At 58.6% G+C, this 56,347-nt stretch carries 55 protein-coding genes and 1 riboswitch (2 of these 56 running past the window's edge); of the genes, 29 read left to right on the forward strand and 26 right to left on the reverse strand.

The window, feature by feature from the left end; translation table 11 throughout:
• From wtpA to LARV_RS03545, 3 genes are all read left to right on the forward strand, one after another.
• Window positions 1-704: the 3' portion of a tungstate ABC transporter substrate-binding protein WtpA gene (gene wtpA / locus LARV_RS03535; protein WP_075072339.1), read on the forward strand. The gene continues 367 nt to the left of window position 1, outside the view; only the last 704 of its 1,071 coding nucleotides appear in the window; its start codon lies beyond the left edge, outside the window; its stop codon occupies window positions 702-704.
• Window positions 701-1,480: an ABC transporter permease gene (locus LARV_RS03540; RefSeq protein WP_075072340.1), complete on the forward strand. Its 780-nt coding sequence runs from the start codon at window positions 701-703 to the stop codon at window positions 1,478-1,480. The genes wtpA and LARV_RS03540 overlap by 4 nt, the downstream gene beginning before the upstream one ends.
• 87 nt (window positions 1,481-1,567) lie before the next feature.
• Window positions 1,568-2,317 (forward strand): hypothetical protein, encoded by a 750-nt coding sequence (locus tag LARV_RS03545; protein WP_075072341.1) that lies wholly within the window; start codon window positions 1,568-1,570, stop codon window positions 2,315-2,317.
• Here the strand turns inward: LARV_RS03545 and LARV_RS03550 are convergent.
• From LARV_RS03550 to LARV_RS03575, 6 genes are all read right to left on the reverse strand, one after another.
• The gene (locus LARV_RS03550; protein WP_075072342.1) at window positions 2,314-3,108 is read right to left on the reverse strand and encodes an SDR family NAD(P)-dependent oxidoreductase; all 795 of its coding nucleotides are present in this window, start codon (window positions 3,106-3,108) and stop codon (window positions 2,314-2,316) included. The two genes, LARV_RS03545 and LARV_RS03550, sit on opposite strands and share 4 nt — an antisense overlap.
• Before the next feature lie 3 nt (window positions 3,109-3,111).
• Window positions 3,112-4,116: an SDR family oxidoreductase gene (locus LARV_RS03555; RefSeq protein ID WP_075072343.1), complete on the reverse strand. Its 1,005-nt coding sequence runs from the start codon at window positions 4,114-4,116 to the stop codon at window positions 3,112-3,114.
• Window positions 4,113-4,709: a TetR/AcrR family transcriptional regulator gene (locus LARV_RS03560; protein ID WP_075072344.1), complete on the reverse strand. Its 597-nt coding sequence runs from the start codon at window positions 4,707-4,709 to the stop codon at window positions 4,113-4,115. Before LARV_RS03560 ends, LARV_RS03555 begins: the two co-directional genes overlap by 4 nt.
• Before the next feature lie 234 nt (window positions 4,710-4,943).
• The gene (locus LARV_RS03565; RefSeq protein WP_083522300.1) at window positions 4,944-5,393 is read right to left on the reverse strand and encodes a HEPN domain-containing protein; all 450 of its coding nucleotides are present in this window, start codon (window positions 5,391-5,393) and stop codon (window positions 4,944-4,946) included.
• Window positions 5,383-5,952, reverse strand: a complete 570-nt coding sequence (locus tag LARV_RS03570; RefSeq protein ID WP_075072345.1) for a nucleotidyltransferase domain-containing protein — start codon at window positions 5,950-5,952, stop codon at window positions 5,383-5,385. Before LARV_RS03570 ends, LARV_RS03565 begins: the two co-directional genes overlap by 11 nt.
• Window positions 5,953-6,081: 129 nt before the next feature.
• Window positions 6,082-7,299, reverse strand: a complete 1,218-nt coding sequence (locus LARV_RS03575) for a winged helix-turn-helix domain-containing protein (protein ID WP_075072346.1) — start codon at window positions 7,297-7,299, stop codon at window positions 6,082-6,084.
• Window positions 7,300-7,402: 103 nt separating this feature from the next.
• On the opposite strand from LARV_RS03575, the gene LARV_RS03580 reads away from it, so the two are divergent.
• Window positions 7,403-8,110: a DinB family protein gene (locus LARV_RS03580; protein ID WP_075072347.1), complete on the forward strand. Its 708-nt coding sequence runs from the start codon at window positions 7,403-7,405 to the stop codon at window positions 8,108-8,110.
• A 174-nt stretch (window positions 8,111-8,284) separates the two neighbouring features.
• Here the strand turns inward: LARV_RS03580 and LARV_RS03585 are convergent, their stop codons facing one another.
• The 3 genes from LARV_RS03585 to LARV_RS03595 form a co-directional block, all read right to left on the reverse strand.
• Window positions 8,285-9,043, reverse strand: coding sequence for an ABC transporter ATP-binding protein (locus tag LARV_RS03585; RefSeq protein ID WP_075072348.1), 759 nt, complete (start codon window positions 9,041-9,043; stop codon window positions 8,285-8,287).
• Complete coding sequence (locus LARV_RS03590) at window positions 9,043-10,029, reverse strand: ABC transporter substrate-binding protein (RefSeq protein ID WP_075072349.1); 987 nt, start codon at window positions 10,027-10,029, stop codon at window positions 9,043-9,045. The genes LARV_RS03585 and LARV_RS03590 overlap by 1 nt, the downstream gene beginning before the upstream one ends.
• A gap of 300 nt (window positions 10,030-10,329) precedes the next feature.
• Window positions 10,330-11,124 (reverse strand): ABC transporter permease, encoded by a 795-nt coding sequence (locus LARV_RS03595; RefSeq protein WP_075072350.1) that lies wholly within the window; start codon window positions 11,122-11,124, stop codon window positions 10,330-10,332.
• Between the two features lie 157 nt (window positions 11,125-11,281).
• Window positions 11,282-11,414: riboswitch (FMN riboswitch) on the reverse strand.
• Window positions 11,415-11,636: 222 nt separating this feature from the next.
• Here LARV_RS03595 and LARV_RS03600 point away from each other — a divergent pair.
• Window positions 11,637-12,059, forward strand: coding sequence for a hypothetical protein (locus LARV_RS03600; RefSeq protein WP_075072351.1), 423 nt, complete (start codon window positions 11,637-11,639; stop codon window positions 12,057-12,059).
• Between the two features lie 131 nt (window positions 12,060-12,190).
• Here LARV_RS03600 and LARV_RS03605 read toward each other — a convergent pair whose 3' ends face one another.
• From LARV_RS03605 to LARV_RS03630, 5 genes are all read right to left on the reverse strand, one after another.
• Complete coding sequence (locus tag LARV_RS03605) at window positions 12,191-13,939, reverse strand: helicase HerA domain-containing protein (RefSeq protein WP_075072352.1); 1,749 nt, start codon at window positions 13,937-13,939, stop codon at window positions 12,191-12,193.
• A gap of 316 nt (window positions 13,940-14,255) precedes the next feature.
• Window positions 14,256-14,690, reverse strand: a complete 435-nt coding sequence (locus LARV_RS03615; protein ID WP_075072354.1) for a four helix bundle protein — start codon at window positions 14,688-14,690, stop codon at window positions 14,256-14,258.
• 50 nt (window positions 14,691-14,740) lie between these two features.
• Window positions 14,741-15,343, reverse strand: a complete 603-nt coding sequence (locus tag LARV_RS03620; protein WP_075072355.1) for a hypothetical protein — start codon at window positions 15,341-15,343, stop codon at window positions 14,741-14,743.
• A complete protein-coding gene (locus LARV_RS03625) occupies window positions 15,336-16,523 on the reverse strand; it encodes a DNA double-strand break repair nuclease NurA (RefSeq protein ID WP_075072356.1) in 1,188 nt (395 codons plus the stop codon). Before LARV_RS03625 ends, LARV_RS03620 begins: the two co-directional genes overlap by 8 nt.
• A 282-nt stretch (window positions 16,524-16,805) precedes the next feature.
• Complete coding sequence (locus LARV_RS03630; protein ID WP_075072357.1) at window positions 16,806-17,168, reverse strand: HNH endonuclease; 363 nt, start codon at window positions 17,166-17,168, stop codon at window positions 16,806-16,808.
• 156 nt (window positions 17,169-17,324) lie between these two features.
• Here LARV_RS03630 and LARV_RS03635 point away from each other — a divergent pair, with 156 nt between their 5' ends.
• Window positions 17,325-17,876, forward strand: coding sequence for a GNAT family N-acetyltransferase (locus LARV_RS03635; RefSeq protein ID WP_075072358.1), 552 nt, complete (start codon window positions 17,325-17,327; stop codon window positions 17,874-17,876).
• A gap of 74 nt (window positions 17,877-17,950) precedes the next feature.
• Here the strand turns inward: LARV_RS03635 and LARV_RS03640 are convergent, their stop codons facing one another.
• Together LARV_RS03640 and LARV_RS03645 are read right to left on the reverse strand one after the other, a co-directional pair.
• The gene (locus LARV_RS03640) at window positions 17,951-19,744 is read right to left on the reverse strand and encodes an ATP-dependent helicase (protein ID WP_075072359.1); all 1,794 of its coding nucleotides are present in this window, start codon (window positions 19,742-19,744) and stop codon (window positions 17,951-17,953) included.
• Window positions 19,745-19,754: 10 nt separating this feature from the next.
• Window positions 19,755-21,770, reverse strand: coding sequence for an ATP-dependent nuclease (locus LARV_RS03645; protein ID WP_075072360.1), 2,016 nt, complete (start codon window positions 21,768-21,770; stop codon window positions 19,755-19,757).
• Window positions 21,771-22,274: 504 nt separating this feature from the next.
• Here LARV_RS03645 and LARV_RS03650 point away from each other — a divergent pair.
• Both LARV_RS03650 and LARV_RS03655 read left to right on the forward strand, forming a co-directional pair.
• Window positions 22,275-22,580: a hypothetical protein gene (locus tag LARV_RS03650; protein ID WP_075072361.1), complete on the forward strand. Its 306-nt coding sequence runs from the start codon at window positions 22,275-22,277 to the stop codon at window positions 22,578-22,580.
• Between the two features lie 183 nt (window positions 22,581-22,763).
• A complete protein-coding gene (locus tag LARV_RS03655) occupies window positions 22,764-22,979 on the forward strand; it encodes a hypothetical protein (protein ID WP_075072362.1) in 216 nt (71 codons plus the stop codon).
• Between the two features lie 103 nt (window positions 22,980-23,082).
• Here LARV_RS03655 and LARV_RS03660 read toward each other — a convergent pair whose 3' ends face one another.
• Complete coding sequence (locus LARV_RS03660) at window positions 23,083-23,916, reverse strand: SAM-dependent methyltransferase (protein WP_075072363.1); 834 nt, start codon at window positions 23,914-23,916, stop codon at window positions 23,083-23,085.
• A gap of 210 nt (window positions 23,917-24,126) precedes the next feature.
• On the opposite strand from LARV_RS03660, the gene LARV_RS20870 reads away from it, so the two are divergent.
• The 3 genes from LARV_RS20870 to LARV_RS20295 all read left to right on the forward strand — a co-directional run bounded on the left by LARV_RS20870 (window position 24,127) and on the right by LARV_RS20295 (window position 25,433).
• Window positions 24,127-24,540 (forward strand): response regulator transcription factor, encoded by a 414-nt coding sequence (locus tag LARV_RS20870; protein ID WP_075072364.1) that lies wholly within the window; start codon window positions 24,127-24,129, stop codon window positions 24,538-24,540.
• Window positions 24,541-24,748: 208 nt separating this feature from the next.
• On the forward strand, window positions 24,749-25,270 hold the full coding sequence (locus LARV_RS03670; protein ID WP_075072365.1) for a hypothetical protein: 522 nt from the start codon (window positions 24,749-24,751) through the stop codon (window positions 25,268-25,270).
• 1 nt (window position 25,271) lies between these two features.
• Window positions 25,272-25,433, forward strand: coding sequence for a hypothetical protein (locus LARV_RS20295; protein ID WP_172797773.1), 162 nt, complete (start codon window positions 25,272-25,274; stop codon window positions 25,431-25,433).
• Window positions 25,434-25,513: 80 nt separating this feature from the next.
• On the opposite strand, the gene LARV_RS03675 is transcribed toward LARV_RS20295, so the two are convergent.
• The 4 genes from LARV_RS03675 to LARV_RS03690 all read right to left on the reverse strand — a co-directional run bounded on the left by LARV_RS03675 (window position 25,514) and on the right by LARV_RS03690 (window position 30,021).
• Window positions 25,514-26,263, reverse strand: a complete 750-nt coding sequence (locus LARV_RS03675; RefSeq protein WP_075072366.1) for an MBL fold metallo-hydrolase — start codon at window positions 26,261-26,263, stop codon at window positions 25,514-25,516.
• On the reverse strand, window positions 26,264-27,121 hold the full coding sequence (locus LARV_RS03680; RefSeq protein ID WP_075072367.1) for an SAM-dependent methyltransferase: 858 nt from the start codon (window positions 27,119-27,121) through the stop codon (window positions 26,264-26,266).
• Between the two features lie 21 nt (window positions 27,122-27,142).
• A complete protein-coding gene (locus tag LARV_RS03685; RefSeq protein WP_075072368.1) occupies window positions 27,143-29,656 on the reverse strand; it encodes a cation-translocating P-type ATPase in 2,514 nt (837 codons plus the stop codon).
• Between the two features lie 65 nt (window positions 29,657-29,721).
• Entirely contained in the window at window positions 29,722-30,021 is a 300-nt protein-coding gene (locus LARV_RS03690; protein WP_152031682.1) for an ArsR/SmtB family transcription factor, read from the reverse strand.
• A gap of 309 nt (window positions 30,022-30,330) precedes the next feature.
• Here LARV_RS03690 and LARV_RS03695 point away from each other — a divergent pair, with 309 nt between their 5' ends.
• The 12 genes from LARV_RS03695 (at window position 30,331) to LARV_RS03750 (ending at window position 44,223) form a co-directional block, all read left to right on the forward strand.
• Window positions 30,331-31,275, forward strand: a complete 945-nt coding sequence (locus LARV_RS03695; RefSeq protein ID WP_075072369.1) for an ATP-binding cassette domain-containing protein — start codon at window positions 30,331-30,333, stop codon at window positions 31,273-31,275.
• A 9-nt stretch (window positions 31,276-31,284) separates the two neighbouring features.
• Window positions 31,285-32,541 carry an ABC transporter permease gene (locus LARV_RS03700; protein WP_075072370.1) on the forward strand — a complete coding sequence of 419 codons (1,257 nt, stop codon included), beginning with the start codon at window positions 31,285-31,287 and terminating at the stop codon, window positions 32,539-32,541.
• A 10-nt stretch (window positions 32,542-32,551) separates the two neighbouring features.
• Window positions 32,552-33,745 carry an ABC transporter permease gene (locus tag LARV_RS03705; RefSeq protein WP_075072371.1) on the forward strand — a complete coding sequence of 398 codons (1,194 nt, stop codon included), beginning with the start codon at window positions 32,552-32,554 and terminating at the stop codon, window positions 33,743-33,745.
• Between the two features lie 204 nt (window positions 33,746-33,949).
• Entirely contained in the window at window positions 33,950-34,516 is a 567-nt protein-coding gene (locus LARV_RS03710; protein ID WP_075072372.1) for a manganese efflux pump MntP, read from the forward strand.
• A 104-nt stretch (window positions 34,517-34,620) separates the two neighbouring features.
• On the forward strand, window positions 34,621-35,259 hold the full coding sequence (locus tag LARV_RS03715) for a sulfite oxidase-like oxidoreductase (RefSeq protein ID WP_075072373.1): 639 nt from the start codon (window positions 34,621-34,623) through the stop codon (window positions 35,257-35,259).
• Window positions 35,260-35,657: 398 nt separating this feature from the next.
• Window positions 35,658-37,331 carry an ABC transporter substrate-binding protein gene (locus LARV_RS03720; RefSeq protein ID WP_075072374.1) on the forward strand — a complete coding sequence of 558 codons (1,674 nt, stop codon included), beginning with the start codon at window positions 35,658-35,660 and terminating at the stop codon, window positions 37,329-37,331.
• A gap of 228 nt (window positions 37,332-37,559) precedes the next feature.
• Complete coding sequence (locus LARV_RS03725) at window positions 37,560-38,582, forward strand: ABC transporter permease (RefSeq protein ID WP_075072375.1); 1,023 nt, start codon at window positions 37,560-37,562, stop codon at window positions 38,580-38,582.
• 25 nt (window positions 38,583-38,607) lie between these two features.
• Window positions 38,608-39,858: an ABC transporter permease subunit gene (locus LARV_RS20540; protein ID WP_075072376.1), complete on the forward strand. Its 1,251-nt coding sequence runs from the start codon at window positions 38,608-38,610 to the stop codon at window positions 39,856-39,858.
• A gap of 3 nt (window positions 39,859-39,861) precedes the next feature.
• Window positions 39,862-40,875: an ABC transporter ATP-binding protein gene (locus LARV_RS03735; protein ID WP_075072377.1), complete on the forward strand. Its 1,014-nt coding sequence runs from the start codon at window positions 39,862-39,864 to the stop codon at window positions 40,873-40,875.
• 8 nt (window positions 40,876-40,883) lie between these two features.
• On the forward strand, window positions 40,884-41,891 hold the full coding sequence (locus LARV_RS03740) for an ABC transporter ATP-binding protein (protein ID WP_075075099.1): 1,008 nt from the start codon (window positions 40,884-40,886) through the stop codon (window positions 41,889-41,891).
• A gap of 379 nt (window positions 41,892-42,270) precedes the next feature.
• The gene (locus LARV_RS03745; protein ID WP_075072378.1) at window positions 42,271-43,413 is read left to right on the forward strand and encodes a hypothetical protein; all 1,143 of its coding nucleotides are present in this window, start codon (window positions 42,271-42,273) and stop codon (window positions 43,411-43,413) included.
• Between the two features lie 132 nt (window positions 43,414-43,545).
• Entirely contained in the window at window positions 43,546-44,223 is a 678-nt protein-coding gene (locus LARV_RS03750; RefSeq protein WP_075072379.1) for a hypothetical protein, read from the forward strand.
• A gap of 5 nt (window positions 44,224-44,228) precedes the next feature.
• On the opposite strand, the gene LARV_RS03755 is transcribed toward LARV_RS03750, so the two are convergent.
• A complete protein-coding gene (locus LARV_RS03755) occupies window positions 44,229-44,909 on the reverse strand; it encodes a hypothetical protein (protein ID WP_075072380.1) in 681 nt (226 codons plus the stop codon).
• Between the two features lie 139 nt (window positions 44,910-45,048).
• On the opposite strand from LARV_RS03755, the gene LARV_RS03760 reads away from it, so the two are divergent.
• From LARV_RS03760 to LARV_RS03770, 3 genes are all read left to right on the forward strand, one after another.
• Window positions 45,049-45,396, forward strand: a complete 348-nt coding sequence (locus LARV_RS03760) for a RidA family protein (protein ID WP_075072381.1) — start codon at window positions 45,049-45,051, stop codon at window positions 45,394-45,396.
• A gap of 305 nt (window positions 45,397-45,701) precedes the next feature.
• Complete coding sequence (locus LARV_RS03765; RefSeq protein WP_075072382.1) at window positions 45,702-47,714, forward strand: SPFH domain-containing protein; 2,013 nt, start codon at window positions 45,702-45,704, stop codon at window positions 47,712-47,714.
• A gap of 299 nt (window positions 47,715-48,013) precedes the next feature.
• Entirely contained in the window at window positions 48,014-48,937 is a 924-nt protein-coding gene (locus LARV_RS03770) for a DMT family transporter (protein WP_075072383.1), read from the forward strand.
• A gap of 122 nt (window positions 48,938-49,059) precedes the next feature.
• Here the strand turns inward: LARV_RS03770 and LARV_RS03775 are convergent, their stop codons facing one another.
• The 4 genes from LARV_RS03775 to LARV_RS03790 are packed head-to-tail and all read right to left on the reverse strand — an operon-like array spanning window position 49,060 to window position 50,922.
• On the reverse strand, window positions 49,060-49,593 hold the full coding sequence (locus LARV_RS03775; RefSeq protein ID WP_075072384.1) for a dihydrofolate reductase family protein: 534 nt from the start codon (window positions 49,591-49,593) through the stop codon (window positions 49,060-49,062).
• A gap of 1 nt (window position 49,594) precedes the next feature.
• Window positions 49,595-49,858: a DUF2277 domain-containing protein gene (locus LARV_RS03780; RefSeq protein WP_075072385.1), complete on the reverse strand. Its 264-nt coding sequence runs from the start codon at window positions 49,856-49,858 to the stop codon at window positions 49,595-49,597.
• A gap of 3 nt (window positions 49,859-49,861) precedes the next feature.
• A complete protein-coding gene (locus tag LARV_RS03785; RefSeq protein WP_075072386.1) occupies window positions 49,862-50,350 on the reverse strand; it encodes an SRPBCC family protein in 489 nt (162 codons plus the stop codon).
• 11 nt (window positions 50,351-50,361) lie between these two features.
• Complete coding sequence (locus LARV_RS03790) at window positions 50,362-50,922, reverse strand: dihydrofolate reductase family protein (RefSeq protein WP_075072387.1); 561 nt, start codon at window positions 50,920-50,922, stop codon at window positions 50,362-50,364.
• Window positions 50,923-51,480: 558 nt separating this feature from the next.
• On the opposite strand from LARV_RS03790, the gene LARV_RS03800 reads away from it, so the two are divergent.
• From LARV_RS03800 to LARV_RS03810, 3 genes are all read left to right on the forward strand, one after another.
• Window positions 51,481-52,788 carry an MFS transporter gene (locus LARV_RS03800; RefSeq protein ID WP_075072389.1) on the forward strand — a complete coding sequence of 436 codons (1,308 nt, stop codon included), beginning with the start codon at window positions 51,481-51,483 and terminating at the stop codon, window positions 52,786-52,788.
• Window positions 52,763-54,712, forward strand: a complete 1,950-nt coding sequence (locus tag LARV_RS03805) for a glycoside hydrolase family 127 protein (protein ID WP_075072390.1) — start codon at window positions 52,763-52,765, stop codon at window positions 54,710-54,712. Before LARV_RS03800 ends, LARV_RS03805 begins: the two co-directional genes overlap by 26 nt.
• 173 nt (window positions 54,713-54,885) lie before the next feature.
• Window positions 54,886-56,347 carry the 5' portion of a glycoside hydrolase family 2 protein gene (locus LARV_RS03810; RefSeq protein ID WP_201785870.1) on the forward strand. It continues 320 nt past the right edge of the window, so 1,462 of the gene's 1,782 nt are visible here — the first part of the coding sequence; its start codon is at window positions 54,886-54,888; its stop codon lies off the right edge, out of view.

Genomic DNA, 56,347 nt, shown 5'->3' on the forward strand with positions numbered 1-56,347 from the left:
CGAAGAACAGCCGTTACGCCGATGAAATCAACTCCGAAAACTGGATGAAGATCTTGCAGCGCAAGGATGTAAAGGTGGGCATCGCCGACCCGCGCTTCGACGCCGCCGGTTACCGCGCCTTGATGGTTTTCCAACTGGCCGGCAAATTGTACGACCAGCCGACGCTCTTCTTCGACATGTTCGACGGAGCCTTCAAGTACCCGGTTACGGTCGAAAACGGCGCGGACGGCGCCGTCGTCCACGTGCCGGAGCTGCTCGAATCGCAATCCGGCTCGCACATCCTCCTGCGCGGCGCCAGCATCCAGCTCATCGCCCTGCTCGAATCCGGCGATCTGGACTATGCCTTCGAATACGAAAGCGTCATCCGCCAGCATTGGTTGGGCCTGGTGGAACTGCCGGCAGAGCTCAACCTGGGCGACGCCGGGATGGAGCAATTCTACGAAGGCGTGACCGTCAACCTGGATTTCCAGCGTTTTGCCAGCGTGCAGCCGGTTTTCCGGGGCGAGCAAATCGGTTACGGCATCACCATTCCCTCCAACGCGCCGCACCCGCGTGAGGCCGAGCGTTTCGTGGAATTCGTGCTGGGTCCCGAGGGACAGAAAATCATGGCGGCTGATTACCAGCCCCTGCTCGATCCCCTCGTCGCCGACGGATACGAGAATCTGCCGGCGGCGCTTCAGGCCCTGACCCAACCCGCACCGTGAAGCGCAAGCCTGTTCCCACCGGTTTTATCACGGCCAGCGCGCTGCTGGCGCTGTTTGTCATTCTGCCGCTGCTGGCGACCCTGTTTTCCACCCGCCCGGGTGAACTGGGGCAGACGCTGACCGACCCGGAGGTATCCCGTTCGATCGGCCTGACTTTCGGCGCGGGCGGCATCGCCACAGGGCTGGGGCTGCTGGGCGGCGTGCCGCTGGCCTACCTGCTGGCGCGCTATCGATTTCACGGCAAGCGCGCCCTGCAGGCGCTGGTCGATCTGCCCATCGTCATTCCGCACACGGCGGCCGGCGTGGCGCTGCTGATGGTCTTCGGGCGGCAGGGACTGCTGGGCAGACCACTGGCGGAGCTGGGATTGTTCTTCACCGACAGCCTGGGGGGCATTGTGGTGGCGATGATGTTCGTCAGCCTGCCCTACCTGGTCAACGCCAGCCGGGACGCGATCGAACTGGTGGACGAGGAGATGGAGCGGGTCGCCCTGATCGACGGGGCTTCGGCCTGGCAGGCCTTCTGGCTGGTGACGCTGCCGCAGGCCTGGCGCGGCGTAGCCGGCGGCGCGTTGATGATGTGGGCGCGCGGCGTCAGCGAATTCGGCGCGGTGGTCATCCTGGCCTACCATCCCAAGATCGTGCCGGTGCTGGTTTACGAACGCTTCGAAGGGTTTGGCCTCAAGACCGCGCTGCCGGTGGCGGTGCTGCTCATTCTGGCGGCGGTGGTTATGTTTGGCCTGCTGCGCTGGCTGCTGACGCCCGAACGCGAAAAATAGCCCCGGTTCCCTATTTACGTTTGGGAATTATTTTGTAAAATAGAAGGATCATTCGGCCCTATCCATTTGACAATCGAGGAGCTTCCCGTGCTGCCTGTTTCACTGGTGGATTCAGCCTGCAACCTCATTGAAGCCGCGCGTCCCATGTTGGTGAACGCCATCCTCGCAGATTTGTACCAAAATTCCTTCTGGCAGAAGCGTTTCGATGATTATGGGCGTGATTATGCCCATCGCGTCACGCATTATCATCTGAATTATCTGGTCACGGCGATCAAGTCGCATGAACCCGTCATTTTCGCGGATTACTTTGCCTGGAACCGGCCAGCGTTGGTGGTTCAGGGCGCCTGCACGCATCACATGCACGAATTCATCGACAGCACGGCTCGCCCGGTGGCGCTGGTGCTGCGGGACGGCTTTCCGCTGGCCGAACCGTGCTTTGCCGCGGCGCATCGCGCCCTGGAGTACGAACAACCCGCCTGCCGGGCTCTGAGCGAACAGCGCGAGGCCATTCTCCGGGGCAGCCTGGCCCGCCTGGGGGCGCCGGAAAGCAAGCCTGCCTCCGATGAGCGCGATATGCGCTATCACCTGAGCTACCTGGAAGATGCGGCCGCCATGGGAAAGCCGGAATTATTCCGCCAGCACGTGGAATGGGAGCAGCGCGAATGCATGGAGAACGACTGCCCGCCGGCGGTGCTGGCCACAGCTTTGCGCGCGCTGAGAGATGAGCTGGAAGGGGCGCTACCGCTGGAATTTGCCGCCGTGTTCACCGCCCCGCTGCAAACAGCCCTGGATTATGTTTTCCCCCAGAACTCCGCGACCCATAACTCGAAATTCTAATCTCTCTTCAGCAACAGCGGCCCCAATTGGTCGATCAAACCGCCGAAGAGGGGTTCCACCCAGCGGCTCAGGAGCAGCCAGCCCGGCACGTAGATGCGCCGGCGGGGGCGCACCAGCAGCCGGACGATGGCCTCGGCCACCTGTTCGGGCGGCACGGCGAGCCGCTCGGCAGGCACCGGCCTGCCGTTGGGCTGCCCGGCTGCGCGCGGGTAGAACTCGCTGGACACCGGTCCGGGGCAGACCAACCCGGCATGCACCTGCGTGCCGCCCAATTCGCGGTGCAGGGCGGTGGTGAAGGCGTCCATGAAAGCTTTGGTGGCCGAATACAGCACGATGCCCTGTTCGGGCATCCCACCGGCCACAGAGGAGATATTGATGATATGACCGCTGCCGCGCTTTTTCATGGCTGGCAGAAAGGCGCGGATCAGTTCCGCCACGGCCATCAGGTTCACCTGCAGCATCTCACTCACCAGGGAAGGCGGCATCTCGACGAAATAGCCGTACCAGCCCAAACCGGCGTTGTTGACCAGGACGGTCGTTTCGGGCGCCAGGCTGGCAAGCGCATCACGTTCTGCGGGTTGAGTCAGGTCAGCGGTGATGACCTGCGCCTGCCCGCCATCGGCTTCGATCTGGGCCGCCAGGGCGTTCAGGCGATCGGTGCGCCGCGCCACCAGCGCCACGCGCATGCCCAGCCCGGCCAGCCGGCGGGCCGCCGCCGCGCCGATGCCGCTGGAGGCGCCCGTGATCAGCGCCAGTTGGCCGCGCAGCGCCGCAGGAAGCTGTCGGATCATTCTTCAATCCGCCTGGCTGGTTTTCTTCGCGAGCAGATATTGCTTCCACCAGGCAGCGGTATCGCGCAGGCTCAGTTCGATCTTGCGCGGGTGGTAACCCAGTTCGCGTTCGGCTTTGGCATGGCTGATGACCGAGTTGGACTGGACGGTATCGATCGAGTAAGGGGTAAAACGCGGTTTCTCGCGGCTCATGCGGTAATACAGCACCGCGAATCTGGCGAAAAAGCGCGCCCAGCGCAACGGAATGGTGAGCACCTTCACCGGCAGGTTGAGCGCTCCTTTGACCAGACACAGCATCTGAACCAGGTGGATCTGCTCGCCCGAAAGGATATAGACCTCACCGCGGCGGCCCTTTTCGGCGGCCAGCATTTCGCCCCGGGCCACATCGCGAACATCCACGAAATCATAACGCCCGTCGATCAGTATTGCCGGACTGGGTTGGAGCCAGGAGCGGATCAGGGCGCCCAATTCGGAAACCCGAAAGTCCTGGGGGCCGATCACTCCGGTCGGCGCCACCACGACGGCGTCCAGACCGTCGCGGGCCGCCTTCAACACCTCGAGCGAGGCTTCGGCCTTCGAGCAGTCGTACTGGCCGATGGCGTGCACCGGATCGAAGGGCAGCGTTTCATCCACCACCACGCCATGCGGCGTGCGCTGGAAGGCGTGGATGGAACTGGTGTAGACCAGGCGGCGCACACCCGCGGTGCGGGCCGCGGCCAGCACATTCTTCGTGCCTTCCACGTTGACGCGGCGCACCATTTCATCGCGCCCCGGTAAGATCGAGATGATGCCGGCCAGATGGTAAACCGTGTCCACGCCGGCAAAGGCCGGCGCCAGGCTGGCCGGATCGAGGACATTGCCCTCCACCCATTCCACCGGCACGCCGTCCAGAATCGAACGGTCCTCGCCCGGCAGCACCAGCGCGCGTACGGTCTGCCCGGCCGCGACCAGTTCATGAATCAACACGTTGCCAATATGGCCGGTTCCACCCGTTACCAGAATCGTCATTCGTTTCTCCTTTCCAAACCACTCAACAATAAACGCAGGGACTGCTCGGTGGTCTGGGGCCAATCGGCTCCCCGCGGATCGAGAGAGGCCTGCAACAGCAGCCCCACCGACAGCGCCAGCAGCATGCGCGCCGCCAGATTGGGATCGGTCACGCGCAGCGAGCCTTCATCGATGCCGGTTTGCACCAGCCCAGCGAAGACCTGCTGGTAGCGCTGGTAGGGGGCAATGGTGGCCTGCCAGACCAGCGGATCGCGGCTGGCCTGGGTCCAAAATTCGAGAAACATGGGCAGGTTGCCGCCGGCGTCGCCCGCGAACTTGCCGGCCATGCCGGCCATGCGCACCAGCCCATCGGCCATGTTTGGCGAGGTGAATAAAATCGACTGGATTTGCTCGTCCAGACCCTCCAACCAGTCATCCAGCAGCGCCAGAAACGTGGACTGCTTGGTGGGGAAGTGATGGTAGAAAGCGCCCTTGCTGACGCCGGCTTCGGCGCAAATTTCGGCCACACCTGTGGCGTCATAACCCTGTTTTGAAAATAATTTGCGCGCCGCTGCCAGAATGGCTGCCCGGGTAGCCTCACTGCGCTGCTGCATGCGGATCTCCTTGAGGTTCGGTTTGCAGGCCTTAACCTTTAGGCCTGTAAAATGCGTGATCTTCCGGAATTATCAGACCGACCGGTCGGTTTTATTAATGATACCTATCCCCATTCATCAGAGCAATAGGACTGAAGGTACATTGAGGTCACGATTTGGGGAGGGTGAAGCGCGAGGAGTGAAGCGTAAACATAAAAATGGTTCAATATCAAGCCAGGGTACTCGACGCGCTATTCACTCTACTTTCGGTAATCGATTCTGGCCGGTGATTTCACTTTCAATAATTTGAACCCATTTTTGGGCAAACTCCAGAATTTGTTTGGCTTCATTGGTTGAAACCAGCCCTGTGGTTTCGTAAATGACCCGGTTCCGCTTTCGACGCATTTGATCGAAAAGAGCAACTTCGTTGGTATAACGATTTCCAAAACTTTCGCGCACAAACTCGACCACCACAGCATGATTTTCGGCTCCACGCGGGCGGTATCCCTGATAAAACATCCAGGCCCGCCCGGATTGCAGAACGGCGTTATACGACATACTGTATGCCCATTCCGGATCTTCGGGCAAATTGCGAGTCGCGGCAGCTAGATCTCGTGCAGCCAGGTGTAATAACTGTTGAATCTCGGACGGTTGGGCGTGATAGGCCTTTATCTTTTTTTCTGCCAACAGGGATTCATAAGCCATTTTCCGCTCCGATCAACATGACCTTCGGGGATTGTGTAACATTGATCGCAAATGGATCCTGATCGCTGATCTTTTTCGACCATTCATTTGGTGTAAAAAGGGTGTAGTTGATTGACCGGTTCAGATCTTTTTCGAGCTGAGACACCGTTACGGAAAATACAGTCAAATCCAGCTCTCCGATGACCATCAGGTCGATATCCGAAAACGCATCGACTTCACCGGAGGCAAATGAGCCATATATGAAAGCAGCTTGAATATTGGGGAAATCCGACAGACTGGCGAGAATTTTTCCGCCAAAGCCTTCCGTTTTGAGCACCAGACCTTGCAGTTCAGGTACGATCGGGCAGCGTGGATCAGCTGAAAAAACCTTGGACTTGCCGAACTGTTCGCTTTGCAGGATGCCGATTTTTTCTAGATGGTTCAATTCTCTCCAAACGGCACTGTAACTTTCGCCAATTCGCAGTGAAAGCACGTGCGCATTCAAACGGTTCTCGGAGGACAAAAGGAGAATCGTCAGGAGTTTGGAACGGACGCGGGAAGAAAACAATCCTTCAAGCATAGGCTACCTGTTATCACTTTTTGTGATAATACTATCACAAAAAGTGATAATCGATTGAGAAAAACGGAAAAACGATTTTTGTCAGGCAAAAAGTGAGTCGTGAGACGTGAAGAGTGAACCGTTCACGCTTCACTCTTCACGCTTCACCCTCTTCTTCAGCACTTCGAGTGCCTCTTCCGGCTGGCTGCGCTGTACTTCCACCCGGGGCGTCTTATGCCAGGCGGCGCAGCGCAACAGCGCTCCGGCGACGTCATCGAGCAGTCCGTCGTCCACGGATACATCGGGCTCGAAGTACAGGCTGCGCACCTCAAAGCGGCCTTCCTGGCGGTAGGCCTTGGCGTCCAGGCGGCCCACCAGCGCGCCGCGGCGCAGGATGGGCAGGGAGAAGTAACCGTAACGCCGTTTGGGGGCCGGCGTATAGCATTCGATCATGTAATCGAAATCGAACAGCTCGCGCGCGCGGACGCGGTCCCACACCAGCGGGTCGAAGGGCGAGAGCAGGGTCGTGTAGGTCGGCTGGAGCGCGTCGTTGCGAGCCTGCTCCAGCAGGGCTGTGTTGACCGGATGCACGTAGGCCGGGCTTTCCCAACCCTCCACGGCGGTTTCGATCAGTTCGCCGCTGGCGGCCAGTTCGCGAAGCAGGGCGGACAGGCCGGTTTTCGGCAGGCGGTAGTAGTCCCACACCCAGTTGGGGCGCGCGAGGCCCAGTTTTTCGACGCTGCGCAGGACCAGTTCGCGGCGAACCTCATCCGCGGAAGGCGCATTGGCATCGTCCCAACCCGGCAGCACGCGTTCGCGCAGGTCGTACACGCGCTGGAATTTCTCGCGCCGCGCGATCATCAGCTCGCCGGTGGTGTGCAGCACCTCCAGGGCCACTTTTTCTTCCTTCCAGTTCCACCAGCCGCCGGAGGGTTTGTGATTTTCGAAGTCGGCCGAGCGCACCGCTCCTTCGGCGCGAATGCGCGCCAGGATGCCGTTCACCAGATCCGCGTGCTCCTCAATCCACTTCGGCGCGTCGTACCAGCCGCGCACGCCATTCAGCATGGTGCGCCGCTGCAGGGGATAATCCTCGATGGGCAGGAAGCAGGCCGCGTGCGCCCAGTATTCGAACAGGCGGCCTTCGGCCAACAGTTCGTCCAGCCAGTTGGGATCGTAATCGCCCAGGCGCGTGAAGAGTGTCAGGTAGGGGCTGCGCGCCACCACGTGGATGGTGTCGATTTGCAGCACACCCATGCGCCGAATGGCATCCAGCACGTCCGTTTTCGTGGCCGGGGCGGGCGGTGGGCTGAGCAATCCCTGGGCGGCCAGGGCCAGGTTGCGCGCGGCAGAGAGGGACAGGGTGAACATTAGACCTCGCGGAGTGCTAGAAATAAAGTTCTAGAGCTTGATTATACATGATTATTCCTATGGTATAGTATTTCTACAGATTTTTTCTACATGAGGTGTCAACATGCTCATCCGTGTGGGATTGGAAAATGGCGCCGACGGGCATTCGATCGCCTGGGCGCTGGATTTTCCGGGTTGTTACGCCGACGGCGCCGACGGCAGCGCGGCCCTGGTGGCCCTGCCGCGGGCGCTGGTGGCCTATGAGGCCTGGATCAAGGCCCACGCCAGCCCATCCTGGCTGCCTGACCTGAGCGAAATCGACGTGCGCCTGGTGGATACCTGGCAGTGTTACTTCGTCGATGACGATTTGAACGAATGCGCCGACGGTTATGAGGTCAACGCCTGGTTTCGGGATGACTGGCGTCCGCTGCGCGCGGAGGAAATCGAGCACGCGCTGCAAATGCTGCGCTGGAACCGCGCCGAACTCATGGCCGCCATCGAAGGGGCATCCCAGGCCGCCATGGAAGAAAAGCAGCCCGGTGAGCGCTGGGCGGTGCGCGGCGTACTCAACCACGTGGCCGGCGCCGAATGGTGGTATATGGACCGCCTGGACCTGGCCGGCCTGACCCGCGACCAGGTGCCCAAGGATCCCTTCGAACGCCTGCCGCTGGTGCGCAAGCAGTTGGAAGCCGTGCTGCCCGGCCTGGCTGGTATGGACCGCGTGGTCGGCAGGGAAGGCGAGTTCTGGTCGCCGCGCAAGATGCTGCGCCGAACGCTGCAGCACGAGCGCGATCATATTGGGCATATTCTGAAGTTGGTCAGGGAGAAGTAGATTTTTGATTCGGTATTCGTCAATTCGGTAGTCGTTGATTCGGTAGTCGTCGACCCGTGGGGTGAATAAGAAGTTTTCCAGCTCCTACCAAATTGCGATTTGACCAATCACGGATACCGAATACCCAATACCGAATACCCAATACCGAATACCGAACACCCAATACCCTTCTTCTCACTCGATCGCCCCGCGCAGCAATTTCTGCTGTTCGGCGAAGCGGGGCGTGTAGCGCATTTCGTCGCTGCGCGGGCGCGGCAGATCAACATTCAGGTCGAAGGCCACCCGGCCGGGGCGCGCGGTGAGCACCAGTACCCGGTCGGCCAGCAGCAGGGCTTCGCTGATCGAGTGCGTCACCATCAGCACGGTGGTGCGGTGTTTCTGCCACAGGTGCAGCAGTTCGCTGCCCATCTTCTCGCGCGTCAGGGCGTCCAGCGCGCCGAAGGGCTCGTCCAGCAGCAGCAATTCGGGATCCTCGATAAAGGCGCGCGCCAGGGCCACGCGCTGGGCCATGCCGCCGGAAAGTTCGCGCGGCCAGTTGTTTTCGAAACCCTGCAGGCCGATCAATTCCACCAGCTCGGCGGCGCGCGCATTGGCCGCCGCCGTTTCGACGCCGGCCAGCTCCAGCGGCAGGGTGATGTTTTGCAGCACCGTGCGCCAGGGCATTAAATTGGCCTGTTGGAACACCAGGCTGACGCGCGGCTGCCCGGCAAAATGCAGCTTGACCTCGCCGACGCTGGGCGCCTGCAGCCCGGCCAGCACGCGCAGCAGGGTCGTCTTACCGCTGCCGGAGGGTCCTAACACGCACAGGAATTCCTGTTTGTGCAGGTCGAAATTAATGCCCCGCAGCGCCTGCAGGCCGCCCCGGTCATCCTCGAAGGTGACCCCCAGGCTGCGCACCTGAACCACAGGCAATTCTGCAACCGGTTCGCTCATTACGGCTCCGGTACGAACTGATTGGTATAGGCCGCGCTGAGGTCCAGCGGCGATTTGAGCAGCCCCATCTCCAGCAGAATGGACTGCATGTTCTCCCAGGCCTGCGGGTCGGAGTAACCCGGGCGGTCGGTCTTCCATTCTTCGATCGAGGCCGCCAGCACCTGGCGCTGCACGTCCGGGTTGCCCTCGGCCAGGTTGTCGACGTACTTCTTGCTGATCTCGAAGGCTGCCCCCGGGTCGGCGATGCTGGCCTGGATGCCCTTCAGCATCGCCCGGACCATCTTCTGCACCAGCTCGGGGTTCTCCTTCAGCACTTTCTCGCTGGTGGCCAAGCCGTTGCCCACCAGCGACAGGTAATCAGACACGCGCAGGACGTTTACACTGTAGCCTTGCGCGGCAAGCTGGATCGGCTCGTTGGCCAGGTAGATCACCCCGGCCTGGTCGTGGTCGGTGGCGACCATTTCGGCCTGGGTGAAGCCCACCACGTCGAGCTGCACGTCGCTTTCCTGCAGCTTTCCGGCGCTCAGGAGGGCGCGCAGGCCGATGTAGCTGGCGCCCGAGAGCACCGGCACGGCGATCTTCTTGCCTTTCAGGTCGGCCGGCGTTTTGATACCCTGCTCCTGCTTGGCAACGATGCCCACCGGATACTGCTGGTACCAGGCGGCGGTGTAGACCACCGGCAGCCCCTGGGCGCGCGCCAGCAGCACCTGTTCGCCGGAGACGATGGCGAACTGGAGCTTGTTGGCGCCCAACAGCGCCAGGTTGTCGTTCTCCATGCTGTAATCGATGCTCACGTCCAGACCTTCATCGCGGAAGTAGCCGTTTTCGATGGCGACGTAGAGCGGCGCAAACTGCACGTTGGGGATGTAGCCCACCGGCAGGCTGACCGGCGTGAGTTGCGCGGCAGCCGTCGGGGCGGTGGTCGCCTGCGGCGCGCAGGCCGCCAGGAGGGAGAGCAACACCAGGGGAATAATCAATTTCTTCATGAAGGGTCCTTTGAAATAAGAGGTAGCCACAGAGATCACAGAGGGCTCAGAGAATGAAATAGGAAAAAAAGCCACAGAGATCACAGAGTCCTCAGAGAATGAAAGAGGGGGAAAGAGCCACAGAGAATGAAAGAGGAAAAAAGCCACAGAGATCACAGAGTCCTCAGAGAATTGAAAAGAAAGAGGAGAACATTTTTTGAAAGAGAAAACCAATTCTGTACATCAAAGGCCGCTTTTTCTTCTTGTCTTTAAAATCTTTGTGTTCTTGGCTCTGTGCTCTCTGTGGCCTCTGTGGCATTCTTAACTCCGCCACTTCAGCAGACGTTTCTCGAGCAGCACGATGATTCCGTAGAGCGACATGGCCATGACCATCAGCGCGAAGATGGCCACGAACACCAGGGCGGTGTCGAACTGGCCGCGCCCGATGTTGATCAAAAATCCCAGCCCGCGGTCTGAGCTGACGAACTCGCCCACCACCGCGCCGATGACCGAGAGCGTGGCGCCGACGCGCAGCCCGCCCAGCAGCACCGGCAGCGCGGCCGGCAGTTCCAGGTAGCGCAGCATCTGGGATGGCGTGGCGTGCAGCGAACGCATCAGGTCGCGCAGGTTTTCGGGGACGGCGCGCATGCCGACCAGGGTGTTGATCAGCACCGGGAAGAAGACGGTCAGCGCGCAGATGAGCACCTTGGCGGTCACACCCGGGAACCAGATGATGAGCAGCGGCGCGATGGCCGCCACCGGCACGGCCTGGCTGGCCACCAGGTAGGGCGAGAGGATCTTTTCGACCAGCGGCGAGCGCGAGAGCCAGTACCCCAGGGCCATGGCCAGGATGCCGCCCGTCGCCAGCCCGGCCAGCACCTCGCCCAGCGTGACCAGTGTGTGGCGCTCCAGCGTCCCGTCGGCAAGCGTCTGGGCCAGCTTCTGCAGGACCAGCTCCGGTGAGGGCAGGATGAAGGCCGGCAGCCCGCCCCAGCGCGCGACCGCTTCCCACGCCCCCAGCACAACTAACACCGAAACGGGCGCGACCCATCCGCTATGGCGCTGGATCAGCCGCGGCGTTGTGCTTTTGTAATCCCGTTTCAAACTGAGATCCATCCCAACCTTCCTTATCGCATGCAATAGAAAACCTGCCACAAGACAGACTCGGGGCAGGTTGGCAGACGGTTGCGATTCCGCTCCCGGCTGGTTGCAATGAAAACCCCGAAACACAAGGTTCCGGGGCGAATTTGACCAGGCGCGTTTACGCCAAATCTCGATCCTTCTTATATCCGGACTATACCGTCGACCCTGGAATTTCACCAGATCGTGCGCAAGAGCGCGCTCGTGGGTTATCACCACCGATCGGGAATTGGGATTTTGTCCCGCACCCTGCCCCGAAGGTACTATGCGATTGTCAAAAATAAGTATAGTCCGGTGGCATGGGAGTGTCAATAGTTGAAGGAAATGGTATTCGTAGCATCGGTATTCGGAGATGCGTGAACCGGAGACCAAAATCCCGGATACCGTATTCCGGATCAACCCTTCATTTATTCCTAGGAATAATCGAACGCGATGTCTGTATACTGAATATAACGGTCTCCAATTCAGTGCGGGTAAGGAGATTAATCATGAGCAACCCTTTTTCGGAAATCAGGGTCAAACCGGACGAGGATATCACTGAACTGGGCGATGAACATCGACAGAGAATGGCTAAGCGGGACGCCATTTACAGCAAATACGATCCCATGGTGAACGAAATTCTGGATCTCTTTATTGCCGCCCACCGGCCGGGCGTCTGGGTAAAGGACAGCGACTGCTCACGCAGCTATTGCTGTCATGTGGCCTGGTTCGCAGGCCCGAAAGAGACGCATTCGGATCCGTATGACAAGCACCACACGCTGCGCCGCCGGATCGAAATCCAGCTCGAAATGGACAGCCTGTGCAACCCAACGGGTTTCAAAGTGATCAATTATGAATCCGTCGATAAGATCATTCACGTGGGTCTGGAAAAGGACGATCTGATCCGCGGGATCAAGGCGGTCATGGAGTAGGGCCCCGGCTTATAACGGAGAATGCCCGGCCCATCTGCATGCGATTCCATTGGGATCATCGCTATCCTTCTCTGGAATCGCGCCTTGATGTGTTTTCTCATTCAGCATTCTACATTCATCCTTCAGCATTCCTAAAATCCCAGATCCCGCAGCAGTTCGTCCTTGCTCTTCGCGCCGGGCTGGTTTTTGCCGAGCAGCTCCTGCCAGAATTTGTCGTCGTAGCGCCGCGAGCGCACCAGAATGGGCATGGGCGTGCCCCAGCCCAGCATGAGCACCTCCTCCTTGGGCTGCAGGCGGGCCAGCATGCCGCGCAGCGCGTCCCGCCCGGCCAGGCCCGAGAGCACGGCGGCGATGTCGGCGTCGTCGCCCAGCCAGCCGGTGACGCGCGTGCCGAGCTGCGACATGACCTCGTCGTAGATCTGCGAGGGGCGCTGGTCGATGATCAGCAGGGTGACGTAGTACTTGCGCATCTCGCGCGCGATGGTGCTGAAGGCGGTCTGGGCGGCCATTTCGCGGTTGAGCAGCTTGTGGGCTTCCTCGACGGCGATGACCAGCGGGCGCGGCTCGCGGCCCTTCTGGTTGCGGAAGGCGTTGGTCAGCTCCCCCCAGCGCTCGCGGATGCGCCGCGTGAGCAGGTTGCTCACCAGCAGGTAGTCCAGGTCGGATTCGTGATCGCCAAAGGAGAGGATGACGTGCTGCCCGGCTTCGAGGGCCTTGATGATCTCACTCAGGCCGTTCGAGGCGGGCTGCTCGACGATGTAGGGCAGGTTGAACAGGCGGTTGAGCTTGCTTCTGAGGCCGGCCGCGGCCATTTCGTTGACGCCGGCCTCGGCCGCCCAGAATTCGACGCTGCCCGCGGCAGGCACTTTCTTGCCGCTCTCCTCGTCGACGACCACTTCGCCCTGGCTCATCTTGCGGAACTCGTGGAACCAGTTGGGCCCAAAGGAGTGGTAGAGTGCATCCAGGGTGGTGGGCGTGGTCTCCTTGAGATTGAGCTCGCGGGTGAGCATCTCGACGTCGGCCGGGGTGATGTCGCGCTCGGCAATCTCGAGGTGGAAATCGGGCGGCATGTTGTGGATCATGGCGCCGGCGCCCAGCCCAACCACGCGCACGCGCGCGCCGAACTTGGTCTTCAGCCCGGGGACGGCCTTTTTGGTATCCGAGGCGATGTCTTCGTAGCCGTATTCGTTGTGCATGTCGAAGACCAGCACCGAGGCCTTGTCGTACTGGATCAACCCGGCCAGGATGATGCGGGTGAGGAAGGATTTGCCGGTGCCGGTTGCGCCAAAGATGCCCGAGGAGCGCTGGACGAACTTTACGAGGTCGAGGACGATGGGGTGGCCCTGCTCGCGGGTGGTGCCGATGACGAAGTTGCCGGGCTCGCCGGTCTTACCGAAGATGGTCTCGATGTCATTCGGGTCGGCCAAGCGCACGGTTGCGTGGTGGGATGGGATGGTCTTGATGGGGATGGGGCGCGGCGTTTCGGGGTGGGTCTTGACCCATTCGTCGTAGCGCGCCAGGTCGGCGGCCGGGTCGGGGCCGCGGTCGACCATCAGCGACGGCAGGACGGCCAGGTTGGTGTAGAGCGTCTGGCCGTGGAGTTGGGCCGCCAGCCAGACGGGCAGGCGCGCCTCGGACTGTTCGTCGGCGAAGCGCGGGTCGGTGGAGCCAAGCTGCAAATCGGTGACCAGGCCGTAGAACCACCAGTCGCCGGACTCGATGACGACGAATGCACCCTCCTGAACGGACTGGGCGGGAACGGTGAGGCGAACGGAGAGGGTATCCTTGAGGGCGCCGCCAACGATATAGCCGATCGAAGAATGCTGAATGTTGAATGCTGAATGCTGAATGGAAGAGGGAATGTTCTCGTTTGAGTTCATGGTTTACCTTTCGGCCGCGATCAATCTGAATAAACGAGAGAATACTGAAGGTTGAATGATGAATGCTGAATGGAAGAGGGAATGATCTCGTTTGAGTTCATGGTTTACCTTTCGGCCGCGATCAATCTGAATAAACGAGAGAATGCTGAATGTTGAATGCTGAATGAAAGAGGGAATGTTCTCGTTCGTGTTCATGGTTTACCTTTCGGCCGCGATCAACCTGAATAAACGAGAGAATGCTGAATGTTGAATGATGAATGATGAATGAAAGAGGAAATGTTCTCGTTTGAGTTCATGGATAACCTCTTGGCCGTTGTCAATCTGGTAGAAATTCAGAAGTATCGACAGACGTTGGTTGCATGTCGAGAGATTGCGTTTCGTATGTGCCCTGGTCTGGCTCTTTGACCATTTTCTCCCGGGCGGTGAGGACCGAGGCGGTGAAGATCGAAATCAGTTGGTCGGTTTCGTTCATCAGGTCGGACAGACGATCTTGCGGAATAATCTTGGCCTCACACAGCAGTTCCATCCAGTACAGCGATTCGTCGGCCTCTTCGATGACGATGTTCATTTTGGCGATGAAATCAGCGCGCGATTTGGCGCGGCAGGCGGCGCGGTAATTGGCGCCCACCGATGTGCCCGAACGCAGCAACTGCTTCCCGATGACGCTGGATACGGACGAGCGCGGCAGGCTTTGCACCAGGCGAATGATGCGCAGGCTGAACTGTTTCGTTCTCGATACTAAATCATTCATCCATGCCCCTCCTGTCATTCAGCATTCAGCATTCATCATTCAGCAATTCTTCAGATCTTGCAATCCGCCAGCGCTCCCAGGACACTGTTCAACGTCGGATAATCGTCCCGTAATAGCGTAATGAGTTCTTGGGATGCCTTGTTGACCCATTCGTCATTTCCGCATGCCTTTTGCGCCGCAGCCGTCTTCTGAATGTGCGCCGCAAGCAGTTCTCCGATGGGCAGCTCGGCGGCTCGCAGCACGTGCCGGAAGTATCCGAACCTTCCCGCGGCGGTGAAGCGGCACAGCTCGGCCTCGCTGCACGGGTAGATCGCGTCCAGGGTCAGCGGCGGGCGCGGCGGCAGCAGGTGCGAGACGGCCCCGGCCTGCTCGTAGCCCACGAACAACACGCTCACCTCGACCGGCACGTTGCGGTTCTCGCGGTTGTCGCGAATGACCTCCTCGGTGATCGCGTCGGAGGTGACCAACTGGCGCACCAGCCCGTCGTCGTCGATGTGAATGTCGTGAATCAGCCCGAAGACCTGCAGCCCATCGGCCAGCGGGATGCGCACCAGGTCGCCGAAGGCCGGCGCGCTCAACTGCGAAACGCGGCAGCCCACCACGCAGCCGGTGATGCCCGAGCGCAGCAGGCGTCCAATCTCGATTTCAGCCATTGTATCTTCCCTTTCCGCCGGATATGGCGTTCTTGGCGTTTTGTTTGTGCGAGCCGCCTTCCGGCTCGATGCCCTGTTTGCGCAGTTCGAAGGCAATCATGTCGCCGATCTGGCGCTTCTCCTCGAAAGTCACCACGGCAATCTCGTGGGCGCGGTGCAGTGCGTAGGGATAGGCCCTGGGGCCCATCATGCGGCACTGCTCGAGCAGCACGGCGTGAATCGCGCCGGTGACGGCCGCATCTTCGGCAGCCCAGGCCGGGATCTCGACGCGCGCCAGGTAGGGTCTGGCAGCGCCGACGTTGATGTAGAAAAAGTGCGGGCGGGCGGGTTCGCTGAACTCGCGCGCGTCGGTCGATTCGAGGGCAAAGACCGCCGAACGCTGCCCCGGTTCGAGCAGGCTGCCCAACAGGGCCACGTCGCTGACGCGCCTGAACGGGCGGTGGTCCCTGGCATTCGCCAGGTCATCGGCAGGCGCGTCGGCCAGTTCGAGCAGGCGCACCAGCAGGTCGGCTCCGGGCTTGTCGACGTAGCCCGCCATGGCGATCTCGCGCCTGGCCATCTCGTCCGAGACGGCCAGAAAATCGGCAAAGGCGTCCTTCACCGCCTTGTCGGCGTTTGCGCCGGCCAGGTCGCGCGGCTTGCGATACAGCAGCGGCCCGTCGACCAGCGCCAACACCAGATCATCCTCCTGCCTGGCCTTCTCCAGCAGGAAATTGCGCTCGCGCAGGTCGCGCTTGAGCGCCACCAGGTCCTCGTCGATCATGCCGCCCTGGGCCGGGTAGAGCTCGTCGTCGCTAAAGAGGTGCCCCTCCACGGATTCGCTCGGCGCCCCGCCGCCGCCCATGCGGAACAGCCCGACGTTGATCAGGCCGAAGATGACCTCGTCGTGCCGCGATGGAGTCACCTGCGAGCCGTCCGCCGCCAGCACCACCGGCCGGGCGTGCCCGGTGGGCGGGCCGGCGTGGAAGTCGAGCGGCTCGGTGAGCGGGCGGGCGCAGCGCAGGCCGAACTGGCGCGCGGCAATCTCGACGCGCTGCTGCAGGAAATCGAGCTCGCCGGCATACTGGCGGAGCAGCGCTCTGGCTTTCTCCAAACGGTCGGTCAGCTCGCGCTGCTTCAGGCCGGCCTGCGAGGCGTTTTCCTGGATCTGGCGCTTGATATCCTGATAATTGACGGGCATGGCAGCCTCGGATGGAACAAATGTTTGAGGATATTATAGCGTGAATTGGGGAGGAGGTATGCGTTGATGAGGTATGGGGTATGCGGTATGGGTATTCGGAAGGAGCCGCCGCGTAGGTTGGGTTGAGTGGCGTGAGCCCATGCCCGGATTGGACCTATACCGGAACGAAACCCAACATTCCAAACCGCCGCCATCGGATTTCTGATTGATATGCCGATGGTAAAGATTCGTTCATTGAATTCAAGAAGAATTCATAATGCATCCCTATTCCTTTGAACGCATTTATCCGGCTTTCATAATCACATTCTCTATCCAAAATTTGCGATACTTTTTTCGGGTTTCCAACACATATGGTAACCGCTGGGCAACCAGTTCCTCTTGCGTCATACCGTCGAATTGTAAACCGCGTTCGGCGGCATGCTCGAAGAAATGATTGTCTGCGGTGTTACAGAAGTTGCATGCAGCGACGATGAAGTCCGGATTGTCGCGATTAGGATGGCCTTTCGGCAGCAAATGATCCCAGGAGAGTGAGAGCCAGGTGTCGAAGGATTTTGTGCCGTCCGCGCCGCAGTAGCGGCATTTGAAACCGTCCCGGAGGAGGATCGTGTATGCATAACCTCGCAGGGCGTCATCGAATTTGGGCATGGAACGCCTCCTGAAAGACCTATTCGTTTGAAAAAGCACTATCGATGTGAAAATAAATGATTCCGAATACTACGTATGTAGCACAAAAGGTAGGAAATAGGCAACCTGCCAAAGGTGAAAATCAATCGATTCCACGCGTTGTACAATGGAGACACTATGGACGATTCCGCACTGAGTTTTCCCATCCTGCACACCGGGCGGCTGCTGCTGCGCGAACTGCGCCCGGCCGACATCGCCCAATTCCACCGCATCAAATACGACCCGGCCATCGTCAGCCACTACTACGCCAGACCCAAAACGTACGCCGAATCGCTGGCCAAGCTGGAGGCGCTGAGGACCGACAACCGCACACGCGAGTCGCTGACCTGGTGCATCGCGTCGATCGGCGAGCCGGACACGCTGATCGGCACGATCTGCCTGTGGAATTTTCGCCTGGCCGAAGAGGCCGCCGAGCTGGGCTACGAGCTGCTGCCGGAGTACCAGCGTAAAGGCATCATGAGCGAGGCGGCGCGCGGCGTGATCGCGTTTGGCTTTGCGGAGCTGGGGCTGCGCCTGATCGACGCGTACCCGAACCCGCAGAACGCGGCGTCGTGCGGATTGCTGGAGCGGCTGGGGTTCGAGAGGGTGGGGGTGCTGGAGGAGGAAGAGGCGGGGGAAGTGCGGAAGTATGTCCGGTATGAGATGGTTTTCGAAAAGGGAAAGGCTTGATCGGAAATGAGCTGTTCAGGCCGCGGTTTAGGAAGGTCGCGCGGTCGGGAGACCGGCGACAGCGGGACTCGAAATTAGCCAAAATCTTGTAATGGAATATTTAATTGATCAATCATCCAATCTGGAAATCTATTCCGAAGCAAATTCTCTTGTGTTCCAATCGGAACGCCAATTACTAATATTTTCCTGGGTCTTGTCATTGCCACATATGCAGTTCTGACCTCTTCATTATTCAAATCATTTGTTGTTATTTGGGTAATATTTCCTTTCGCCCCTCCTCTGGTGCTGTCATTTACAATATATAAGACGGCTTCGTATGTTTTTCCTTTCGCGGCGTGAATGGTCTCAATAGTAATTCCATCGACAACAGATTCTGGATCAGAAAATAGTTTAGAAACGGGTTCATCGTAATAGGCGGTAAATTTATGGCGATTCATCACTTGGTATTGTTTTATACTAAGATCTAATTTACCTCTGTCAACCTCTCTCCAACTAGGATGGGCATCAAACCACTCATGAAGTTTTCGTGTCCCATTTATCAACCATAACCTAAGTGCATCACCAGAATTTGGGAGTAATTTCATAATTTGCCATATACCTAAAGGCCATCCCGGATTTAGGTTTCTCGCTTCTATTTGATTTTCCAGATCGAATTTAGAGATATATCGATCTCCAAATAATATCCGAACTAATGCAGCTTCTGATGAGTTGTGAGATCTGATAATGTCGCCTTTATCGCGGTAATATGCAACCTGAGCGAGTAGCCGTGTAATAGCATGGTTCCAAGGATCACCCATATCAATAATATCTCTTAATTTTAATAATTGCCTATTTGTCCGAACTAAAACAGATATCTCAGATGGTTTTATCTCTAATCCCTGCCTCTCACATAAATTGATAAAATCATTCTTTATGGTTGATAAATGATTTGGATCATATGTCACTAGTTTTGGGGGCAAACTGAAATTTGCATCAGTTCCTATTGCTTGTGATATATTTCGCAGTGAACTTGAAAAATTCTTAGTTAAGTTACAAATTAGCTGTGAACTACGCCGATTCTGATCCAAATAATATGGTTCTTGCCATTCCAATTGACTTGTTTTTCTCATGAATATATCAGGTCTTGCGTCTCTCCACTCATATATTGCTTGATCTGGATCACCAACTAGCATGACCTCTGAAAGGCCATTCATTACGAGCAAATCGATAATCCTCATTTGAATTTCAGATGTATCTTGAGCCTCATCAATGATCATTTCTGGAAAACGAGTTGATAGAGATTTGGCAATTCCGGGATACCTTTCGAGAATTCTCATTGTAAAATATTCAGCATCCGATTGAGTTGCAAGTCCCATTCTATTGAATCTATTTTTAAGGATCCGACAATGAGTAAAATCAAAAGGACAATTCACTAATCCACCAATAAGTCTGCCATTAATGTCGTATGAGAAATTCTCCAACTTGCATGAATAACATTTTTGATTTCCCCAATATAAATTGAGTTCTTTTTGATTCCATACATTGCTTCCCATTCCAATTAAATTAGGCCTACCAGAACAGCCCATAACGAGATGACCGAATGGAAGAAATATAAATGTATTTATGAAATGATCAATTGTTCCAAGAAAATGTGGAAACGGAGGAGAGGGACTAAACCCATCGTTTATAAGATCACCGCTAATTTCAGAGTGAGCCACATTTGTGAACGATAGAGTCGCGATACCTGATGATTGTCTTTTCCAATCCTTCATTCTTCGCATGAAACGAGTAGAAACAGTGAGAGTCTTTCCACTTCCAGGACAAGCAATTACAACAAATTTTCCTGCTCTAGTTACTGCCGGTAGTTGTTCGGGTGATAAAATAACCATGCTAACCTTTTTAATCTGTTTCTATCACGGCTACATGTTCGATAACTTCAATAATATATTGCGGAATTGTAAATTGGGTGACGAAGTTACCTTGCTGATTTCGTTTGTTGAGTATAGTAGCCAGCCTTTGAGCAAACTCCGCCTTTGTATCTTTACAAGCTTGCCAAAAATAAATTGCTTTGAGACTAGGATCATCGATTGCAGCAAATAATCCTCTCAATTCAGCCGTTTTCCTTGGATGAATAGGATCAAGTGCTGATAAAAGCACAGGAAGATTTAGATCGATTTGTGCTAACTCAAATTCAAAAGTCTTATATGCCATTTTCACTAACAGGTTTTCATTTTGCAGACTCTGGGCTCTTTCTGCTCTTGGAGAAATATGCCCATTTGGTAACTTTGTCAATATCTCTTCAGGACTCATTTCATCAGTAATTCTGTTTACATCATCCTTTGAGGTGCAACGATCATCATCAGTCATAATCACAGATCGAATGTTAATTCTTTTATTTTCATCTGGATCGTTGAAAAGAAGTGCGAAAGGTTCAAAGGCGGTTCCAGATATGTTTACTACCTCTATTGCATTTTGATCTAACCTTCTATTCATGCGATTTGCAAATATTGGCAGCAATAACGCTTCAGAGATTCCTTCTACAAATATTACGCCTCTAGAAAAGAAGAGCTGAGATTTGGTAGTATCCAAATATCGTCGTAAGTCATCCTTTTGATCCGGAAGGAGGGGACAATTTATTAGTCCAGTTACAATTACTTTATCTTCCTCATTGTGGTTAATCAGTTGAATATTATCAATATCAGCTCTTGATACAAGAGTAGGTGAGTGCGATGTTACAAAGACTTGAACTGAGTTTGGGGCTGCTCCTCCATTTTGATTTGAGCAAACCCTCTTGAAAAAGTCAAACACCAAATTTTGTAATTGAGGGTGCAGATGGGATTCGGGTTCCTCAATAAGAAGAGTGTTGTATGAACATGTTTCGACCTTTTTTAATTCTTGTAAGTCACCAAGTACTGTTCCCATATAAATCAGATTGTTATACCCCATACCATTCTGATCTAGCTCAAAATAAATAGTATGCTCCAATATTTCCGAATAAATTTCGAGGCCAATATTTTCTTTTTCTTGTTCGGACAACTCACTTATAGAAATATAAACACTATTACCCACTACTGTTATTTTTCCATTCAATATCTGTTCAAGTGAATTATTTTGTGCAATCATTGATTGCCATGTTTTTTGGTTTAGAACTGCTTTTGTTTTATTATTATTGGGTGGAAGTAATGCACGTAAAGAATCGGTAACCCTACCAAAATCAGGTAAAACCAGCCCCAGATTGATATTCTGCTTTAGCCGGTTCCCTTCAATATCAAGAAGATGATCATTTATTACGGTGCTTGCCTGTTTCACCTTAGGTTCGTTTAAAATTTTTCGATTTGCCGTTTTTATATGGGCTAGTATTGCCTCTTTTTCATCATCGTTTTCTATCAGCTTTCTAACAAGCTTTCCAATCCTGCTACCCTTGCCTGGACGCAAATCACTTTCCGCATCACGTAAAGCCCCAAGGTAATAATGATTTATGAATTCTAAAGTGCCGTAAGAAACAGGCTGACCTTGTTTTTCTCCACCCCATATCTGAGTATTTATTTTTTCAAATCCTTTAGTAGATTCCTTTTTTACCCTGATATGTAGTTGTGCAGTAAAAACAGCTCCTTCTACAACGAGCAATTCATAAAACCCAGCTTGTTCATCTTCATTCAAGTCAATAAAATTCAAATCAAAAGATATTTCACTCGCATAGATTCCATTTTCATCAAGATGAAAATCAGAGGTAGTAACAAAAATTTCTCTTTTCCCTATCCCCAAGCTAAACACAATCCTAAGCGCATCAATTAGGGACGATTTGCCTGAGTTATTTTCACCAATTATGATATTTACACCTGGCTGAAATGTGAAAACAATCCCAGTTTCATCAAAGCATCTAAAATTTTTAATAGCGATTTTTTGTAGATACATTTTTCCTCTCAAATAGCTTAATCAGACTGGTTGCCAGATTTCAAACCCCATTTTCTCTAGGAATTTTGTTATCTATAAACAAACTCATTAAAATAATTAAAGGGTTACATAAATTTACGCGATTGCTTATAAGTTTGACTTTAACTTTATAAACGAACATTAACATTTGTCAATAGTATTAACTTTAATCATTCTATAACCTATACCAACGATGTCAAGCTGATTTTTGGATCATTTTTAATTGTTCTTATCCTAAGTTTCATTCCTCTCTTATAAGATAACAAAATCACCACCGCGTTCACTGCCGCAGTTTACGCCTCATTGGTAACCTCTGCTTCCGCACCTTTTTACCGTCTTACTCACTTGACGTGTCCATCTCCTGGTGCGTTTGTTGCCACCTCCGTCGCTATAACCGAATTTGAAATGATTAATTGAAAAAACTCCGCTCTCGGCGCATAATATATTCAGAAACCACCCCCTCGTTTCCCGTAGAAGGAGGGCGCCATGTCCGTGACGGTCGAAGAACTCGTTTCCGCCTGCTTCGATGAGCTGCAAATGGGGCAGCGCTTCGTGCCTTATATCCGGCGCGCCGAAGAGGCCGGCTTTCCGCAACTAGCCAAGCTCTTCCGCGTCCTGGTCGCCAGCGAAACCGTCCGCGATACGCTTCTCCGCCAGGGGCTGCTGCACCACGCGGACCTGGAAGGGGACTATTTCGTCTGCCCACACTGCGGGCTGATTTTTCATTTCGAACATCCCGATCAATGCCCGGTCGACGAAACCCCCGGCGCCACCTTTATCGCCATCCGGTAACACCCTGCTCCCGCGCGAAAGGAGTCAGCCATGTCGCTGCTGCCCGCCTTCTCCATGCCTTTGCTGCCCTCGCTGAAGAAGCTGCCGGGCGATGCGAAGTGCGACGCCAGGCGCTTACAACCCTTTCCCCATCCTCACGTATATTGAATCATGACAAGTCAACTCAACGAAAGGGAATCAACCATGTCTACTGAATCTTGCGAACACGGACACACCCGCACCCGGGTCGTCCGCCAGGACGGCGCGTCGGGAGCAGTGTACGGACTGGGCTTCATCGGCGCCTGCGTGTACTTCATCGGGCAGGCCACCACATTCTGGCTGGGCGTGCTGGGCTTCCTCAAGGCGCTGGTCTGGCCGGCGTTCTTGGTGTTCGAGGCCCTGAAGGCGCTGTATCATTAAGAAGAAAGAAGAACGACTGACGTCGTTACTACAGATTCAACCGGTGGTAAGGGCAATTCATGAATTGCCCTTACCATCGGCCTGTTCATCCTGAATATCCTGTTTATCCTGTCTTCTTGGCCGTCACGTACCAGTTGTGGGGCATGTCCGGCATTTTCACCGGGATGACCGGCAGCGTCCAGCGGCCGTAGTGAGCGTCGGGCGCGCCGGGCTGCGTCATGGATGCCGTCCAGCCCAGCCCGGCCAGGAAGCCCTCCGGGTCGTCCAGCCCGCCCAGCCAGGGCGCGCCCTGGGCGGCCTGCATCTCGATCCAGGCGTGGGTGATGGGCGAGGTGAGCGTGGCGTGGTTGACGCAGTCGAAGCCCAGCCATGAGCCGGGCGCGGACAGTTTGTTGATATCGGTCAGCAGGTGGGTGATCGCCTCATCCGGCAGGTAGAACAGCAGGCCTTCCAGCAGCCACAGGGTGGGGCGTTCGGAATAGAAGCCCATGGTCTGGAGCGGCGCCTGCCAGGGTTTGCTCAGGTCGACCCCGATGGCTTTGCGCTGGTGGGCCGGCTTTGCGCCGGCGGTATGCAGCGCCTGCTGCTTGTAGTGCAGGACAACCGGTTGATCCAGCTCGTAGATGCTGGTGCCCAGCGGCCACTCCAGGCGGTAGGCGCGCGTGTCCAGGCCGGCGGCGACGATCACCACCTGGCGGATGCCTTCTTCGCGCACCACGCGCTGCATGAAATCGTCGAAGTAGCGGGTGCGGATGACCATGGGGGTCACGCTGCCGCCGCGGGATTGCAGCCATTCGGCGCCTTCCGGACCGGCCAGGGCTTCGGCCCACGGGTCGTGAAAGAGCGCGTCGGGGCGGGTGCTTTCCTGGGCGCGCGCGGCGGCGGTCCAGCGGGCGGTGAGACCCAGCGATAACTGCGGCTTGGTATTTTCCGGCATATCGAACTCCGTTGTCGAAACGATCGGGAAACTGTATTCAGTATAAATCAAAATGGGGGAAGAAGGTGAAGAGTGATGGGTGAAGAGGGAAGAGGGAAGAGGTATGCGGGATGGGGGATTTGGAAAGAGGGTGAGGGGGGAAGCGGGAAGAAAACCATATACAATAGAAGATAGCGATCGTCCAAATACGAACCATTTTCAAAGATAAAGATGCCCAAAAATAAGATCGACCAACCTTTCAGCGCGCGCGAACGCGAGGTCATGGATTTCCTCCTGCAGGGGAAACCCAACAAGGAAATCGCGCTCGGGTTGGGAATTACCGAGCGCACGGTGGAGTCGCACCTCAGCTCCATCTACGCCAAGTTGGGCGTTTCATCGCGCACCGAAGCGGTGATCCGCTTATCCGAAAGGTCACTGCGGGAATCCACAGGCGGATCTCCAGGAAATCCTCAATTGAAAACCGGCCTCCGGCGAGCTAGCCTGTCCTCAAAGGCCGTCCTTCCAGTGGACCGTTTCCGGAGGTTCAGAACGAAAAATTTTATTCGCATCTGCATTGTTCTTCTGCTTGCCATCCTGATCATCACCCTGGTGATCGTCGCTTTTTCCTTGCTGCGGCAGGCCTGATCGTCTCTTTTTCAAGTCCGAAAATTTCTGGTCATTCCCAATCATCCTCGTTCCTGATGAACGTCGATTTGCGGAAAATGACGCGAGCTGCCACTTTCCATTCAGGTGAATCATGTACCGGAAAAGGAGGTGAATTTCTGATTCCATTTCCATCCCAATCCAGAATGCTAATTTATACAAGCTAACCTTCCATAAGGAGAAAAATCCCATGAAAAGCAAATTCCTCTTGCTCACGGTGTTGGCCATTGTGGTTTTCGTATCCGCAACGCCAGTTCGAGCGGAAACCCTCATTCCTCCTTCCAGCAATCCAAATGCCCAGGTCGGCCGGGTCGAATCCTTTGAAAGGGTCACCTGGGATAAGGCATCGCTGATTGATGGATATTCAACGCTGGCGACGGGATGTAAGACCTATACGCTGGGGGTAAACGGGTATAGCGCGGTTGGTATAAATATTTGGAGCTATGCCTGGAATATCAAGTGGTGTTACAACGGCACATCCATCACTTCTCTGAGCAAATGGAGAACCGTATGGGCCAATTACGGCTGGAGTTTCAAGGGGGATATATCCGATGACCAATCCGGCGGAGTCAATCAGTCTTCCTACTGGCATTATGCTCAGGGAGATTTCTGCTTCATCGAAACCTACACCTGCATAACCCATTCCTACCCCTGGGTGGACCAAACGGTTTATGGGAGCGGGAATTATTCAGGAAGCGCGGGAGGGAATTGATATGCTGTACGCGTATCTGGCGCTCATTCCGCTGGCCGTTGGGGGCGTGGCCCTGTTTTTCAAAGGCCGGAAGACGTGGCATAAAATCACCGGGATGACCCTGTTTGCGCTGGCCATTCTGGCTTTGTTCCTGATCCCCACCATTTTCAGGCAAGCGGCCTGATCCAGGCGGCCTGGCAATGTAAAACGACGGGAAGAATTCGATTCTTCCCGTCGTTTGTTGATTCCGTGCGCTTTTCTTCTTCATTCCGTCCTACCATCAAAAAAGCGAGCCAGGTCGCGATTTTGGATGCGGCCCAGATCGCGGCGCAGCCGTCCGGCGGCGAACGGCCGGCCGTGGGCCGGATAGATGCGGCGCGCACCGGCGTCCAGCAGTTTTTGCCAGCTCCGGTAGGCCTGGTCCATGTCGGTCATGAACACGCAGCAGTGGCGCGTCCCGGCCCAGGTGAGAAAATTGGCGGCCGCGTCACCGCAGAAGGCTTCGCCGCTGTCGAGGACGACGGCCAGATGGTCGATGCAGTGTCCCGGGGTATAGAGCAGCGCTCCGGGCACGCCCAGCCGGCGCAGGAGCGCGTCGTCGTCGCCGCCCACGCGGAGGTCGCGTTCGCGCAGCGTAAAGGGCGGAAACGAAAGCGACCAGCGCGGATCGAAGCGCGCCTTGAGGCCGGCCAGGAAGCGGATGCGCCGGTTGACGTAACCGCCGCCGCGCGAGCGGTCGTTGGCGCCGCCGCGCAGCAGGTCGCCGGCCAGCCGGTGGGCGATGAGGATCAGGTCGGCGTCGCGGGTCAGTTCGTTGAGGAAACCGGCGTGATCGTCGTGATGGTGGGTCAGCGCCAGGCAGCGCACCTGCTCGAGCGGGATGCCGGCCTTTGCCAGCCCGCGCCGGTAGGCGGGGTAGTCGTGCTGGTAGCCGGCGTCGATCTGCAGGAAGCCGCCGTCGCAGGGCAGCAGGTACACGTTGGTCAGGCTGAGGGGAATGCAAACGGGCTGCATTTACACCCTCCCCAGCAGGATGCCGTAACCGTTCACCACCGCCCGCCAGGCGTTGGGGCCGCGGAAATAAGCCGCCTTCAGGTCCGCCGCGTTGACGTCCCTGGCCGCGCGGAAGCCGCGCGCCAGCAGGAAGGCCTCGCCGGTGCCTTTGGGAATGCCGAAGGTCAGCCCTTCGCCGGTCATGAAGCGGTAGCGGCGCATGTTGCCGACTTCGCGCTGCCTCCCGGCCTCCTCCAGCGCCTCCCGGTAGAGGTAATCGAAGACGATGGCGCTGCCCGGGGCCGAATTCCGGACCACGAAATCCAAAGTCGCGTCCACCGCCGCGGGGGTCAGGTACATGCTCACGCCCTGCCAGATGAACAGGCTGGTCCGGGCGGGGTCGAAACCGGCGGAAAGCAGTCGGTCGGCGAGGGACTGGGTGTTGAAATCGACCGCGACGTAGGTGACGTGGGCGGGGACGGAACCAAAAATCCGGCGCACTTTTTCCAGCTTGTCGGCCTGGGTGGCGGGATGATCCACCTCGAAGGTCTTTACCCGGCCGGACAGGTCGAAGCGGTAGGCGCGTGAATCGAAACCCGCGCCCAGAATGACCAGTTGCTGAATGCCGGCCGCGATGAAGCCGCTCAGGACGTCGTCGATGTAGCGCTCGCGCGCCGCCAGGAATCCGTTCACGCCCGGCCCGCGCAGTTCGGCGTAACCGCTGCGGATGAAAAAGCCGAGCACGTGGTACATCCAGGCCGGCACGAATTGCCTGGCGTAGGGGTCATAACAGATGCGCGCCGGCGCGGGTTTGCTGCTTTCGACGGCGCGGGCAATGGCAATACCCATGGCCGTCACGCTGGTTTGGTTTTTTCGCATGGCGTTCCTCAAAATAGGAGATCAGTCGTGCGCGTGCAGCCGGTTGCTGACTGCCTTGCCCACCTCGACCGAGACCAGCAGGATCAGGCTGATGCCGATCACCAGCCCCCACTCCTGCAGGCTGAGGGGCACGATTCCCAGCAGCGTACGCAGGCCCGGGAAGAGAAAGGCGATCGCGATGGTGACGAAGCCCAGCAGAACGGCCCACATGAGGGGTTTGTTGGTGCTCAGGGGGTTCATGCGGTAGAGCGGCTGGCGCATGCTGCGGTAGGCGAAGATGTAAACGATCGAGTTGATGGCGAAGCTGGCGAACACGATGCTGCGGCCTTCGATGGGGTTGTTGTGAATGTGGTAGAAGTGGCCGAACAGGTACAGCGCGAAGACCGAACTGGTGATGCTGATCACCCCGATCAGGATGGTCGAGAGGCGGGTCAGGATGGGTGCGTTCAGGGCGCGCGGCTTCTCGTCCATGATGCCCGCCTCCCTGGACTCGAAGCTGAGCACGATATCCAGCGGGCCGTCGCAGATCAGGTGGATCCACAGAATCTGGGCCACCGCCAGGGGCGCCGGCCACTGCAGCATCATGGCTGTGAAGATGGTCAGCACCTCGGCAAACGAGTTGGACAGGGTGTAAGCAACCACCTTGCGAATGTTGGAGAAGATGACGCGGCCCTCCTCGATGGCGGCCACGATGGTGCTGAAATTGCTGTCCAGCAGGATCAGGTCGGCGGTCTCCTTGGCCACATCCGTGGCGCTGCCCACCACCACGCCGATGTTGGCGCGCTTGAGGGCCGGGGCGTCGTTGACGCCGTCGCCGATCATGGCGGTCACCTCGCCGTTGGCCTGCAGGGCCTGGATGATGCGCAGTTTGTCCTGCGGGCGGATGCGCGAGAACACGGCCGTCTTCTCGACCTGATCGCGGAACTCCGCGTCGCTCAGCGCGGCCACCTGGGCGCCTTCGAGGGTCTCGTCGCCGGGGTGGATCAGGCCGGTGTTGGCGGCGATGCGTTCAGCGGTGCGGCGGTAGTCGCCGGTGATCATCCTGACGCGGATGCCGGCGTGTTCGGCCACCTGGATGGCGTTCACCACGCCGGCGCGGATGGGATCTTCCATGCCGAGCAAACCCAGCCAGGTATAACCGCTGTAATCCTCCAGGATGCCGTCTGTGCGGCAGGCCAGGCCCAGCAGGCGCAGCCCCTGACCGGCCCATTCGTCGGCCTGAGCCAGGATTTTTTCGCGCTCCGGGTCGGAACCGGCGCACATGCCCAGGACGATCTCGGGCGCGCCTTTCAGGAAGAAGACGTGCTGCCCGTGAAAGAGAGTGCTGGTCACGTCGGTGATCATATACTTGGTCTCGCTGGTGAACAGCTCTTCGCCCAGGCGCTGGGTGCTGTCGTATAAATTCTGCGGCCCGCCGTGGTTCAATTTCTCGGCGTACTCCCACAGGGCGATATCCACCGGCCCTTCCAGGTCGTTGCACAGCACCATGGTCTGCCAGGCGCGCTCCTCATCCAGCAGGTCGGCGCGGTTGACGCGCATGCGGCCCTCGGTGAGCGTGCCGGTCTTGTCGGTGCAGATGGCCGTCACCGAGCCCAGCGTTTCGACGGCCAGCAGGCGCTTGACCAGGCCGTTGCGCTTGAGGATCTTGCGCATGCCCAGTACCAGGATGACCGTGACGGCGATCAGCAGCCCTTCGGGCACGGCCGCGATGGCCAGGATGATGGAGGTGCGCAGCATCTCGAAGAATTTGTGCCCCAGCATCAGGCCGACCACCAGGATGACCAGCGTGGCGCCGACGACGATGTAGGTGAGGATCTTGCTGAAGGACTTGAGGCGCGCCTGCAGCGGCGTATCCTCCTCGGCGTGCTCGCTCAGGCTGGCCGCGATCTGGCCCAGTTCGGTTTTGATCCCGGTCCGGGTGATGCGCAGGACGCCGCGCCCGGTGACCACGGTGGTGCCCATGAAAACCCGGCTCTGCGGCGCGTTAGCGGAATCGGCCTGTTCATCCGGTCGGAGGGCCTGCTTGTTGACCGGCTCGCTTTCGCCGGTCAGGATGGCCTCATCGATCGAAATCTTGGTGGATTCGATCAGCTCGCCGTCGCCGGGGGCCTTTTCGCCGGCATTCAGCACCACCAGGTCGCCGGGCACCAACTCCCAAACCTCAACCTCCACGCGCTGGCCGCCGCGGATGACGGTGGTGGTGGGCTTGAGCAGGCCTTTCAGGGCCACGTAGGTACGCTGGGCCTGGTATTCCTGGATGAAACCCATGATCACGTCCACCACCACCACGAACAGGATGATGGCGAAGTCGCCGATCTCGCCCAGGAGCAGCGAAATCCCGGCCGCGGTCAGGATGATGTAGACCAGCGGGCTCTTGACCTGGTTGAGCAGGATCGTCCAGACCGAAACGCCTTTTTCGGCGGGCAGTCGGTTTTCGCCGAACTGCCGGCGGCGTTCCAGAACTTCGGCGGCAGGTAAACCACTGAGAGGGGCATTTTTTAAGGATGTTTCAGCATCCCGGGGCAGTGCATCCATTTTGTTCCTCGACTTGGATGAGAATCCGGCCGAACGAAGCCGTCCGGCCGGCGGGCGGGGACGATCTATTTTTCTTTTACATGGTTGATGCCCTGCTGGAACAGGGCGATGATGTGGGGGTCGACGACGGAATAATAGACTTCCTTGCCATCCCGCCGGGCGTGGACCAGGTGCATCTGGCGCAGTCCGCGCAGGTGATGCGAGACGGCCGATTCGGTCACGCCGACCCATTCGGCGAGCTGCGTGACGTTCATCTCGCGGTCGATGATGGCGGAGAGGATGCGCACGCGGCTGGTGTCGCTGAAGGCACGGAAGAGTTCGGCTACGTGCGCGGCCAGGTGTTCATTCAAGACGGGAGAGGTCATGGTTCAGCCTATAGATGCAACAATTGAGTATATGTTCAGATGTTATTAGTGAATAGTATAGATCGTTTTGGCGTTGAGTCAATCGGTACCGAGGTGAAAAATCCAAAATGACTGGTAGCAACGGCGTTATTCATTCGACCGCGCATAGAATGGTATTGACGGCGTAAGTCCTTGTATGACCGACGTCATTCCATCGCAGGCGAGACCTATGGACAGGGCAAGGCCGTTCCTTTGGGGGAGGACATCCATCCCGGCCCCGTTATAATGATTCTCATCCCCATTTAATAATGATACCCTGGAGTAATTTGCATGCCTCCTATTCTGGAAGTCCAGCAATTGGTCAAAAAATACGGCGAGAAGACCGCCGTGAACGGCATTAATTTCGAGATCCAGGAGGCGGAAATCTTCAGCCTGCTGGGACCCAACGGCGCGGGCAAGACCACGACCATTTCCGTGCTGTCGACCCTGTACGCGCCCACTTCCGGCGACGCATTGATCGGCGGGCATTCGGTGGTGCGCGAGCCGATGGCGGTGCGCAAGCTGATCGGCATTGTGCCGCAGGACCTGGCGCTTTACGAGGACCTGACCGCGCGCGAGAATCTCTCCTTCTGGGGGCAGATGTACGATCTGAGCGGCAAGGCGTTGAACGCGCGCATCGATCAGGTGCTGGACCAGATTGGGCTGCGCGAGCACGCCAACCAGCGCGTGCGCACCTTCTCCGGCGGCATGAAGCGCCGCGTCAACATCGGCGTGGGGCTGTTGCACCAACCCCGCCTGCTGTTCATGGACGAACCCACCGTGGGCATCGACCCGCAGTCGCGCCGCGCCATTCTCGATTCGGTCAAGGACCTCAATCGCCAGGGGATGACCGTGCTGTACACCACTCATTATATGGAGGAAGCCCAGGAGTTATCCGACCGGGTCGGCATCATCGACCACGGCGATTTGATCGCCCTGGGCACGCAGGGCGAACTGACCCGCCAGGTGGGCGAATACGAATCGCTGCAACTCCACCTGAGCGAAATGGACGACGCCGATGGGCTGGCCAAATCGCTGCGCAGCCTGGAGGGCGTGGTGCGGGCGGATGTGATCGATCACAGCATCACGCTGATCACGCCAGACGCCGAACGGATCCTGGCGTCGGCGGTAAGCCGCGCCAACGAGCGCAACATCAAGATTCGTTCGATTTCCATCCAGGAACCCAACCTCGAGGCGGTTTTTCTGCACCTGACCGGGCGCGCTCTGCGCGATTAAGGAGCCGCCGTGAAAAAAATCTTCCTCATCGCCTGGAAAGACCTGACCCTGAACTTTCGCGACCGGGCGGCCATCATCCTGATGCTGCTGGCGCCGTTTGTGCTGACGCTGGGACTGGGCCTGGTCACCGGCGGCTTCTCCACATCCAGCAGCTCGAGCGGCATCAGCGCCGTTCCGCTGGCGGTGGTCAATCAGGATGAAGGCGAACTGGGCGGCGAACTGGTCAACGTGTTCCAATCCGAAGACCTGGCCGACCTGCTGCAGCCCGAAGTATCCTCCGACCCGGCCGCCGCGCGGGCGCGTGTGGACGCAGATGAGATTGCCGCCGCCGTGGTGATCCCGGCCGGTTTCAGCGCCGGCGTCATTCCCGACCCCGTTACCGGCCAGACCGGCCCGGCCGTGGCCATCGAAATCTATGCCAATCCCACCCGTCCCAACAGTTCGGGTATCGTCGAATCGATCGTCGAGCAGTTCGTCAACCAGGTCGAAATCGGCCGGGTCGGCGCGCAGGTGGCTGTGAGCGGCCTGATCCAGACCGGGCGCATCCAACCGCAAGACGCGGCTGTCGCCGGCGCTCAAATTGGCTCCAGCCAGGCCCAAAACGCGGCTTCCAGCCAACGCATCACCTTGAAGGGGGTGCAGGCGAGCAGCTCCGCGCCGGATTTCAATGTCCTGGCCTACATGGCGCCGGGCATGGCGCTGATGTTTCTCATGTACACGGTAAGCCACGGCGGGCGCACCCTGCTGGTCGAGAAGACTCACGGCACGCTGCCGCGCCTGCTGGTGGCGCCGGTGAATACCGGTCAGGTGCTGCTGGGCAAAATGTTCGGCATCTTCCTGACCGGCGTGGCCCAGATGCTCATCCTCATCATTACCTGCTCGCTGCTCTTCCAGCTCAAATGGGGTGACCCATTGGCGGTGTTGATTCTGGTGCTGGCTTGCGTGGCCGGCGCGGTGGGCTGGGGCATGCTCATCACCGCCCTGGTGAAATCGCCCGGCCAGGCGGCCAGTTTTGGCTCGGCGGTGATGCTGATCTTCGGCATCCTGGGCGGCAGTTTCTTCGATGTCAGCCAACTGCCGGGCTGGTTCCGCGCTTTCAGCCGCATCACGCCCAATGCCTGGGGGCTGGACGGCTTTACCGCCCTGGCGATGGGCGACGGTCTGGTCAAAATCCTCCCGGATATCGGCGGGCTGCTGGTTATGGGGTTGGTGTTGTTTGGCATTTCATTATTCTTGTTCAAGCGCCGCGGCGTGCTCCAGGGTTGAGGAGAATCGGATGAACAAACTGCTTGCCATCATTCGCAAGGATACAGAAATTCGCTTCGCCTCATTTTCGGAGTGGCTGTTCTTCCTGATCCTGCCGATCTTCTTTACATTCGTACTGGCCGGCGGCACCGGCACGTACAACGATCCGCGCACTGCCCTCACGGTGGTCGATCAGGCCAACTCGCCCCTTTCGGCGCAGTTGGTGACCGAACTGAAAAAATCGGATTCCATCCGGCCGGTGCTCAAGCCGCTGGCCGAAGCCGAGGATGAGTTCGAGAAGCGCAACGTTTCGGCGCTGTTGGTCATCCCGCCGGATTTCGACCTGGCCCATCTGCGCGAGGGCTCGCTGAGCCTGGACCTGCGCCAACTGCCCAACAACCTGGGCGCGCTGGCGGCCTATCAAACCGTGGAGTCTATCCTGCAGCGCCTGAGCAGCGGGGTGGAGATCGCCGGGCAGAGCGTGGCCGCCGCCGAGCAAATTCGACCCTTTGCCAGCGCCCAGGAACGCAACGCCTACTTCGATGCGGCCCTGAGCGCTGCCCAGAGCGAGATCGAAGCCGCGCCGGAACGGGTGAGCATTACCCGGGCCGCCGTCGAGGACCCGGTGGATTACGACCCGGCGGCCAACGCCTCGGCCGGCCAGATCATCACCTGGGTGTTCATTCCGCTGTTCGGCATTTCGGGCATGTTTGCCTACGAACGCGCCACCGGCACGCTACGCCGCCTGCTCACCTCGCCCACCCGCAAGGCCACCTATCTGCTGGGCACGCTGCTGGGCATGGTCTTCTGGTCGCTGGTCCAGATGCTGCTGTTGATCCTGTTCGGAACCTTTGTCATGAAGCTGAATTGGGGCCATTCACCGGCCGCGCTGGCCGTCATTCTGGTCAGTTCGGCGCTGGCGGCATCGGCCATCGGGGTGGCCTTGGGCGCCTTCGTCAAGACCGAGAGTCAGGCCAGCGGGCTGAGCATCATGCTGGGCATGGTGATGGCGCTGCTGGGCGGCTGCTGGTACCCGTTGGAACTCTTCCCGTCGGTCGTGCAGCAGGCTGTCAAAGTGCTGCCCACGCGCTGGGCCATGCAGGGCATGCTGGATATCGTGCTGCGCGGGCAGGGCCTGAGCGCCGTGCTGCCCGAAGCCGCCGTGCTGCTGGGCTTTGCCGCGCTGTTCTATGGGATTGGGATCTGGCGGTTCCGGTATGAGTGAAGAGTGATGCGTAAAGAGTGAAGGGTCGATTCGGTATTCGTCAATTCGGTATTCGTTGATTCGGAATACGGAGTCCGAATATCGAGTACCGAATACCGCGTACCGTGTACCGCATACCGAATACCTCATACCGCGTACCGAATACCGTTTTCACTCCCTCCCGCGGTATAATCCAACGCGTTAACTCTGGCGTTGGAGACCAACTTGGAACTCGTAACCGATATCATCATTGCCGTTGGACTGGCAATGGATGCGTTTGCCGTGTCGCTGGGTGTGGGCACCAGCGGCCGCGCCCGGGATGGGCGGTCCGTTTTTCGCCTGGCGTTTCATTTTGGCTTTTTTCAGGGCGGAATGACCCTGTTGGGTTGGCTGCTGGGCAGCACCGTGGTCGATCTGATTGCCAACTTCGACCACTGGCTGGCGTTCGTCCTGCTGGCCTGGGTGGGTCTGCGCATGGTCAAGGAAGGTTTTGCCAGGGACGGCGAGGAAAGCGCCTTTGCGGCGGATCCATCGCGCGGGCGCGTTTTGATGGTCCTGTGCGTGGCCACCAGCATCGATGCGCTGGCGGTGGGCCTGAGCATGGCCATGCTCGACACGAACGTGATCTTTGCCAGCGTGGTCATCGCCGTCATCACATCCGCCCTTTCGCTGGTGGGCCTGCTGGGCGGCAACCGGTTGGGCAGCCACTTCGGCAAGCGCATGGAAGTGCTCGGCGGTCTGCTGCTGGTGGGTATTGGGGTGAGGATACTGGTGAGCCATCTGTTGGCATGAAGAGTGAAGAGTGAGGAGTGAAATGAAAGAATTCACGGTTCACTCTTCACCCATCACTCCTCACTTCTTCTTGATATAATTAGGACATAGGAGGCCCGAATTCTATGTCCGATCGTTTTTTCCGCCGAAAAGAAGACGAGCTCAAGGCGCGCAGTCAGAAACGGCTCCCGCCCGGCCAGGCGTTGACCAACAAATTCCCGGTCCTTCATTATGGGCCGGTTCCGGCCTTCAACCCTGCCACCTGGGATTTTCGCATCTGGGGCGAAGTGGAAAGCCCCCTGCGTCTATCGTGGGAAGAATTCAACCAGCTCCCGCGCACGCGTCTGGTGATGGACATTCACTGCGTAACGCGCTGGAGCAAGCTGGATACCGCCTGGGAGGGCGTGTCGTTGCGCGACCTGGTCGAGCGCGGCATCCTCAAGCCGTTGCCGACCGCCCGTTTTGTTTTTCAGCATGCCGAATATGGGTTCACCGCCAACCTGCCGCTGGAAGTGTGCCTGCAGGAGAATTTCCTGCTGGCCACGCACTACGATGGCCAGCCGCTCAGCCCCGAACACGGCTACCCGCTGCGCGGCATCATCGGCGCCATTCCGAGACGGGATGACCTGAACGTGCCTTATTTTTGGAAGGGCGCCAAATGGCTGCGCGGCCTGGAATTCATGAGTCAGGACCGCCTGGGCTTCTGGGAACAATCCGGTTATCACAACGACGCGGACGTGTGGAAAGAGCAGCGCTACGCCTGACGGCGTCCGTTTTGCGAATCATCTTTTCGATCCAGGTCCCAAGCGCGACCATCCAAACGACGGGCAGGCACACTCTCCCAACCCCGTGCGGGGAGCGTGCCTGCCCGAAATGTTGGCGGGTCGCCTTTTTTCGATTCTTCTTCAATCACCCCTATCATTTTTGATAAATGGTTTCAATAATTGCTAAAACCGGGTAATTATTACCGATCTATTCTTTTTCTGGCCTGATGCATAGTTGACAGGGGAACCTCGAGATGTATAATGCTTAACATGCGATTGGCGGATCGCATTCCATTACCGGTTCGCCCGGTAATTTTTGTAAGTCAATCCCGATTTCTTCACAACATAACTCAACACAACCAGTACGACCCAAAAGCAAGAGCCTTAGGAGGAGATGTATGAAATCTCGGAAGTTTTTTGTATTCATTACCGCCATTGTGGCATTGGCGATGCTGCTGAGCGCTTGCGCCCAGGCAACGCCAGCCGCCACAGCGGAACCGACCGCTGCGCCGGCAGCGACCGAAGAACCCACCGTGGCGCCGGTCGAACCGACGGCAGCCCCAGAGCATCCACTGTGGAGCAAGGAACTTAGAGAGGCCATTGCTGCCGCCATCGACCGCGAAGTAATCGTGGACCGCGTGTTCGAAGGCCGCAACACACCGGCCTATTCCATGGTCCCGTCCGATTATCCTTACGCCACGGAACCCTTCCTGGATAAATACGGCACCCGCGACCTGGAGTTGGCCAAGAAGCTGCTGACAGACCTGGGCTATACAGCCGACAAGCCTTTCAACTTCGAACTCTGGTACCCGCCCGAGCACTATGGCACCACCACCGCGGATGTCATGCAGGTCATCAAGGAACAGCTCGAAGAGACCGGCCTGATCAAGGTGGATCTCAAGTCGCAGAACTGGGCTGAATACGTCGACAGCTTCGTTGCCGGCAAGCTGCCCGCCTTCATCCTGGGCTGGTTCCCCGATTTCGTCGACCCCGACAACTGGCTGACCCCGTTCGCCTCCTGCCTGCAGTCGCCGGATAATGGCGTGAACTACTGCAACCCGGCAATGGACGAACTGTTGACCAAGGCCGCCACCACCCCGGATGGACCCGATCGCGAGGCCCTCTACAAGCAAATTGGTGAGCTGTACGCCGACGAAGTGCCCACCCTGCCGCTCTTCTGGGAGCCCGAGTTCATCACCTACCGCAATGGCGTGGAAGGCATCAAGATCAGCTCGGCCTTCGAGTTCAATTACTACCCGCTGTCCTTCACCGCAGATGCCAAACCCGCTTCTGGCAAAACCGACACCATCATCATCGGTACTACGGATGAGGTCAACAGCCTGGATGCGCAGGACGCCTACGCCACTCACGACTGGGAAATCATCAAGAACACGGGTATGCCGCTGCTGACCTACGAGCCCGGCACCACGAACCTGATTCCCGCCGCCGCGGCCGATCTACCCAAGGTCAGCGAAGATGGCCTGACCTACACCTTCACCCTGAAAGACGGCCTCAAGTTCGCGGATGGCACCCCGGTCACTTCGGCCGATTACCTCCGCGCCTGGCAGCGCATCGGCCTCGAGGGGCAGGTTTCCGGTCTGGTGCAGAACTACGTCAAAGACGTAACCGCGCCTGATGCGAAGACTGTGGTCTACACCCTGAAGAACAGCTACGGCTTCTTCCCCGCGCTGGCTGCCACGGCCCCGTTTGTGGTTACCAACCCGGCCGAATTCCCCACCGATAAGATCGTGGCCTTCCCCGAGAAGATCGATGGCATCGGCCCATACCGCATGGTTTCGCACACCCCCGGCGAGCAGTTGGTCCTGGAAGCCAATCCGAATTACATCGGCGAAGCCCCCAAGATCAAGAATGTGATCATCCGCTACTACGCTGACCCGGCAACCCTGGCCAACGCGGTCGAAAAGGGTGAGATCGACATCGCCTGGCGCACGGTCGGCCCGGTGGAAGCCGTTCGTCTGCAATCCGTAGCCGGCCTGACCGTCGAAACCGTCAACGCCCCCGCGCTGCGCTACCTGGTATTCAATGACACCTTCATGGTCGGGAGCAAATAACGCTCCCTTAATCCGCCAACGCTGAATGAATCTGGGGGCGAGGGTAACCTTGCCCCCAGGAGTTATTGAAGGCTCCCCCCGTTATTTTACATAGAAGGTCCAAGGCTTTCGATGCCTTTTCTATTGCCAGAATCCGTCAATTCTGGCGAGAGAGCGTGTTAATCAAGACTTGAAACTTCCAACGATATGCTATTTTAAGTAAAAAATCTCTCCTTTTGGAGACGCCGTATGTCCGCATCTCTACGCAAATTTCTAATCACCCGTATTCTTCTCACCATTCCCATGGTGTTGATCCTGATTACGCTGGTGTTTCTCATCATGCGCATCCTACCCGGCGATCCGATCCGCTCACAGCTTGGCCCGCGCGTCAGTGAAGAGCAGGCCAACCAGTTACGCGAACGCCTGGGCCTGAACCGCCCGTTGATCGTCCAGTATGGCGAATTCCTCTGGCAGATGGTCACGTTCGACTTCGGCACCGCGCTCACCCAGGGTGAACGCCCGATCAAACAGGAACTGGCCGAAAAACTCCCCGCCACCATCGAGCTCTCCATCCCGGCGGTCATTTTCATGGCCGTTTTTGGGGTGGGTTCGGGCGCCTACGCCGCCAAGAACCGCAAAAAACCAGTCGATTATCTCCTGCGACTGTTCAGTATTGTCATTTACTCCATCCCGATCTTCTTTATGGGTTTGATGTTTCAAATTGCCTTTTCGGTAAAGCTGCCCGTGTTCCCGCTGGCCGGACGCATGGATACTTTGATGCAGGTGAACTTTGTTTCACCCACTCATTTCTATGTCATCGATGCCATCCTCACCCGCAACTGGCCGGCATTGGGTTCGGCATTAATGCATTTGATCCTGCCCTCCTTTACACTGGGACTGGCGCTGACCGGTGTCTTCATCCGCCTGACGCGCGTCAACATGATCGAAATCCTGCAGTCCGATTTCATCACCGCCGGGCGCGCGCGCGGCATCTCCGAAAGACGGCTGGTCTACAAACACGCCCTGCGCAATACGTTTATTCCCATCCTGACGCTGATCGGTCTGCAGTTCGCCGCCCTTATGGCGGGCGCGGTGCTGACCGAAACGACCTTCTCGTGGCCTGGCATTGGGCGTTACCTGGTGGAGCGCATCCAACTCCGCGATTACACCGCCGTGCAGTCTACGATCGGTGTGTTCGCCATGTTCGTCGCGGCCATCAGCCTGATCATGGATGTGTTGTATGCATTCGTCGATCCCCGCATCCGGTACTGATCCGGCGTAAAGGAGAAATGATCCCATGGAAGAAAAACAAATAACTCCTGAAGCCGTTCCCCAATGGCAGTTGGACCTGGACAAGGTCGGTTTCGTGCGCAAGCTTTTCCTGGCGCGCAAGTGGTACGGCGGTGATTGGTGGTTCGTGGCCGTCAGCGCCGTGCTGTTGTTGTTCATCATCCTGTTGGGTGTGGCGCCGAAATGGTTTGCCCCCTACGATCCGCGAGCCGAGGTCGGCCCGGCCCTGCTGTCTCCGGGTGAAATCCCTCTGGGCTATGTGCTGGTGGTCCAGGCTGACAGCACTGTGACTTCCTTGAAAGAAATCGGAACCAACAAGAACAATATCGGTTACGTGGTGGGCAGCGCTGCCAGCCAGGCGCTGCGGGATACCATCGACGAATTGAACGCCGCCGAAAAAGCGGCCGGCTCGGGCATCACCTACCAGCCCCGGCCGCGCCGGTATGAGACGAACGACCTGGGGTTGGCCGATCTCCAGGACGGCAAGCTGGACGCCTTCGTGGCCAGCATGGAAGAGCTGACGCCCCTGCTGCCGAAGTTCCCGGGCGTCAAAGTGGCCGGCAATCTGACCGGCAATACCAAAACGTTTACCCTGGGCACCAACCAACTCGGCCAGGACGTGCTCAGTCGAATCATCTGGGGCACGCGCATCGCTTTGATCGTCGGCCTGAGTTCGGCCATCATCTCGTTCTTACTGGGCGTACCGCTGGGCCTCATATCCGGTTTCATCGGCGGACCGTTCGACCGCGTGCTGACCATGTTGATGGACAGCCTGTACTCCTTCCCGGGTCTGATCCTGGCGATTGCCATTGCCGCGGTGCTGGGGGCCGGCATTGGAAATATCATTGTGGCCATCGCGGTGTTGTACATTCCAACCTACTTCCGGATCGTGCGCGGGCAGACTCTTTCGGTCAAGAACGACCTGTACGTCGAAGCGGCCCGCAGCCTGGGCACGCCCCCCTGGCAGATCCTGACCAAATACATCCTGCCCAACGTCATCCCGTCGGTTGTGATCATCTTCTCGGTCAACGTGGCGGACGCCATCCTGACCGAGGCCGGCCTGAGCTTTTTGGGCCTGGGCCTGCCGCCGGACACACCCGACTGGGGCATCGACCTGTCGCGCGGGCAGGATTACATCCGCCGCGCCTGGTGGTTGATCACCTTCCCCGGCGTGATGGTCAGTCTGGTCACTTTATCATTCAGCATGCTGGGTGAGAGTCTCGCCGAGATTCTCAACCCGCGGCTGGCGGAGTTGTAAACGATGGACCAATCTTTTCCTCTGGTACAAATCCGCGATCTATCGGTCACCTATAACACCCGCCTGGGTCCGACCAGCGCGGTGGATAAGATCAGTTTCGACATTCGCCGCGGCGAAATCATGGGTCTGGTAGGCGAGAGCGGCTGCGGAAAGAGCACGCTCGGCAAAGCCCTGCTGCGCATGATCATGCCCCCTGGCTACATCAGCGGCGGCCAGATCATCTTCAACGGCGAAAACGTCATGAAGTTCGACGAAAAACGCCTGCGGGATTACCGCGGACGTCAGGTTAGCATGATCTTCCAGGACCCGATGACCTCGCTCAACCCGGTGCAAACCGTGGAGCAGCACCTGGAGGAAGCCATTCAGGTGCACGAGGCCGAGACCAAAACGCCCTATATCATCAAGCGCATCCAGACCCTGATCGAACGATTGGGCATCATGCAAAGCCGCCTCGACAGCTACCCGCACCAGCTTTCGGGCGGCATGCGCCAGCGCGTTATGGTCGGTCTGGGGCTGGTGTTGAACGCCGGGCTGATCATCGCCGATGAAGCCACCACCTCACTGGATGTAATCGTAGAGGCCAAGCTGGTCGACCAATTGCGCGAGATCCGCGACGAATTTGGGGTGAGCATCCTGGCGATCACGCACAACATCGCCCTGGTGGCCGAAATCGCAGACCGCGTGGCGGTGATGTACGCCGGCAATCTGGTGGAACTGGGGGATGTCAACCGCATCTTCGACGCGCCCCTGCACCCCTACACCCAGGGCCTGCTGGCATCGGTGCCCACCACCGAAATCAACGCAAAGAAGGAGCTCTACAAAATGCCCGGCGAGCCGCCCAACCTGGCGCGCCCGCCGTCCGGCTGCCGTTTCCATCCCCGCTGCCCCGCGGCCATGCCCATTTGTTCGCGCTACCGGCCCGCGCTGGAAGAAGTTGCGCCCGGGCATTGGGTGCACTGCTGGTTGTATCAAGATCACCCGGAAAAGGTTGAAAAGACGATCAAGGTGGCCGCATGAACGTGGAAATGTCTGCTCATCAACAGGAAAACCTGGTGGAAATCCAGGACCTGAAAAAATGGTTTCCGGTGCAAAAAAGCTTCCTCGACCAGATCCTGGCCGGGCGCAAGGATTTCGTTCGCGCGGTCGATGGGGTGACTTTTAACATCAAACGCGGCGAGGCATTTGGCCTGGCGGGTGAATCGGGCAGCGGGAAGACGACCATCGGCCGCCTGGCGATCGGCCTGGAAACACCCACCGAGGGCACGGTGCGCTTCGACGGCATCGATCTCAGCACGCAAAACGAACGCGAGATGCGCCACCTGCGCCGGCGCATGCAGGTGATCTTCCAGGATCCGATGGCCTCGCTCAACCCGCGCATGACCCTGGGCGACAGCGTGGTGCAGGGCCTGAAGATTCACTACCCCGAGGCGGCCGAAAAACACCGCGACACACTCCTGGAAATCTTCGAACGCGTGGGACTCAGTCCGGCGCGCTACTTCATCAATAAATACCCGCACCAGATTTCGGGTGGGCAGCGCCAGCGCGTGGTCATCGCGCGCGCGTTGATCACGCGCCCCGATCTGGTGCTGGCCGACGAACCCATCGCCATGGCGGATGTGAGCGTGCGCGCGCTGCTGCTGGATTTGATGGTTCAACTGAAGCAGGAATTCAACCTGACCTATCTGTTCATCACGCACGATCTGGCGACGGCCAAATACATTTGCGACCGCATCGGCATCCTCTACCTGGGCCGGTTGGCCGAAGTGGGCGAGCTGAAAGAGGTCTACAGCTACCCGTTGCATCCCTACACCCAGGCCCTGATGGCGGCCGTGCCCGTCCCCGACCCGCACAAACGCCGCACTCAGCCCATGCCGGCCGGTGAAATTCCGAACCCCATCAACCCGCCCTCGGGCTGCCGTTTTCACCCGCGCTGCCCCATCGCGCAGGCGATCTGCTCGGTGGAGGAACCCGAACTGCGCGAACTGCGCCCCGGTCATCTGGTGGCGTGCCATTTCGCCGAGAAGTTCCTGTAGGAAATTCACAGGATCGACAGGATTTTAAGGATCAAAATCGGATGCTGCGTTTTTGACAGCATCCGATTTTTTACGCTGGGGTACGGTCGGGCCAACGCCTAGGGGGCACGGCTGTGTCTTTTTAACCCATGCGTATGGGCACGGCTATGTGGGGAATATACGTAATATCGTAACCCGGCAGGCGACTCGAACGGCGCTGGAAGGGTTGCATACTAAAATTGTTTATTGTTTTTTTCAGGAACCGCTGTCAGCGATCAATCCAACCAATTTCTTAAGGAATGGAACCGGCAGGGCCATTTGGACGTTTAATACAAAAAGGATACAATGGGTGGAATTCTGGCATTCTTCTGGCAATCGAGGATCAAATAGGTTGACATTCATGCAACGAATTCGTTCGATCTTCCGGCGAGGCGGAGCGGTGTGGCTGGCGCTGCTGCTGGTTTTGCTGTTCACCTGGACCGCCAGCGCGGCCGGCGGCGGCACGACCATCTATCTGCCGTACGTGGCCAAACAGCCCACGCCTACCGCCACGCCTACACCCTTACCGCCGCTGCCGTCCGATTATTCGGTAAGTTATTACGTGCAGACCAACAGCAATCAGGCGGCCTACGACAAGGGTTGTGCGCTCGGCCAGACCGATTTGAACCTGGCCGGCGCTCAGGACCGGCTGGTCATCCTTGACTTCGGCCAGCCCTGGTATGACGATTACGGCACGCTGGGAACGTTGATTTTCCGCGTTCCGCCGAACACGAACTGGACGTTCATGTCGATCGGCGCCATTGGCGAATTCGCCAAGAATTTTGCCACCGGTTACTGGGTCTGCACGGGCAGCGATAAGGCCTCACACCTGACTCTGGGCATTGGCACCAGCAATTACCTGGGCACCGATCCGCCGGTGGACATGAAAGTGCCCGGCACGGTTCGAAATCACGGCAGCCAGTGGGCTCAAATGGTGTTGAACGTGAATGCCTGGTTGTCCACCCAGCATTACGCCGCGCAGGTGACCGCCGCCGGCGCCAATGACATGGAACTCTCCTGGGCCACTTCCGCGCTGACCCGCGCCTGGGTGGACGGGTTCGATTCGGCGGATAACAATTCAGCTCTCTACTATAATTACGGCGCCTGCGAGGGCTGCCCGCAGACTTATTACGCCGACATCGGTTCGTGGACTGGAGGGAAGAATTATTCCTGGCATGTCGAAGATGTCTGGTACATTTCCTGGGGCATCCCGCCGGCCTGGGTGGTGCCGGAGATCTATTTGAGCAATGAAGCCAACGCCAAGCAATGGCAGACCGTCAGCAAATACGCCAAGGTGCAAAAGGGAATGCGCATCGATTTCTCAGGCGTGATGACCCAATCCGGCGCCTGCCAGCAGCGCGGCGGCTGCACCGGCACCAGCAGTGATACGATGAACACCCCACAGGAGGGTTGGAACCAGTTGTGGAAGTACACCTTCGCCGATCCCGACACGCGCATGAACCGCCTGCCCTGGATGACGGACATCCGCTATTGGACCAACTGAAGAGGAGTGATGAGGGATGGGTCGAAGCGTTGAGAAAAAATGGATTACAATTTCTCATAACTCATAACTCATAACTCATAACTCATAACTCGTAACGAAGAACGAATCAACCCCTCACGAATAACGCAACCTATGAAACGCATCTACTTCTTTATCGGAACCCTCTTACTGATCGGCCTGCTCTTCTGGGGCGGGAGCGTGCTCGCCAGCTCGAAGACCCCCGAACAGCAGCAGCTCGATTCGTTGCAGGACCAGGCCGCCAACGCTTCAGACCCGGCCGTGAAGGCGCTGCTGCAGCAGAAGGCCGAGCCGTTGAGCGCGGCCCAGGCTGCCCAGGCGACCGCCCAGGCCAACGCGCCGGATAAGCCCAGCGACGTGTGCGGGCTGCGACCGGCGGCCGATCCGAACGCCACCCCGGCCCCGACGATCGAAATTCCGCGCGGCATCAGCGACTGGCTGCAGCCGCCCTTTTCGCCGCAGGAATTCAGCGTGACCAATCAGTGGAACGACCAGGTGGACGGCGTCTGGCTGACCGCCTACGCCGGCGTGCTGGGTGATGACCCCGATCAGGGCGCGATCGTCGCCGTGGATGCGCAGGGCAACTACTTCCGCTACCTGTTGAACAGGGGCTCCGGCGCGGCCCGATTTGCCGCCGCTGACGGCTCGCTGCTGACCGTCGAAACCGGCAACGGATCGACCTACCAGCTCGATATGGCCGCTTTGACGCTCACCGACGCGCAGGGGCAGGTGCTGCAGGGCGTCCAGCAGGCCGCTCCGGCTACCGTGAGCAGTTCAGGTCCGTGCCAATAGACCGTTCAGGCTTCGCCCGGCGGCCCTTTTTCGACATCCATTAAATCGGTTTCACGAAGGCCCTGACGCAACATCACGGCCTTCTTTATCGTTTCCAACAGCAGCGGCCACAACTGCGGGCGCGCAACCTGGAACTGCTCCAGCATGTTCTGGATGGATTTGATATCTTGCGCCAGAGCCAGGGTTTCTGGCGGTACTGCATAGCTGCGCTTGACCGATAACAGCTTGCGCTCTTCGATCACGTTCAGCAGGCCGCGCGCGGCCAGACCGTTCTGGATGCGCGTCACCACTTCGGCAAACGGATCATCGTAACTGGTCTTCAACCAGACGTAGATCAGGCGCGCCAGGTCACCGCTTTCTTTATGCACGTCGCTCGAACCGGCGGCAGCCAACACATCGGCTTCCAGGGTTTGAGCGGGCCAGTCGGCGGATTTTCCGGTCGGTTCGACGGAGAGAATTTCTTTCTTGACGAGGCCGAACCAGCGCGAGTGTTCGCGCTGCGATAGCAGCAGGGTTCCTGTTTGAAGATTGGCCAACAGCGCGCTGGCCAGCGCCGCCTGCACCAGTTGGGCAAGATGGACTTCGCGGCCGGAATGCAGCAAGCGCGTGCGCCGGGAAGCGCGCGGTTCGCCGGCGAATTGTTCGCCGTTCAGGTAGACCAGTTCGCTGGGGGTCAACTGGGCCAAAGGGGTCTCCTTGAAAAGGGATAACGCTAAGTGAGCTAAATTTTATCAGAAATCCGGCGCCCGGCCAGAAGAATAGTTGTGCAAATTGATTAATAGAACTACAATTCTATTATCCAACCACTTGAAAAAGGAGATCCCCATGTCGAAGATCAAGCGCATCCCCACGCCCTTCAGTTATTCAGACGCTGTTCAGGCCGGCGACACGGTTTATCTGGCGTTGCACCGCGGATTCGCCGAGGATTTCGAAGGCCAGTGCCGCAACGCGCTGGAAGGCATTCGCAAGTCGCTGGCGCATTTCGACCTGGGATTGGAGAGCCTGGTCAAGGTAAACGTGTGGCTGAAGCACGTCAGCGACCTGCCCAGGATGGAGAAGATTTTCTTCGATTATTTCGAAAAGGACGGTTTTCCGGTGCGCATGACCTCCACCACCGAGTTCATCGACGAGGATTGCCTGATCATGATCGACGGGGTGGCTTTTATCGAATAGCGGTTCGCGAATCTCCGGATCGGTCATCGGACCCGGATGGGGCAGCCGGTTTTCGTTTCCGGTCTCCAACCGGCCGTTCAACGCTACGGCGCGGGCTCCGGCGGGCGAACCCCGGTGAAGAACAGGATGGTAAAGGCCTTTAAGCGACCTTTCTCGAAGCGCAACGTATACTTAATTAATACCATTCGACGGAACAAGCCCCAGCAGCCCGGTTGATCCGGTTCCTCCCTCGGACTGGTCTGTACAGAATCCGGAAAAGGGTATACTCGATTCTTAGGCGCCGTTCAGCGCGTCAAGGAGAAGGAATGACTCTGAATTTTGGCAGTACCCTGTTAATCGCAATCGGGATCATCGTGATTCTGATCCTGTTATCCGGGATCCGCTTCATCCCCAACAACCGGATTGGTATCGTCGAAAAGCGCTTTGGCAGCAAGTCGCTCAAAGGCGGTTTCATCGCGCTACACGGCGAGGCCGGCTACCAGCCCGACGTGCTGCGCGGCGGTTTGCATTACTTGATCCCCATCCAGTACGTGGTTCACATTGCCCCGCTCGTGACCATTGCCCAGGGCAAGATCGGCTACCTTTTCGCGCGCGATGGTGAGCCGCTCAGCGCCATGCAGGTGCTGGCCACCAACACCACTGCCAACGATTTCCAGAACGTGGCTCATTTCCTTAGCCACGGCGGGCAGCGCGGTCCGCAGCGCCAGATTTTGCGTGAAGGTACCTACGCCATCAACCTGGCCCAGTTTGTGGTCATCACCGAAGAACGCGTCTATTACATGCCGCTCAGCCGGGATGATCAGACCGTCATCCAGAGCATGGCCGAAGTGATCGCCAAACGCAACGGTTTTACCCCGGTGGTGATCAAGGATTCGGACGATTCGATCGGCGTCGTCACCGTGCATGACGGCCCGTCCCTGCCCTCAGGTGAAATCATTGCGCCGGTGGTGGGCGGGGATTCCAACGATTCGCTGACCTATCACAACAATTTCCAGATGCCGGATCGCTTCATCAACGCTCACGGCCTGCGCGGACGCCAGCTTCAGGTGCTGGTCGAAGGCACCTACTACCTCAACCGGCTGTTTGCCACGGTCGAGATGATTCCCAAGACCGTCATCGAGGTCGGCTTCGTGGGCGTGGTTGTTTCCTACACCGGCGGTCTGGGTGAGGATCTGTCGGGCAGTGAATACCGCCACGGCGAACTGGTGAGCACCGGCAGCCGGGGTGTGTGGAGCGAACCGCTGCTGCCCGGCAAGTACGCCTTCAACACCTATGCCGGCAAGGTGGTGTCGGTGCCGACCACCAACATCATCCTCAAGTGGATCAAGAGCGAAATCGGCTCGCACCACTTCGATGAAAACCTCTCCGAAGTCTCGCTGATCACCAAGGACGCTTTCGAGCCTTCCCTGCCGCTCTCGGTGGTCATGCACATCGACTACCAGAAGGCCCCGCTGGTCATCCAGCGCTTCGGCGACGTGAAGAAACTGGTCGAGCAGACTCTCGACCCGATGGTCTCGGCGTACTTCAAGAACATCGGCCAGACGCGCACGTTGATCCAGCTCATCCAGGAGCGCAACGACATTCAGCGCATTTCCAGCCAGGAAATGAAGGATAAGTTCACCCATTACAACCTGGAACTGGAGGAAGTGCTGATCGGCACGCCGACCACGACCGGCGAGGATAAACAGATCGAGATCATCCTCAACCAGTTGCGCGCGCGCCAGATCGCTGTGGAACAGATCGAGACCTACCAGCGCCAGCAGGTGGCGGCCGCCAAGGAACGCGAACTGCGCGAAGCGCAGGCGCGCACCGAACAGCAGCGCAACATCACCGAATCCGAACTGAGCATCACGGTCCAGTCCAACCAGGGTAAGGCCGAATACCAGCGCGCCCTGCAACAGGCGGCCCAGATCCGCGCCCTGGCTGAAGCGGAATCCGAACGCATCGCCCGTACGGGTATCGCCCAGGCCATCGCCACCGAGGAACAGGTGGCCGCGTACGGCGGGCCGCAGTTCCAGGTGACCCAGCAGGTGATGAACCGCTTCGCCGAAGCCGTGCAGCAGTCCCGCGTGGACGTGGTGCCGCGGGTGGTGGTGGGCGGCAACGGCGGCGAAGGCGGCGCCTCCGGCAGCAGCATCATGGAAGGGCTGCTGACCCTGCTGCTCTCGGATAAGCTTAACCTGGCCGTCACCGGCGAAACCGCCGGCAAGGAACGCAGCCCTGAAGCGGATAAGCTGCGCGAGGAAATTCGCCAGAGCCTGAGCGAAAAACGCCAGGCGCCCGACGCGGGAACGACCCCGCCGGCGGCTAAAGCGTAACCCGGCCGTTCAGCCAATAAAACGCGCCCTCCTTGAAAAGGAGGGCGCTTTCTATAAAAGACTTTGATGGCGCCGGTCGCCCGCCCTCGTCGAGGGCAGACCATGCGCCGCTTCTTTCCTGGTTTCCGACCGAATCATCGCTTTCAAAATATCCTTGCTACCGGCTCAAACATTTTTGATTCCGTGATAAATTTCGACATCTTTGTAAATGCTGCGATCGCTTTACACCGTATTATTTACAGGATGGCAACCATAAACTGTAAATCGCAATTCCGGGGTTGCCTGATATACTCGGGGGCATGACTCGCTCGCGGCTCGTTCCGTACCTCCAGGCAACCTTCGCGGTGCTGCTGTGGGGGGCGTCGTTCGTTGCCACCAAGGTGGCGCTGCGCTACCTTGCGCCGGATGCGCTGGTCTGGCTGCGCTTTGGCATGGGGCTGGCCCTGCTGGGCCTGACCATGCTCGCGCGCCGGCAGTTCGAGCTGCCCGGGCGCAACGACCTGGCCTATTTTGCCCTGCTCGGTTTGATCGGCATCACCTTTCACCAGTGGCTGCAATCCAATGGGCTGGTCACGGCCCAGGCCACCACCGGCTCATGGATCGTCGCCACCTCGCCCATTTTTATCGCGCTGCTGGGCTGGCTGGCGCTCAAGGAAAAGCTGAGTGCCTTCCAGATCCTCGGCATCGGGGTAGCCGTGCTGGGCGTGCTGCTGGTGGTGTCGCGCGGCGACCTGCGCGCGCTGGTTGGCGGCAGGGCAGCGACGACCGGCGACTTCCTGATGATGGTCAGTGCCCCCAACTGGGCGGTGTTCTCGATCCTATCGCGGCGCGGGCTGAAGCAGCACCCGGCGGCGCGCATGATGTTCTACGTGATGGCTTTTGGCTGGGGCTTCACCACGCTGCTTTTCCTGCTCAACCCGCAGTTCGCGGCCATGCGCCAGATGCCCTGGGACGGCTGGATCGGCGTGATTTTCCTGGGCGTTTTCTGCTCGGGGCTGGCGTACATCTTCTGGTATGACGCGCTGAAATCCATCCCGGCCTCGCAGGTGGGCGTGTTCCTGTACATCGAGCCGCTGGTGACGGTGGCAGTGGCCTGGGCGGTCCTCGGTGAGCGGCTGACCTGGGCTTCGCTGATCGGCGGGGCGGTGACACTGACGGGCATCTGGATGGTCAACCGGCTCAAGCCGGCTCCCCGGGATGAAAAGGTGGAAGGCGCGGTTTAACTGCAAAGTGCGCGAAGAACTCAAAGAAGGAAAGAAAGCGCTCTCCATTTTTAATGATGGAGAGCGCTTGTTTTATGCAGGGCGGGCCAGGCCGGCACCCCGATAGCGAACCGGATCGATTACTACGCCGGAGCGTAGATCAAGGCCAGCACACCCCCGGCGAAGGTGCGGCTGGACACCAGGCGCAGCGCAGATTGGGCGCTGTTGGTGAAGATGCGCTTGCCCTTGCCCAGCAGCAGCGGATAGACCAGCAGGTGCAGTTCATCCACCAGCCCTGCCGAAAGCAGGAAGTCCACCAGCATGCCGCTGCCGCTGACGACGATATCCTTACCGGGCTGCCCCTTGAGGTCCTTCACGGCCGCGGTGATATCGCCACGGATGGGATGCGAATTGTTCCACTCGAGCGTTTTCAGGGTGCGCGTGACCACATACTTGGGCATGCTGTTGAACTGCTCGGCGCCTTCATCCGTGCTCTTCGGCCAGGCTTTGGCGAAACCCTCGTAGGTCACGCGCCCCAGCAGTTGGGCGTCGCAGGCGCTGAATTCAGCCCCTTTGAATTGGGCGATTTCAGCGTTCCAATAGGGCAGCGACCACAGGCCGGGCTCTTCCATCCCGCCGTCCAGTGAAACGAACTCCGTTACGATCAGTTTTCTCAACTCAGCGCTCCTGTATTGTGAACCGGTGAGATCGGACCGCCACAACCGTCCGGCTGCGGGGCGGGGCGGCCGTTTCGAGCCCGCCGATCAGGGCTTTGGAGGCGGCCGCGACGGCCGCCACCGCGGCATCGAAGACGGCCCGGTTGGCCTGCGACGGCCGGTTGAAGCCGCTGATCTTGCGCACGTACTGCAGCGCGGCTTCCTGAATTTCGGTCTCGCCGGCCGGCGGCTCGAGGTGATAGAGCGTCTTAATGCTGCGGCACATGGATCAGGATTTTTCGGCCGCGCCGACGCGCGCCAGCAGTTTTTCCAGCCGTTTGACCATCTCGACCGCGCCTGCTTCCATGCCGGTAGCCAGCATACCGTCCCGATCGGCCACCGATTGGAAAAGCGTATGCTCGATCACCCGCGTCTTGCTGCCCAGAGCCTCGAGCCGGTAAATTTCCAGCAGGACGTGATCCGGCATCGCTTCCCACTCGAAGGTGTAGATGTACGTTTCGGGGAACTTCAGGCTGTGGAACACACCGTGGAAGGCATATTCCGTACCCGCCGGATCGTGCTGGATCACGCGCCACTGGCCGCCCGGGCGGACGTCCATCTTTTCCACCACGGTGGTCAGGGATGCCGGTCCCCACCACTCGCCGACCAGGGATGGGTCGGTCATCACCTTGAAGACCAGTTCGCGCGGCGCGTTGAGTTCATAGGTGGTGAAGATCTCCTGCTTTCCGGGTTCAGCCGTCATCTGCATGTTGCCCATAAGATTACCTCCTAGACCTGGACCGGTTGATAGTTCAACTGGACCAGGCCTGATTTGAAAATTTTGGAACCGACCAGTTTGAGGGGAATCCGATCCAGCAGCCCCTTGAAAGCCGGATGGCCTGCACCCAGGATGATGGGATTGAAGAACAGGCGATATTCGTCGATCAGCCGGTGCTGGATCAACGTCGTCGAAAGGTCGGCGCTGCCAAAGATGGCCATGTTCTTGCCGGGCAGCGCTTTCAGGCGCGCCACCTCGACGGCGGGATCGCTTTTCACCAGGCGCGAATTCTCCCAGTCTACGTGGTCGAGCATGCGCGAGAAAACGACCTTTTGCAGGCGGTTCATCATGTCCGCCACCAGCGGGTCGTCGCGTCTGGCTTCCGGCGAGGGCCAGTACGCCGCCATGAGTTCATAGGTCCGGCGCCCGAACAACAGCGTATCCAGTTCGGCGTTCAACGCGATGGCATATTCGTTGAATTCCGCGTCCACCGTATGCCAGTCGATTTCGTGCTGCGGCCCTTCGAAGAGGCCGTCCAGGGTGAGCATGTTTTGAAAGATCACTTTTCGCATTTGCTTTCCTCAAACCGATAAATATGACAATGTAGGTCAATTATAGAATATATATTCGAAGAATGCAAGATATTTTAAGAAAGAAGACAATATTTGTAAACAATGCGCCGATTTATGAGATTGCGGTGGACCTCGATCTCCCCGCCCGTGCGATGGACATGGGGTCTTGCGGTTCAAGGCGCGGCAGGCAAATTTCACAATCAGGTAGATTTCTCACACAGCCGTGCCCCTACGCATATGGCGATGCAGGCAAATGCCATAATCATTCACGAAATCGCCGGCCCCGCCCGCAGACAATTCGAAGGGGCACGGCTGTGCAGGCAAATGCCGCAATGGATCACGGCTTTGCCGTGTCCCGACCGACGCTGTCAGGACACTCCGAGGACAAGAAAGCGTACGTTAATGACAAAGGTTCGTTGTGGATCCCACCGCGGCTTGTCTTCAATCAGCAATCCGCCATCAGAAATCAGCAATTCATTCAGCCGCCTAGCCGGGTAAGGGTCAACATTCAGCATTTTTTCCTGCCCCTTTCTTTCCAATCTGCTGTAAGATATTCCCATGTCCAATTCACCTTCCTCCTCCACACGCATCACGCCGCGGGCCTGGTTCGTCATGGCCGCGCTGGCCATCACCGGGCAAATCGCCTGGGCGGTCGAAAACTCGTGGTTCAACACCTTCGTCTACGACACCATCACCCCCGACCCGCGTCCGGTGGCCTGGATGGTGGCGTGCAGCGCCATCACCGCCACGCTGACCACGCTGCTGATGGGCACGCTCAGCGACCGGGCGCACACGCGCTGGGGCCGCCGCCGGCCGTTCATCCTGTTCGGCTACATTTGCTGGGGTATCTCCACCATCCTCTTCCCCACCGTGGCCTACATCAAGGTCACCAGCGTGGCCGTGGTGATGGTGGTGCTGGCCGATTCGCTGATGACCTTCTTCGGCTCCACCGCCAACGACGCCGCCTTCAACGCCTGGACGGCGGATATCGCTGCCAGCGATCAGCGCGGCCGGGTGGAGGGCGTGCTCAATCTGAGCGTGTTCATCGCGCAGATCGTGGCCATGGTGGCGGCGGGTATGCTGATCGACAGTGTGGGGTATTTCATTTTCTTCTACGCGCTGGGCGCGATTGTGCTGGTGGTGGGCTGGGTGGCCGGCAGCCTGTTGCGCGAACCGCCGCAGCCCGCGGTGGATGTACACCAACGCTCGTTTTGGGCCGAGTTTGGTGAGTTGTTCAGCCTGGATACGCTCAGGCAGAACCGCGCCCTGTTTATTCTGCTGCTCTTCATCATGATTACCAGTATCGGCATGCAGATTTCGTTCCCCTACATGATCGTTTATCTGCTGAATTATGTGGGCATCACCAAGACGGATTTCAGCATCGTCGGCGGGGCGGTGATGGTGGGCAGCGCCCTGGTGGCCATCCCCTTCGGCATGCTGGCCGACCGCTGGAATAAGCGCGCCATGATGGCGATTGCGCTGGTGGTCAGCAGCCTGGGCGGGATTCTGCTCTCGCTGGTGAAGACACTGCCGCTGCTGGCGACGGCGGGTTTCCTGTGGCAGGGTTTTGCGGTGGCCGTTTCGGTGGCCTCCGTGGCCTGGTTGAAGGACCTGCTGCCCGAACAAAACCGCGGCAAATTCCTGGGCATCCGCATGATCTTCTGGATCGCCATCCCCATGATCATCGGCCCGGCCATCGGCTCGGCCTTGATTCAGGCTTACGGCATCCCCACTGTCTCCAACGGCGAGGCCGGCTTCATCCCGGTGCCCATCATCTTCCAGGTGGGCTCACTGGTATCCCTGCTGGGACTCCTGCCCTTATTCTTTACAGGTAAAAAGCATGCGAATCGCCTCCCTTCTGCCTGATTTCTGGTACGAACGCCAGCAGGTCAACGCGCAGCAGGCCATCTTTCATCAGTGGCGCCAGCTCGAAGCCTCGGGCTGTATCGAAAACTTCCGCATCGCCGCCGGTCTGAGCGACGGGCTGCGTGAAGGCTGGTTCTTTGCCGATTCAGACGCATACAAATGGCTGGACGCGGCCGTGCGCATCCTGCGCGACCGGCCCGATCCTCACCTGGCAGAGCTGGCGGACGGGTTCATCGATCTGCTGGCGCGCGCGCAAATGCCGGACGGTTACCTGTTCACCTACAACCAGATCCATTTTCCGGGTGTCCGCTGGCGCAATTTACAGATCGAACACGAACTGTACTGCCACGGCCACCTGATCGAGGCCGGCGTCTCGCATTTCGAGGCCAGCGGGCGGACGGACCTGCTGGCGGTCGCCCGGCGCGCGGCCGACCGGATCGTGGCCGATTTTCGCGGCCAGGGCGCCGCTTACACCCCCGGGCATGAGGAGATCGAGATCGCGCTGCTGCGGCTGCATGCCATCACCCCGGGGGATACCGATTACCTGGGCATGGCCCGCCAGTTCCTCGAGCGGCGCGGGCGGGCCTGGTTTCTGGGCGTCGATCTCTTCCGGCAATTGTCCGATTCCAACCGGCGGCTGGCTTTTGTGAAGCAGCAAAAGCAGGATTACCGGGCCACCCACCCCGATTTCAAGCCCTTCGAACTGCCGCCCGGGAACAAATCCATCCGGCCGGGCAACATCATGCTGCGCTGGTACGTTTCGGTATTGAACGGCAAGTATTTTCAGCAGCACGCCCCCATTCGCCGGCAGTGTGTGCCAGAGGGGCACGCGGTGCGCTTTGCCTATCTCGAAACCGCCACAGCGATGCTTGCGCGCGCCACCGGCGACCGTTCGCTGCTACCGGCGCTGGAAGCAGCCTGGGAGCGCATGGTGACGCGGCGCATGTACGTCACCGGAGGCATCGGTTCGCTGCCCGTGCTGGAGGGCTTCGGCAACGACGACGAACTGGATCCCGAATACGCCTACGCTGAGACATGCGCGGCGCTGGGCAGCCTGTTCTGGAACTGGCAGATGGCTCAGATCACCGGCGCGGCAAAGTACAGCGACCTGTTCGAATGGCAGCTCTACAACGCCGCCGCTGTGGGCATGGGACTGGACGGGACAGGCTATCTGTACAATAATCCGCTGGCCTGCCGCGGCGGGGTGACGCGCAAACCCTGGTACGCGGTGCCGTGCTGCCCGTCCAATCTTTCGCGCACCTGGGCCGATCTGGGCGGCTACATATATACCAACAACGCGGACAGCCTGAGCGTGCACCAATATATCAGCAGCAGCTTTACAGACGGGCCGCTGAATCTGGAGATGCGCTCGGAACTGCCCTGGCAGGGTCATGTACGCCTGACGGTGAAGGCGGTCCGCGGACCTGAGCCGGTCGCGCTGCGGCTGCGTTTGCCGGCCTGGGCGGCGGGGATGCGCACCCGCGTCAACGCCCAACCCGCCGAGGCTTTTCCCTTGCCGGTCCGTTCGGATGAACCGACCGACGCGGGCTACGATCCGCGCAAGGCTGTTTTCGTCCCGCTCGAGCGAGCCTGGTCGGTGGGAGATGTCGTTGAGATTGATTTCGACATGCCGGTGCGGCTGCTGCGCGCCCACCCGCGCGTCAAAGGTCACGACGGCAGGGTCGCCGTCACGCGCGGTCCGCTGGTTTACTGCCTGGAGGACTGCGACAACCTGGGCGTGGATCTTTTCGACGCGCGCCTCGATCCAGAATCGCTTTCGTGGGTCGAGGATGAGGCGCTGCTGGGCGGCATCGTCAAACTGGTTGGCAGGACCGTGGATGGTCAAGCGCTGACCTTTATTCCCTACTTCCTGTGGGGCAACCGCGGCCCGTCGCAGATGACAGTGTGGGTGAAAGAGGGATAACCACGGAGACACGGAGTCCACGGAGGAAGAGAAGAAAACAGCCACAGAGTTCACAGAGGACACAGAGGGGAAAAAAGAAGAAGAAAAAACAAGGAATTCTCTCTTCTTTTCTATGAATCTTCTCCGTGTCCTCCGTGTCTCTGTGGTGAATCCCTCTTTATTAGGAGCTAAATTTGTCAATCGAACCTTTACGCACTCCCTGGGTGCCCGATAGCCCGATCCCGCTGCCCGAATACCCGCGCCCGCAGATGACACGCCCGCACTGGGCCAACCTGAACGGCGCCTGGCAGTACGCCATCCTGCCCAAAGATGCCCCAGCGCCGCAGACCTTCGACGGCGAGATTATGGTGCCGTATGCGGTCGAGTCGCTGCTCTCCGGTGTGCAGAAACCCCTGCTGCCGGAACAGCGGCTGTGGTATCGACGCAACTTCAGCGATCCGCGCCCACAGTGGAGCGATGCCCACGTTTTATTGCACTTCGGCGCGGTGGATTACCTGTGCCGGGCCTGGCTGAATGGCGTTGAACTGGGCCAGCACCGCGGCGGTTACCTGCCCTTCACCTTCGACATTACGGACGTGCTTCGGGAGGGTGATAACGAACTGCTGGTCTCGGTCTGGGACCCGACCGACGCGGGCTTGCAACAGCGCGGCAAGCAGGTCCTCAAACCCGGCGGCATCTGGTACACGCCCGTTTCCGGCATCTGGCAGACCGTCTGGCTGGAGGGTGTGCCGGCGGTGAGCATCGCGGGCCTGAAATTAACGCCCGACCTGGACTGGCAGACGCTGCAGGTCGAGGTGCGCCTGCGCGGCGGAACGTACGCGGTGGACCTGTGCCTGGAGGTCGAAGCCATGGACGGTGGCCAGGTGGTGGCCAGCGGCGCCTGCCCGGCGGATAAACCCCTGCGCCTGAATATTCCCGGCTCGCACGCCTGGAGCCCGGACGACCCGCACCTTTATGATCTGCGGGTGCGCCTGGTGCAGGCCGGGAATGTGCTGGATGAAGTCGGCAGTTACTTTGCCATGCGCAAGTTCGGACTGGCCGCCGACGGCGCGGGCCACCTGCGCTTCACGCTCAACGACCGGCCGCTGTTCCTCTACGGCCCGCTGGATCAGGGTTACTTCCCGGACGGCCTGTACACGCCGCCCAGCGAGGCAGCCATGCTCTACGACATCGAGTACGTGCGCAATCTGGGCTGCAACATGATCCGCAAGCACATCAAAGTCGAGCCACTGCGCTGGTATGCCGCCTGCGACCGTCTGGGTATGATCGTCTGGCAGGATATGCCCAACGGCGGGCGCATCGACGGCATGCCGGTGGCGATCGCCGCCCAGGCGTTCGGCTTCTGGCGCAGCGACCGGCGCTGGTTGAGCCGTTTCGGCCGCGCCGAGGAGGCCAACCGGGTCGAATATCGCGCCGACCTGCAGGCCATGGTCGATCATCTGTACAACGCCGCCTGCCTCGCCGTGTGGGTACCCTTCAACGAGAGCTGGGGGCAGTTTCATGCCAAAGAAACCGCCCAATGGCTCAAGGGCTACGATCCCACCCGCCTGGTGGATCACGCGTCCGGCTGGTTCGACCAGGGCGGCGGCGACTTTCAAAGCAAGCACATCTATTTTAAAAAGCTTTCCCGTCCCC

The sequence above is a fragment of the Longilinea arvoryzae genome, from assembly GCF_001050235.1.
In the GTDB taxonomy this organism is placed as follows: Bacteria; Chloroflexota; Anaerolineae; order Anaerolineales; family Anaerolineaceae; genus Longilinea; species Longilinea arvoryzae.

Excerpts from the sequence above, each read along its gene's own strand:
- LARV_RS03550 (WP_075072342.1), bottom strand. The coding sequence starts at position 3,108 with ATGATCCGACAGCTTCCTGCGGCGCTGCGCGGCCAACTGGCGCTGATC.
- LARV_RS03555 (WP_075072343.1), bottom strand. The coding sequence starts at position 4,116 with ATGACGATTCTGGTAACGGGTGGAACCGGCCATATTGGCAACGTGTTG.
- LARV_RS03560 (WP_075072344.1), bottom strand. The coding sequence starts at position 4,709 with ATGCAGCAGCGCAGTGAGGCTACCCGGGCAGCCATTCTGGCAGCGGCG.
- LARV_RS03565 (WP_083522300.1), bottom strand. The coding sequence starts at position 5,393 with ATGGCTTATGAATCCCTGTTGGCAGAAAAAAAGATAAAGGCCTATCAC.
- LARV_RS03570 (WP_075072345.1), bottom strand. The coding sequence starts at position 5,952 with ATGCTTGAAGGATTGTTTTCTTCCCGCGTCCGTTCCAAACTCCTGACG.
- LARV_RS03575 (WP_075072346.1), bottom strand. The coding sequence starts at position 7,299 with ATGTTCACCCTGTCCCTCTCTGCCGCGCGCAACCTGGCCCTGGCCGCC.
- LARV_RS03580 (WP_075072347.1), top strand. The coding sequence starts at position 7,403 with ATGCTCATCCGTGTGGGATTGGAAAATGGCGCCGACGGGCATTCGATC.
- LARV_RS03585 (WP_075072348.1), bottom strand. The coding sequence starts at position 9,043 with ATGAGCGAACCGGTTGCAGAATTGCCTGTGGTTCAGGTGCGCAGCCTG.
- LARV_RS03590 (WP_075072349.1), bottom strand. The coding sequence starts at position 10,029 with ATGAAGAAATTGATTATTCCCCTGGTGTTGCTCTCCCTCCTGGCGGCC.
- LARV_RS03595 (WP_075072350.1), bottom strand. The coding sequence starts at position 11,124 with ATGGATCTCAGTTTGAAACGGGATTACAAAAGCACAACGCCGCGGCTG.
- LARV_RS03600 (WP_075072351.1), top strand. The coding sequence starts at position 11,637 with ATGAGCAACCCTTTTTCGGAAATCAGGGTCAAACCGGACGAGGATATC.
- LARV_RS03605 (WP_075072352.1), bottom strand. The coding sequence starts at position 13,939 with ATGAACTCAAACGAGAACATTCCCTCTTCCATTCAGCATTCAGCATTC.
- LARV_RS03615 (WP_075072354.1), bottom strand. The coding sequence starts at position 14,690 with ATGAATGATTTAGTATCGAGAACGAAACAGTTCAGCCTGCGCATCATT.
- LARV_RS03620 (WP_075072355.1), bottom strand. The coding sequence starts at position 15,343 with ATGGCTGAAATCGAGATTGGACGCCTGCTGCGCTCGGGCATCACCGGC.
- LARV_RS03625 (WP_075072356.1), bottom strand. The coding sequence starts at position 16,523 with ATGCCCGTCAATTATCAGGATATCAAGCGCCAGATCCAGGAAAACGCC.
- LARV_RS03630 (WP_075072357.1), bottom strand. The coding sequence starts at position 17,168 with ATGCCCAAATTCGATGACGCCCTGCGAGGTTATGCATACACGATCCTC.
- LARV_RS03635 (WP_075072358.1), top strand. The coding sequence starts at position 17,325 with ATGGACGATTCCGCACTGAGTTTTCCCATCCTGCACACCGGGCGGCTG.
- LARV_RS03640 (WP_075072359.1), bottom strand. The coding sequence starts at position 19,744 with ATGGTTATTTTATCACCCGAACAACTACCGGCAGTAACTAGAGCAGGA.
- LARV_RS03645 (WP_075072360.1), bottom strand. The coding sequence starts at position 21,770 with ATGTATCTACAAAAAATCGCTATTAAAAATTTTAGATGCTTTGATGAA.
- LARV_RS03650 (WP_075072361.1), top strand. The coding sequence starts at position 22,275 with ATGTCCGTGACGGTCGAAGAACTCGTTTCCGCCTGCTTCGATGAGCTG.
- LARV_RS03655 (WP_075072362.1), top strand. The coding sequence starts at position 22,764 with ATGTCTACTGAATCTTGCGAACACGGACACACCCGCACCCGGGTCGTC.
- LARV_RS03660 (WP_075072363.1), bottom strand. The coding sequence starts at position 23,916 with ATGCCGGAAAATACCAAGCCGCAGTTATCGCTGGGTCTCACCGCCCGC.
- LARV_RS20870 (WP_075072364.1), top strand. The coding sequence starts at position 24,127 with ATGCCCAAAAATAAGATCGACCAACCTTTCAGCGCGCGCGAACGCGAG.
- LARV_RS03670 (WP_075072365.1), top strand. The coding sequence starts at position 24,749 with ATGAAAAGCAAATTCCTCTTGCTCACGGTGTTGGCCATTGTGGTTTTC.
- LARV_RS20295 (WP_172797773.1), top strand. The coding sequence starts at position 25,272 with ATGCTGTACGCGTATCTGGCGCTCATTCCGCTGGCCGTTGGGGGCGTG.
- LARV_RS03675 (WP_075072366.1), bottom strand. The coding sequence starts at position 26,263 with ATGCAGCCCGTTTGCATTCCCCTCAGCCTGACCAACGTGTACCTGCTG.
- LARV_RS03680 (WP_075072367.1), bottom strand. The coding sequence starts at position 27,121 with ATGCGAAAAAACCAAACCAGCGTGACGGCCATGGGTATTGCCATTGCC.
- LARV_RS03685 (WP_075072368.1), bottom strand. The coding sequence starts at position 29,656 with ATGGATGCACTGCCCCGGGATGCTGAAACATCCTTAAAAAATGCCCCT.
- LARV_RS03690 (WP_152031682.1), bottom strand. The coding sequence starts at position 30,021 with ATGACCTCTCCCGTCTTGAATGAACACCTGGCCGCGCACGTAGCCGAA.
- LARV_RS03695 (WP_075072369.1), top strand. The coding sequence starts at position 30,331 with ATGCCTCCTATTCTGGAAGTCCAGCAATTGGTCAAAAAATACGGCGAG.
- LARV_RS03705 (WP_075072371.1), top strand. The coding sequence starts at position 32,552 with ATGAACAAACTGCTTGCCATCATTCGCAAGGATACAGAAATTCGCTTC.
- LARV_RS03715 (WP_075072373.1), top strand. The coding sequence starts at position 34,621 with ATGTCCGATCGTTTTTTCCGCCGAAAAGAAGACGAGCTCAAGGCGCGC.
- LARV_RS03720 (WP_075072374.1), top strand. The coding sequence starts at position 35,658 with ATGAAATCTCGGAAGTTTTTTGTATTCATTACCGCCATTGTGGCATTG.
- LARV_RS03725 (WP_075072375.1), top strand. The coding sequence starts at position 37,560 with ATGTCCGCATCTCTACGCAAATTTCTAATCACCCGTATTCTTCTCACC.
- LARV_RS20540 (WP_075072376.1), top strand. The coding sequence starts at position 38,608 with ATGGAAGAAAAACAAATAACTCCTGAAGCCGTTCCCCAATGGCAGTTG.
- LARV_RS03735 (WP_075072377.1), top strand. The coding sequence starts at position 39,862 with ATGGACCAATCTTTTCCTCTGGTACAAATCCGCGATCTATCGGTCACC.
- LARV_RS03740 (WP_075075099.1), top strand. The coding sequence starts at position 40,884 with ATGTCTGCTCATCAACAGGAAAACCTGGTGGAAATCCAGGACCTGAAA.
- LARV_RS03745 (WP_075072378.1), top strand. The coding sequence starts at position 42,271 with ATGCAACGAATTCGTTCGATCTTCCGGCGAGGCGGAGCGGTGTGGCTG.
- LARV_RS03750 (WP_075072379.1), top strand. The coding sequence starts at position 43,546 with ATGAAACGCATCTACTTCTTTATCGGAACCCTCTTACTGATCGGCCTG.
- LARV_RS03760 (WP_075072381.1), top strand. The coding sequence starts at position 45,049 with ATGTCGAAGATCAAGCGCATCCCCACGCCCTTCAGTTATTCAGACGCT.
- LARV_RS03765 (WP_075072382.1), top strand. The coding sequence starts at position 45,702 with ATGACTCTGAATTTTGGCAGTACCCTGTTAATCGCAATCGGGATCATC.
- LARV_RS03770 (WP_075072383.1), top strand. The coding sequence starts at position 48,014 with ATGACTCGCTCGCGGCTCGTTCCGTACCTCCAGGCAACCTTCGCGGTG.
- LARV_RS03780 (WP_075072385.1), bottom strand. The coding sequence starts at position 49,858 with ATGTGCCGCAGCATTAAGACGCTCTATCACCTCGAGCCGCCGGCCGGC.
- LARV_RS03785 (WP_075072386.1), bottom strand. The coding sequence starts at position 50,350 with ATGGGCAACATGCAGATGACGGCTGAACCCGGAAAGCAGGAGATCTTC.
- LARV_RS03790 (WP_075072387.1), bottom strand. The coding sequence starts at position 50,922 with ATGCGAAAAGTGATCTTTCAAAACATGCTCACCCTGGACGGCCTCTTC.
- LARV_RS03800 (WP_075072389.1), top strand. The coding sequence starts at position 51,481 with ATGTCCAATTCACCTTCCTCCTCCACACGCATCACGCCGCGGGCCTGG.
- LARV_RS03805 (WP_075072390.1), top strand. The coding sequence starts at position 52,763 with ATGCGAATCGCCTCCCTTCTGCCTGATTTCTGGTACGAACGCCAGCAG.